The organism is Bradyrhizobium sp. CCBAU 11430, from assembly GCF_028128855.1.
In the GTDB taxonomy this organism is placed as follows: domain Bacteria; phylum Pseudomonadota; class Alphaproteobacteria; order Rhizobiales; family Xanthobacteraceae; genus Bradyrhizobium; species Bradyrhizobium ottawaense.
The window spans coordinates 1-57,671 of the sequence record NZ_LBJV01000065.1; the positions used below are offsets into that span (position 1 = coordinate 1).

44 protein-coding genes, 2 tRNA genes and 2 pseudogenes (1 of these 48 running past the window's edge) are annotated in these 57,671 nt (G+C 65.1%); 11 read left to right on the forward strand and 37 right to left on the reverse strand.

Going from position 1 to position 57,671, the window contains the following annotated elements:
• Window positions 1-190, reverse strand: a 190-nt coding sequence (locus XI04_RS24075) for a hypothetical protein (RefSeq protein WP_271623787.1), incomplete at its 3' end; no start/stop codon positions are given.
• A 1,192-nt stretch (window positions 191-1,382) separates the two neighbouring features.
• Between XI04_RS24075 and XI04_RS24080 the strand changes: the two genes are divergently transcribed.
• From XI04_RS24080 to XI04_RS24105, 6 genes and pseudogenes are all read left to right on the forward strand, one after another.
• On the forward strand, window positions 1,383-2,090 hold the full coding sequence (locus tag XI04_RS24080) for a c-type cytochrome (protein WP_038970296.1): 708 nt from the start codon (window positions 1,383-1,385) through the stop codon (window positions 2,088-2,090).
• An 8-nt stretch (window positions 2,091-2,098) separates the two neighbouring features.
• Window positions 2,099-3,366: pseudogene (locus tag XI04_RS24085) on the forward strand (cytochrome c).
• A gap of 7 nt (window positions 3,367-3,373) precedes the next feature.
• Complete coding sequence (locus XI04_RS24090) at window positions 3,374-3,550, forward strand: hypothetical protein (RefSeq protein ID WP_018320427.1); 177 nt, start codon at window positions 3,374-3,376, stop codon at window positions 3,548-3,550.
• Window positions 3,547-4,113, forward strand: coding sequence for a cytochrome C oxidase subunit II (locus tag XI04_RS24095; RefSeq protein WP_212429217.1), 567 nt, complete (start codon window positions 3,547-3,549; stop codon window positions 4,111-4,113). Before XI04_RS24090 ends, XI04_RS24095 begins: the two co-directional genes overlap by 4 nt.
• Complete coding sequence (locus XI04_RS24100) at window positions 4,100-5,722, forward strand: b(o/a)3-type cytochrome-c oxidase subunit 1 (protein ID WP_271609175.1); 1,623 nt, start codon at window positions 4,100-4,102, stop codon at window positions 5,720-5,722. The genes XI04_RS24095 and XI04_RS24100 overlap by 14 nt, the downstream gene beginning before the upstream one ends.
• Window positions 5,722-6,537: a c-type cytochrome gene (locus XI04_RS24105; RefSeq protein ID WP_271609174.1), complete on the forward strand. Its 816-nt coding sequence runs from the start codon at window positions 5,722-5,724 to the stop codon at window positions 6,535-6,537. The genes XI04_RS24100 and XI04_RS24105 overlap by 1 nt, the downstream gene beginning before the upstream one ends.
• A gap of 149 nt (window positions 6,538-6,686) precedes the next feature.
• On the opposite strand, the gene XI04_RS24110 is transcribed toward XI04_RS24105, so the two are convergent.
• Window positions 6,687-7,157: a type II toxin-antitoxin system RatA family toxin gene (locus XI04_RS24110; RefSeq protein WP_212253850.1), complete on the reverse strand. Its 471-nt coding sequence runs from the start codon at window positions 7,155-7,157 to the stop codon at window positions 6,687-6,689.
• A 6-nt stretch (window positions 7,158-7,163) separates the two neighbouring features.
• The gene (gene lipA, locus XI04_RS24115; protein ID WP_271609173.1) at window positions 7,164-8,120 is read right to left on the reverse strand and encodes a lipoyl synthase; all 957 of its coding nucleotides are present in this window, start codon (window positions 8,118-8,120) and stop codon (window positions 7,164-7,166) included.
• 130 nt (window positions 8,121-8,250) lie between these two features.
• Between lipA and XI04_RS24120 the strand changes: the two genes are divergently transcribed.
• A complete protein-coding gene (locus tag XI04_RS24120; RefSeq protein WP_028144692.1) occupies window positions 8,251-8,853 on the forward strand; it encodes a DNA-3-methyladenine glycosylase in 603 nt (200 codons plus the stop codon).
• Between the two features lie 5 nt (window positions 8,854-8,858).
• Here XI04_RS24120 and XI04_RS24125 read toward each other — a convergent pair whose 3' ends face one another.
• The 11 genes from XI04_RS24125 to XI04_RS24175 form a co-directional block, all read right to left on the reverse strand.
• Window positions 8,859-11,735, reverse strand: coding sequence for a valine--tRNA ligase (locus XI04_RS24125; protein WP_271609172.1), 2,877 nt, complete (start codon window positions 11,733-11,735; stop codon window positions 8,859-8,861).
• 126 nt (window positions 11,736-11,861) lie between these two features.
• Window positions 11,862-12,629, reverse strand: coding sequence for a PopZ family protein (locus XI04_RS24130; protein ID WP_038946737.1), 768 nt, complete (start codon window positions 12,627-12,629; stop codon window positions 11,862-11,864).
• A 303-nt stretch (window positions 12,630-12,932) separates the two neighbouring features.
• The gene (locus XI04_RS24135) at window positions 12,933-14,318 is read right to left on the reverse strand and encodes a TolC family outer membrane protein (protein ID WP_028144695.1); all 1,386 of its coding nucleotides are present in this window, start codon (window positions 14,316-14,318) and stop codon (window positions 12,933-12,935) included.
• Between the two features lie 204 nt (window positions 14,319-14,522).
• Entirely contained in the window at window positions 14,523-15,176 is a 654-nt protein-coding gene (locus tag XI04_RS24140; RefSeq protein ID WP_038946736.1) for a protein-L-isoaspartate O-methyltransferase family protein, read from the reverse strand.
• A 137-nt stretch (window positions 15,177-15,313) separates the two neighbouring features.
• Entirely contained in the window at window positions 15,314-15,487 is a 174-nt protein-coding gene (locus XI04_RS24145) for a hypothetical protein (RefSeq protein WP_018320416.1), read from the reverse strand.
• A gap of 214 nt (window positions 15,488-15,701) precedes the next feature.
• Window positions 15,702-15,776 (reverse strand) — tRNA-Asn (locus tag XI04_RS24150).
• A 136-nt stretch (window positions 15,777-15,912) separates the two neighbouring features.
• Entirely contained in the window at window positions 15,913-16,281 is a 369-nt protein-coding gene (locus XI04_RS24155; protein ID WP_028144697.1) for a hypothetical protein, read from the reverse strand.
• Window positions 16,282-16,487: 206 nt separating this feature from the next.
• Window positions 16,488-18,182, reverse strand: coding sequence for a flotillin family protein (locus tag XI04_RS24160; RefSeq protein WP_028144698.1), 1,695 nt, complete (start codon window positions 18,180-18,182; stop codon window positions 16,488-16,490).
• A 22-nt stretch (window positions 18,183-18,204) separates the two neighbouring features.
• The gene (locus tag XI04_RS24165; protein ID WP_028144699.1) at window positions 18,205-18,864 is read right to left on the reverse strand and encodes an OB-fold-containig protein; all 660 of its coding nucleotides are present in this window, start codon (window positions 18,862-18,864) and stop codon (window positions 18,205-18,207) included.
• Between the two features lie 10 nt (window positions 18,865-18,874).
• Window positions 18,875-20,038 (reverse strand): PspA/IM30 family protein, encoded by a 1,164-nt coding sequence (locus XI04_RS24170; protein ID WP_028144700.1) that lies wholly within the window; start codon window positions 20,036-20,038, stop codon window positions 18,875-18,877.
• A gap of 1,269 nt (window positions 20,039-21,307) precedes the next feature.
• A complete protein-coding gene (locus tag XI04_RS24175) occupies window positions 21,308-21,568 on the reverse strand; it encodes a hypothetical protein (RefSeq protein ID WP_015686208.1) in 261 nt (86 codons plus the stop codon).
• 261 nt (window positions 21,569-21,829) lie between these two features.
• Between XI04_RS24175 and XI04_RS24180 the strand changes: the two genes are divergently transcribed.
• Window positions 21,830-22,027 (forward strand): hypothetical protein, encoded by a 198-nt coding sequence (locus XI04_RS24180; RefSeq protein ID WP_271609171.1) that lies wholly within the window; start codon window positions 21,830-21,832, stop codon window positions 22,025-22,027.
• 76 nt (window positions 22,028-22,103) lie between these two features.
• On the opposite strand, the gene XI04_RS24185 is transcribed toward XI04_RS24180, so the two are convergent.
• From XI04_RS24185 to XI04_RS24230, 10 genes and pseudogenes are all read right to left on the reverse strand, one after another.
• A complete protein-coding gene (locus tag XI04_RS24185) occupies window positions 22,104-22,250 on the reverse strand; it encodes a hypothetical protein (protein ID WP_162832223.1) in 147 nt (48 codons plus the stop codon).
• Window positions 22,251-22,450: 200 nt separating this feature from the next.
• A tRNA-Cys gene (locus XI04_RS24190) sits at window positions 22,451-22,524 on the reverse strand.
• Window positions 22,525-22,621: 97 nt separating this feature from the next.
• Window positions 22,622-22,975, reverse strand: coding sequence for a hypothetical protein (locus XI04_RS24195; protein ID WP_271623794.1), 354 nt, complete (start codon window positions 22,973-22,975; stop codon window positions 22,622-22,624).
• A gap of 133 nt (window positions 22,976-23,108) precedes the next feature.
• Window positions 23,109-23,228, reverse strand: a pseudogene (locus XI04_RS38885) (ATP-binding cassette domain-containing protein); the annotation flags it as partial.
• Window positions 23,229-23,389: 161 nt separating this feature from the next.
• The gene (locus XI04_RS24205) at window positions 23,390-24,106 is read right to left on the reverse strand and encodes an ABC transporter permease (protein ID WP_249162462.1); all 717 of its coding nucleotides are present in this window, start codon (window positions 24,104-24,106) and stop codon (window positions 23,390-23,392) included.
• A gap of 199 nt (window positions 24,107-24,305) precedes the next feature.
• Entirely contained in the window at window positions 24,306-25,040 is a 735-nt protein-coding gene (locus XI04_RS24210; RefSeq protein ID WP_271609170.1) for a tRNA-uridine aminocarboxypropyltransferase, read from the reverse strand.
• A 37-nt stretch (window positions 25,041-25,077) separates the two neighbouring features.
• Window positions 25,078-28,182: an efflux RND transporter permease subunit gene (locus XI04_RS24215; protein WP_038946733.1), complete on the reverse strand. Its 3,105-nt coding sequence runs from the start codon at window positions 28,180-28,182 to the stop codon at window positions 25,078-25,080.
• Complete coding sequence (locus XI04_RS24220) at window positions 28,182-31,331, reverse strand: efflux RND transporter permease subunit (protein ID WP_038946732.1); 3,150 nt, start codon at window positions 31,329-31,331, stop codon at window positions 28,182-28,184. The genes XI04_RS24215 and XI04_RS24220 overlap by 1 nt, the downstream gene beginning before the upstream one ends.
• Before the next feature lie 37 nt (window positions 31,332-31,368).
• Window positions 31,369-32,772, reverse strand: coding sequence for an efflux RND transporter periplasmic adaptor subunit (locus XI04_RS24225; RefSeq protein WP_038946731.1), 1,404 nt, complete (start codon window positions 32,770-32,772; stop codon window positions 31,369-31,371).
• Window positions 32,762-34,246, reverse strand: a complete 1,485-nt coding sequence (locus XI04_RS24230; RefSeq protein ID WP_085968199.1) for an efflux transporter outer membrane subunit — start codon at window positions 34,244-34,246, stop codon at window positions 32,762-32,764. The genes XI04_RS24225 and XI04_RS24230 overlap by 11 nt, the downstream gene beginning before the upstream one ends.
• Window positions 34,247-34,977: 731 nt before the next feature.
• Here XI04_RS24230 and XI04_RS24235 point away from each other — a divergent pair.
• Window positions 34,978-36,012 carry a cysteine synthase A gene (locus XI04_RS24235; protein ID WP_095424178.1) on the forward strand — a complete coding sequence of 345 codons (1,035 nt, stop codon included), beginning with the start codon at window positions 34,978-34,980 and terminating at the stop codon, window positions 36,010-36,012.
• Between the two features lie 61 nt (window positions 36,013-36,073).
• Here XI04_RS24235 and XI04_RS24240 read toward each other — a convergent pair whose 3' ends face one another.
• From XI04_RS24240 to XI04_RS24270, 7 genes are all read right to left on the reverse strand, one after another.
• Window positions 36,074-38,314, reverse strand: coding sequence for an O-linked N-acetylglucosamine transferase, SPINDLY family protein (locus tag XI04_RS24240; protein ID WP_271609169.1), 2,241 nt, complete (start codon window positions 38,312-38,314; stop codon window positions 36,074-36,076).
• A 116-nt stretch (window positions 38,315-38,430) separates the two neighbouring features.
• Window positions 38,431-40,704 carry an O-linked N-acetylglucosamine transferase, SPINDLY family protein gene (locus XI04_RS24245; protein ID WP_271609168.1) on the reverse strand — a complete coding sequence of 758 codons (2,274 nt, stop codon included), beginning with the start codon at window positions 40,702-40,704 and terminating at the stop codon, window positions 38,431-38,433.
• Between the two features lie 114 nt (window positions 40,705-40,818).
• On the reverse strand, window positions 40,819-43,056 hold the full coding sequence (locus XI04_RS24250; RefSeq protein WP_271623788.1) for an O-linked N-acetylglucosamine transferase family protein: 2,238 nt from the start codon (window positions 43,054-43,056) through the stop codon (window positions 40,819-40,821).
• Between the two features lie 101 nt (window positions 43,057-43,157).
• Entirely contained in the window at window positions 43,158-43,895 is a 738-nt protein-coding gene (locus XI04_RS24255; protein WP_018323160.1) for an amino acid ABC transporter ATP-binding protein, read from the reverse strand.
• An 11-nt stretch (window positions 43,896-43,906) separates the two neighbouring features.
• Window positions 43,907-45,427 carry an amino acid ABC transporter permease gene (locus tag XI04_RS24260; protein ID WP_038970275.1) on the reverse strand — a complete coding sequence of 507 codons (1,521 nt, stop codon included), beginning with the start codon at window positions 45,425-45,427 and terminating at the stop codon, window positions 43,907-43,909.
• Entirely contained in the window at window positions 45,424-46,629 is a 1,206-nt protein-coding gene (locus XI04_RS24265) for an amino acid ABC transporter permease (protein ID WP_028144714.1), read from the reverse strand. Before XI04_RS24265 ends, XI04_RS24260 begins: the two co-directional genes overlap by 4 nt.
• A gap of 24 nt (window positions 46,630-46,653) precedes the next feature.
• On the reverse strand, window positions 46,654-47,670 hold the full coding sequence (locus XI04_RS24270; RefSeq protein WP_028144715.1) for an amino acid ABC transporter substrate-binding protein: 1,017 nt from the start codon (window positions 47,668-47,670) through the stop codon (window positions 46,654-46,656).
• Between the two features lie 388 nt (window positions 47,671-48,058).
• On the opposite strand from XI04_RS24270, the gene metC reads away from it, so the two are divergent.
• Together metC and XI04_RS24280 are read left to right on the forward strand one after the other, a co-directional pair.
• Window positions 48,059-49,243, forward strand: a complete 1,185-nt coding sequence (gene metC / locus XI04_RS24275; protein ID WP_038946724.1) for a cystathionine beta-lyase — start codon at window positions 48,059-48,061, stop codon at window positions 49,241-49,243.
• Window positions 49,244-49,421: 178 nt separating this feature from the next.
• A complete protein-coding gene (locus XI04_RS24280; RefSeq protein WP_152102999.1) occupies window positions 49,422-51,113 on the forward strand; it encodes a Na/Pi cotransporter family protein in 1,692 nt (563 codons plus the stop codon).
• Window positions 51,114-51,122: 9 nt separating this feature from the next.
• On the opposite strand, the gene XI04_RS24285 is transcribed toward XI04_RS24280, so the two are convergent.
• The 6 genes from XI04_RS24285 to XI04_RS24310 all read right to left on the reverse strand — a co-directional run.
• Window positions 51,123-51,461 carry a lipid-A-disaccharide synthase N-terminal domain-containing protein gene (locus XI04_RS24285; RefSeq protein ID WP_018323154.1) on the reverse strand — a complete coding sequence of 113 codons (339 nt, stop codon included), beginning with the start codon at window positions 51,459-51,461 and terminating at the stop codon, window positions 51,123-51,125.
• Window positions 51,458-52,210 carry a glycosyltransferase family 2 protein gene (locus tag XI04_RS24290; protein WP_038946722.1) on the reverse strand — a complete coding sequence of 251 codons (753 nt, stop codon included), beginning with the start codon at window positions 52,208-52,210 and terminating at the stop codon, window positions 51,458-51,460. The genes XI04_RS24285 and XI04_RS24290 overlap by 4 nt, the downstream gene beginning before the upstream one ends.
• 63 nt (window positions 52,211-52,273) lie before the next feature.
• Entirely contained in the window at window positions 52,274-53,119 is an 846-nt protein-coding gene (locus XI04_RS24295; protein WP_038946721.1) for a phosphatase PAP2 family protein, read from the reverse strand.
• A gap of 1 nt (window position 53,120) precedes the next feature.
• Window positions 53,121-54,863: an ArnT family glycosyltransferase gene (locus XI04_RS24300; RefSeq protein WP_028144723.1), complete on the reverse strand. Its 1,743-nt coding sequence runs from the start codon at window positions 54,861-54,863 to the stop codon at window positions 53,121-53,123.
• 50 nt (window positions 54,864-54,913) lie between these two features.
• Window positions 54,914-57,145 carry a penicillin-binding protein 1C gene (gene pbpC / locus XI04_RS24305; protein ID WP_442868727.1) on the reverse strand — a complete coding sequence of 744 codons (2,232 nt, stop codon included), beginning with the start codon at window positions 57,143-57,145 and terminating at the stop codon, window positions 54,914-54,916.
• A gap of 11 nt (window positions 57,146-57,156) precedes the next feature.
• Window positions 57,157-57,671, reverse strand: the final stretch of a protein-coding gene (locus XI04_RS24310) for an alpha-2-macroglobulin family protein (RefSeq protein ID WP_271623789.1). It continues 4,690 nt past the right edge of the window; the window shows 515 of its 5,205 coding nt (coding positions 4,691-5,205); its start codon lies off the right edge, out of view; its stop codon occupies window positions 57,157-57,159.

Sequence of the window (57,671 nt, forward strand, 5' to 3'; positions counted from 1 at the left end):
CGAGGTTGGCACCGCCGCGCGGTTGCGGCTCGGCGGCCCGGCGCCGCGCCGCGACCCGCTCGCGAGATACCGCCGCGGGCTTCGCCGCGCTCTTCGGCGCCTCCACCACGACAGGATCGAGCTGGACCGCCGCGCCCGGCGCCGCCGATTGCGCCAGGCAAGCCTCTCCGGCAAGGGCCGGCAGCAGCAAGGCAGACGCTGTCCAGGACAGCAGCACCGTGCCTTGCGTTCTGCCTGTGCGCCACGAACGCCCTCGCCCCAACGACGGACTCATGATCCTACTTCCCACTCCAGCCCCACTTTTTCCCGCGGGCGACGCTGAACGCCGTCGCGATCTCGCGCGAAGCTCGCCGCGCGCACCGGGAATCTGGTTGCGCTGGGACAAACAGCGCGCTGCTTGGAATTAGTTTCGTTCCAGCTTCGGCACGAACAGCACGTTGAGAACTCGCGATGCCGCGACATGATCGCGGTGCGGATCGAAGCGGAACACGGCACGAAACACGTCGTAGGGGAATTAGCGAAGCGTCATCCACCTCTTCTCATGCCTGCTCGGCAGACATGGTGGATTACGCCTTCTCCCAACCCACCCCGCGCACCTACAAGCGGTTGCGTTGCCCGACGGGCAAAACACGCTAGCGGTAGGGCAAGGCGCGCAGGCGAAAATATTCGCCTTTACAGAATTTCGGCTTTGTCGCATTGTCCCGCCACCTCACCCCGGTCAGAGGGGCGTATCGCGATCGTCACGAAACGTGGGGTGAGCTGCGGTGGACGCTAGTCACATCGGCGCGAGAGGCATTGCAGGGCGGGCAACCGTGAGCGACAGGCCTGTTGCGCACACGACCGGTGTGACATGCGTACGGCAAAACCGTGTCGTCCTGACGCCCGGGGTCTGTGCGTCAAGTCTTGCGGTGATGCGTCTTGCCCGACCGGGTGCGCGCGTCAGCTATTCGTGAGGCGACGGGGGCAATAGTGCATCGCTCCCCGGGGAGAGCTCGGCATAAGCCGTCAAACCACTGCGCAGGGAAGGCCAGGTTGTCCTGGCTACACCTGTATGCCGCTGTGCAGCTTCTTGTCACGCAGGATTCGCGCAGTGGACCGCGGGTGCCAGCCGGCACCCGGCCTTCCCTGCGCCCTCTGACATCTGAGGGCGACATGACCAATGCAGGACTCGGGCAGGAACTGTCGCGAGACCGCAGCGTTATGCTCAGTTTTCAAAAAAAAGCACGCAAGTTCGTCCAATTCGATCGGAATCGCGAATGCAGACGGCGCGACCAAACGTCATCACGCGTCTCCGATCTTGCGCGAGAAAATATTGGCGCAATAATGCCGCTCTACGTTGTGATCCGGAATCAACCGGACCAGCATTTTGGAGGGCGACGAAATTGTTCGCTCGCGCCGCGGCCTCGGTCGCCGTGACCATCACCTTGGCCACCATTGACGGTGCGGCCGCACAAACGGCCAACCAGCCGCCGGATACGATGGCGGCGCGGGTCGAGGCCTGCACGCCCTGTCACGGCAACAAGGGCGAAGGCACCAGCGACGTCTATTTCCCGCGGCTTGCCGGCAAGCCCGCCGGCTATCTCTATAATCAACTGCTCGCCTTCCGCAGCGGCCGCCGCAAATATCCGCCCATGAACTATCTGCTGGAGTTTCTGCCTGATCCGTATCTGGAGGCGATGGCGGAATATTTTGCCGGCGAACATCCGCCGCTGCCGCAGCCGGCGCCGAGCGAGGTCAGCAAGGACGTGCTGGCACAGGGCGAACTGCTCGCCACCAGCGGCGATGCCAGCCGCAATATTCCGGCCTGCGTAAGCTGCCATGGCCCGGGACTCGCAGGCATGCAACCCGGCATCCCCGGCCTGCTCGGCCTGCGCGCCAATTACATCAGCGCCCAGCTCGGCGCCTGGCGCTATGGCACTCGCACGGCGAAATCGCCAGACTGCATGCAGCAAGTCGCAGGCCATCTGACCGAGGCCGACGTCACCGCGGTCGCGGCCTGGCTCGCGACACGACCGGCGCCCACGAACCCGGCTCCCGTGCCGAAAGGCAGCTACGCGCTGCCTTTCGGCTGCGGCAGCCAGCCCAACTGACGAGGCGGATGATGGGCTCGAAACTGTCGACCGCACTCATATCGATCAAGCTCCTGGCCCTCGCCGCGCTCACCACGGCCGCGCAGGCGCAAGACAAGGCTCAAGACAAGAGCAGCGACATCATCGCCCGCGGCGAATATCTCGCCCGTGCCGGCGATTGCACGGCCTGTCATACCGCGCCGGAGGGCCGCCTGTTCGCCGGCGGCCGCGCCATGCCGACGCCGTTCGGTACACTCTACACCTCCAACATCACGCCGGACCCGGATACCGGGATCGGCAAGTGGAGCGCCGACGACTTCTACAAGACCATGCACAGCGGCCGTTTCCCGGACGGCGGGTTGATCTATCCGGCCATGCCGTTCGCGTCCTACACCAAGGTCACGCGCGCCGACAGCGATGCGATCTTCGCGTATTTGCGCTCGATCGCGCCGGTGAATCAGAAGAACAAGCCGCATGAGCTGCGCTTTCCCTACGACAACCGCCAGCTCATCCTCGGCTGGCGCACGCTGTTCTTCAGCGAAGGCGACTCAAGCCCGATCCGAAGAAATCAGCGGAATGGAATCGCGGCGCCTATCTGGTCGAAGGCCTCGGCCATTGCGGCATGTGCCATTCGCCGATCAACGCGCTCGGCGGCACCTCGCAATCGGATGCCTTCAAGGGCGGCCTGATCCCGATGCAGAACTGGTACGCGCCCTCGCTCACCTCAAACCGCGAGGCCGGCCTCGGCGACTGGAGCATCAAGGACATCACCGACCTGCTGCAGACCGGCGTCTCCATGCGCGGCGTGGTCTACGGTCCGATGGCCGAGGTCGTGCACAACAGCCTGCAATATCTCAACGACGAGGACACCAAGGCGATGGCGGTGTACCTCAAGGGCATCGCGGAGCCCTCGCCTCCGCCGCCGGCAAGCTCGACGCTGCCGACCACCGAGAGCAGCCTGCTGATCAGCCTCGGCAAGACCGTCTACGACAAGCAGTGCGCGAGCTGTCATGGCACGCAGGGCGAAGGCAAGCCGCCGCACTGGCCGCCGCTCGCCAACAACCAGTCGATCGAGATGCAGTCGGCGGTCAATCCGATCCGCATGGTGCTCAATGGCGGCTATCCACCGGGCACCAGGGGCAACCCGATGCCCTACGGCATGCCGCCTTTCGCTGGCCTCCTGTCCGACAACGAGATCGCCGCCGTCGTCTCCTACATCCGCACCGCCTGGGGCAATCGCGGCACGCCGGTCTCGGCGCGCGAGGCCAACGAGCTGCGCTCCGCACCGCTGAATTGAGAATCACATGATCAACTCCGATCCGCCGACCAGCCCTGCTAGCGCCGACCAGGCCGTCGAGGAGGTCGTCGCGCAAGGCCCGTCCGGCGCGATCGTGCTCGCCGGCATCGCCACCGCCTGCGTGGTCGCGATGTGGCTCGCCTTCTATCTGTTCGTCTTCCTGCCCCGCGGATCGCTGCAATGAGCGCAGAGGATACTCATCACGACAGCGCAGAGGTCGCGGCCCGCGTCGAGCGGCGCTGGGCGACCATCGCCGTGATCATCATCGTGATGATGGCGCTGCTGGCTGCTTTCGCCGGCATCCATCGCGCGACCATGCCGCAGCCGCGCGTCGAGATCACCGATCCCTCGCGCCTTCATCTGTCCGGCGAATTCGTCGAGAGCAATCTCGGCAGCGTGCTGGAGGCCAACGGCAACGTCACGGTGCGTGCAATCGGCCAGCAATATTCCTTCACGCCTGCCTGCATCGTGGTGCCCGCGGATACGCCGATCACGCTGCGGGCCACCAGCGCCGATGTCGTCCACGGCATCCTCATTCAGGGCACCAACGTCAACACCATGCTGGTGCCGGGCTACATCTCGGAGCAGCTGATGCGCTTCGCGAAAACCGGCGACTATCTGATGCCCTGCCAGGAGTTTTGCAGCTTTGGCCACGAGGGCATGTGGGGCAAGGTCAAGGTGATCGACAAGGCCGAATTCGCCGATCGCGCGAAGGGTGGCGGGAGGCTGAGCTGTGTTGGTCAATAGGAAGCTCATCCTCGCCCATTTCTGGCTGGCCTTCGCCGTATTCGGCATCGCGCTCACGCTCGGCGCCTGGCAGATGTTCGTCCGCAGCCCGATCGGCACCTGGCTCTCCAACCCCGAGCTCTATTACCGCTCGCTGACCGCCCACGGCACGGTGATGGGCTACGTCTTCCCGACCCTGGTGGCGATGGCATTCGGCTACGCCATCAGCGAGTCCGCGCTGCAGCAGCGCCTGGTCGGCGTGCGCTGGGCCTGGGCAGGATTCTGGTTGATCGTCGCCGGCAGCATCATGGCGGTGATCCCGATCGCGCTCGGCCGTGCCTCGGTGCTCTACACCTTCTATCCGCCGCTGATCGGCAATGTCTTCTACTATCTCGGCGTCGTCCTGGTGGTGGTCGGCTCGTGGATCTGGGTCGCGCTGATGTCGATTAACTTGCGCGTCTGGCGCAAGGCCAATCCCGGCGCGCCGGTGCCGCTCGCCATGTTCGCCAATGTCGCGGGCTCGTATTTGTGGGCTTGGACCGCGGTCGGCGCCGCGCTCGAGCTGCTGCTCCAGATCATTCCGGTTGCGGCAGGCCTCAAGGCCACCATCGATGCCGGCCTGGCGCGCATCTTCTTCTCATGGACACTGCACGCCATCGTCTATTTCTGGCTGATGCCGACCTACATCGCCTATTACACCATCGTGCCGCGCGCGATCGGCGGTCGCGTCTATTCCGACTCGATGGCGCGGATCTCCTTCATCCTGTTCCTGGTGGTGGCGATGCCGATCGGCATGCACCACACCTTTGCCGATCCGCAAGTAGGCGCCGGCTTCAAGTTCATCCATTCCGCCTTCACGGCGCTGGTCGCGCTGCCGACGCTGCTGACCGTGTTCACGATCTGCGCCTCGGTCGAGATCGCGGCGCGCCTGCGCGGCGGCCGCGGCATGTTCGGCTGGATCGGGGCCCTGCCCTGGGACAACCCGATGATGCTGGCGCTGGCGTTCTCCTTCGTCATGCTCGGCTTCGGCGGCGCCGGCGGCCTCATCAACATGAGCTATCAGCTCGATGCCTCGATCCACAACACGCAGTGGATCACCGGGCATTTCCACCTGATCTTCGGCGGCGCCATCGTGATCATGTATTTCGCGATCGCCTATGATCTGTGGCCGCATCTGACGGGCCGGGAGTTGATCGATATCCGCCTGATCCGCACCCAGCTCTGGCTGTGGTTCATCGGCATGATCGTGACGACGTTCCCGTGGCACTGGGTCGGCATTCTGGGGATGCCGCGCCGCATGGCCTATTTCGACTTCGGCGATCCCGCGATCGCACCGCAGGCATTCTCCGTCACCCTGTCGGCCATCGGCGGCTTCATCCTGCTGGCCTCGGGCATCATGTTCATCGTCATCCTGGCGCGTGGCATGCGCGCGCCTCAAATCGACGCCGGGCCTTATCGCTTCGCACTCGCCGTGCATGAACCAAAGACGGTGCCGGTCGCACTCAACACCCACGCGCTATGGGTGGCACTGATGATCGGCCTCACCCTCACCAATTACGGCTATCCGATCCTGAATCTGGCGCTGAGTTCGGGCACCTCGGTGCCGGCCGTCTATGTGGGAGCGCAGTGATGAGCACGCGCGACCTCTTTACTCTCCGCAACAGCCATTTCAGGACTGGCGTCGGCATCACCGCCGCGATCCTCGTCGTCACCGCGATTGCCGGCTTCATTGTGCTGCCGTTCGCACAGCCCTGGGTTCAGTTCGCCGGCGTCTGGGATGCGATCTGCAGCGCCGCCGGCGTACCGCAGCGTGCAGCCAGCGTCACGGCGCCCGAGCAGGCAAAACGCCTGTCCGAGGTCGTGCTGACCTCGAACACGTTGTCACGTCCGAGCCAGGAGGCGATCGGCCGCGGCGCGACGCTGGCGCAGCGCTGCGCGATCTGTCATGGCCCCACCGGCGTCAGCCGCGCGGACTCGCCCAATCTCGCCGGCCAGTATGCGGCCGTGATCTACAAGGAGCTGCACGATTTCCGCTCCGGTGCGCGCACCAATGCCGTGATGTCGCCGTTTGCGGTCAACCTGACCGACCAGGAGATCGCCGATCTCTCCAACTATTACGCCTATCTGCCGCGGCTTCCAGCCTATCATCCGACGCCGCAACTGCCGAAACCCAACATCGTCATCTACGGCGCGCCGATGCGCGGGATCGCGCCCTGCGGCTCCTGCCATGGCAGCCTCGACAACAAGACCGGCAGCCCGTGGCTGGAGGGGCAGTCCGAGGCCTACATGAAGGCGCAGCTTCACGCCTTCGCCTCAGGTGAACGGCGCAACGACATCAGCCAGCAGATGCGCAACATCGCCCGCGCAATGACGCCGCACGAGATCGAGCAGGCCGCGGCGTACTACGCCTCGCAGCCGCCGGATGTGGTGAAGGCGGTGGATTGAGGATGGCTCTCGTGCCCCGGACGCGGCGCTGCTTCAGCGGTGCGCTGCAGAGCCGGGGCCCATCTTTCCGAGGCGTTCGGGCGGCGTGGATCCCGGCTCTGCGCAGCAACGCTGAGGGCGTTGCAGCGCGTCCGGGACACGAGAGTTACCTACGACGATGCCAGCTTCGGCCGGCCGTAGATCGCATCCGCGCGCTTTTCGAACGCGCTCGAAAACCGCGCGAAGGCGGCGTCGAACATAGAGCCCATCAGCAGCGCCAGCATGCGGCTCTTGAATTCGTAGGACAGGAAGAAACCGACGTCGCAGACGCCCTCACCTTTGGGCTCGAACGTCCAACGGTTTTCCAGGTTGCTGAAAGGACCTTGGAGATATTCGACCAGGATCTTCTGATTGGCGCGATCGAGCGTCACGCGACTGGTGAAGGATTCCTTGACCAGCTTGAACGACACCGTCATGTCGGCGACCAGCACCTCGGTGCCATCAGGCTTGGCCATGCGCTGGCGCACCTTCAGCGCGCTGCAGAGCGGCACGAATTCCGGGTAGCGCTCGACGTCGGCGACCAGATCGAACATCTCGGAGGCGCTGTGATTGACACGGCGCTTGCTCGAAAATTTGGGCATGGCGGTTCAGCGGGCAGTTGCGGCCCGCGCGGCCTTCAGTCTCGCAAAATCCTCGCCGGCATGATGCGACGAGCGGGTGAGCGGGCTCGCCGACACCATCAGGAAGCCCTTGGTGTAGGCGACCTTCTCGTAAGAGGCGAACTCGTCCGGCGGCACGTAGCGCATCACGGCGTGGTGCTTGCGGGTCGGCTGCAGGTACTGGCCGATGGTCAGGAAATCGACCTCGGCGGAGCGCAGATCGTCCATCACCTGCTGCACCTCGTGGCGCTCCTCGCCGAGGCCGACCATGATGCCGGACTTGGTGAAGATGGTGGGATCGAGCTCCTTGACCCGCTGCAACAGCCGGATCGAATGGAAATAGCGCGCGCCCGGCCGCACCGTGAGATAGCGCGACGGCACGGTCTCGAGATTGTGGTTGAAGACGTCGGGCTTGGCGGCAACGACCACCTCGAGCGCCCCCTCCTTGCGCAGGAAGTCCGGCGTCAGGATCTCGATCGTGGTCGAGGGGCACGCCGCCCGGATCGCGCGGATGGTCTGGGCAAAATGCTCGGCGCCGCCGTCAGCGAGATCGTCGCGGTCCACGGAGGTGATGACGACATGGGCAAGGCCGAGCTTGGCGGTCGCCTCGGCGACGTTCTCAGGCTCGGCTGCATCCAGCGCACTGGGCAGGCCGGTCTTGACGTTGCAGAAGGCGCAGGCGCGGGTGCAGGTGTCACCCATGATCATGAAGGTGGCGTGCTTTTTGTCCCAGCACTCGCCGATGTTCGGGCAGCCCGCTTCCTCGCACACCGTGTGCAGGCCGTTGGCGCGCACGATGTTGCGGGTCTCGCCGTAGCCGCGGGTATTGGGCGCGCGCACGCGGATCCAGTCCGGCTTCGGCGGCGAAGCGGAGTCAGGGCGATTCACCTTTTCGGGGTGGCGCGGGCGCAGCGGGTTCGTGATGGTATCGACAATAACGACCATGGGGTGTCCGGTCTGTTCAGGTCCTACCTAGTCGGTCTCGCCACGCATCGCAACCCGGCTCGCGCCGCTTCAGGGAACATGGCAGATATGGGCAATATCTTGCTCTGTTCTCAGGCGATTCTCACCTCGAATGGCTCCAGTATCGAAGACTTCCACACCGCGGCTCGGCAAGGTTCTGAAGCGGGCCTTTTTCAACCGCGACGTCCGCGAGGTCGCCCGGGACCTGATCGGTGCCACCATGCTGGTCGACGGCGTCGGCGGCCTCATTGTCGAGGTCGAGGCCTATCATCATACCGAGCCGGCGGCGCACTCCTACAACGGGCCGACGCCGCGGAACCAGGTGATGTTCGGCCCGCCCGGCTATGCCTATGTCTATCGCTCCTACGGCATCCACTGGTGCGTGAACTTCGTCTGCGAGGAGGAAGGCTCGGCCAGCGCCGTGCTGATCCGCGCGCTGGAGCCGACGCACGGGATCGCCGTCATGCGCCGCCGGCGTCACCTCCAGGATGCGCACGCGCTGTGCTCGGGTCCGGGCAAGCTGACCGAGGCGCTCGGCATCACCATCGCGCACAACACGCTGCCGCTGGACCGGCCTCCGATCGCGCTGCATGCGAGGACCGAGGAGTTGGAGGTGGTTGCCGGCATCCGGATCGGCATCACCAAGGCCGTCGAGCTGCCCTGGCGCTATGGCGTCAGGGGCTCGAAGTTTTTGAGCAAGCCGTTCCCGAAATAGCGTTCTCAGGACGCCTGCTTCAGCCGCTCCAGCGCCTCGAGCAGCTTGGCCTTGCGCGCCAGCGCGGCCTCGCGCTTTTCGCGCTCCTCCTCGACGACCTCCTCGGCCGCGTTGGCGACGAATTTTTCGTTCGCGAGCTTGGACTCGGCGCGCTTGATATCGGCGTCGGCCTTGCCGATCTCCTTGTCGAGACGCATGCGCTCGGCAGCGACGTCGATCACGCCCTTGAGCGGCAGCGCGGCCACCTCGCCGCGGACGAGCAGCTGAACCGCTCCGTCGGGCGCGCGATCGGCGAAGGAGATGTCCGACAGCCGCGCCATGCGCTTGATGACGTCGGTCCAGCGCGGCGCGCGCTCCCTGGTTTCGGCGGAAGCGCCGACGAGCACCAGCGCCGTCAGCGTCGCCGGCGGAATGTTCATCTCGGCACGCACCGAACGGATCTGCGTAATCAGGTCGATCACCCAGCCGATCTCGGCTTCCGCCTTGGGATCGGTGAAGTCGGCGTGGTCGAAGATCGGCATGACCAGCATCGGCGACATCAGCGGTTCGGTCGGTCCGGCCGCTGCAGCGAGGATTGCGAGCTGCTCCGGGGTCGGCTCAGCCGGCTTCAGCGGCCATTGCGCCAATGCGAGCAGACCGTCGCGCTTGGCCGTCACCTCCCACAGCTCTTCTGTGATGAAAGGCATGAAGGGGTGCAGCAGCTTCAGGATCTCGTCGCGCGCCCAGGCGACCATGGCGCGGGTCTCGTCCTTGGCGGGGCTGTCGGGGCCCAGCAGCACGGGCTTGGCGAGCTCGACATACCAGTCGCAATAGACGTTCCAGACGAAGCGATAGATCGCGCCGGCGGCATCGTTGAAGCGATAGGCCTCGATCGCCTCGGTCACCTCACGCGTGGTGTGCGCGCTCTCATGCGCGATCCAGCGGTTCAGCGTCTCCTTGGCCTTCGCCGGCTCGAAACCCTCGGGCACGGCGCAATGGTTCATCTCGGCGAACCGCGAAGCATTCCAGAGCTTGGTCGCGAAATTGCGGTAGCCTTCGACGCGGCTGGTCGCGAGCTTGATGTCGCGGCCCTGCGCCGCCATCGCGGCCAGCGTGAAGCGCAGCGCGTCGGCGCCGTATTCGTCGATCAGGTTGAGCGGATCGATGACGTTGCCCTTCGACTTCGACATCTTGGCGCCCTTCTCGTCGCGGACGAGGGCGTGGATGTAGATGGTCGAGAACGGCACCTCCTTCATGAAGTGCAGGCCCATCATCATCATGCGGGCGACCCAGAAGAAGATGATGTCGAAGCCGGTCACCAGCGCATTGGTCGGGTAATAGCGCTGCACCTCGGGCGCATCCTCGGGCCAGCCGAGCGTCGAGAACGGCCACAGCGCCGAGGAGAACCAGGTGTCGAGCACGTCCTCGTCGCGCGTGATGAAGCCCTCGCGCTTGTTGCGGTCGAGCGCCATCTCGCGGCCCTGCTCGGCCGTGATGACTTCCTGCTCGACGTAGTAGCCGAGCGCGTGGCTGACGGCCTCCTCCTCGGTCTCGGCGACGAACACCTTGCCGTCAGGTCCGTACCAGGCCGGGATCTGGTGACCCCACCAGAGCTGGCGCGAGATGCACCAGGGCTGGATGTTCTCCATCCACTCGAAATAGGTCTTTTCCCAGTTTTTCGGCACGAACGACGTCTCGCCCGAACGCACCGCCGCGATCGCGGGCTTTGCCAGCGTCTTGGCGTCGACGTACCACTGGTCAGTCAAATACGGCTCGATCACGCTGTTGGAGCGATCGCCGTGCGGGACCATGTGGGTGTGCGGCTCGATCCGCTCGACGAAGCCGAACGATTCCAGCCGCTCGACGATGCGCTTGCGCGCGGCGAAGCGGTCGACCTTGTGGAATTCCTCGGCGAATTGTCCGGCGCCTTCCGGCAGGTCGCGCAGATAATCCTCGTTGTCGACGAGATCGAGACAGCCTTCCCTGTCGATCACGCTGATCCGGCGCAGGCCGTGGCGATTGCCGACCTCGAAGTCGTTGAAGTCGTGCGCCGGCGTCACCTTGACCGCACCCGAGCCCTTCTCGGGATCGGAATAATCGTCGGCGACGATCTGGATCTTGCGGCCCACCAGCGGCAGGATCACGTTCTTGCCGACCAGCTTCAGGTAGCGCTCGTCCTCGGGATGCACGGCAACGCCGGTATCGCCGAGCATGGTCTCGGGGCGCGTGGTGGCGACGACGATGAAGCTCGAGGGATCCTCAGGGCTGAATGTCTTGCCCTCGATCGGATAGCGCAGATACCAGAGATGGCCCTTCACCTCGGTCTGCTGCACTTCGAGATCGGAGATCGCGGTCAGCAGCTTGGTGTCCCAGTTCACCAGCCGCTTGTCCTTGTAGATCAGGCCGTCGCGGTGCAGCTCGACGAACACCTTGATGACGGCCTTCGACAGGCCCTCGTCCATGGTGAAGCGTTCGCGCGACCAGTCGCAGGAGGCGCCGAGCCGCTTGAGCTGGTTGATGATGGTGTCGCCGCTCTCGGCCTTCCACTGCCAGACGCGCTCGAGAAACTTCTCGCGGCCCATCTCGCGGCGGCCGGGCTGCTGGCGCTCCATCAGCTGCCGCTCGACCACCATCTGGGTGGCGATGCCGGCATGGTCCGTGCCGGGCTGCCACAGCACGTCGCGGCCGCGCATGCGCTCGAACCGGCACAGGATGTCCTGCAGCGTGTTGTTGAGGGCGTGGCCCATGTGCAGCGAGCCCGTCACGTTCGGCGGCGGGATCACGATGGTAAAGGGCACGGCGTCGCGGCGGTCGGGGCGGCCGGCCTTGAAGGCAAGGCTGTCCTCCCACACCACGGACATGCGGGCTTCGATATCGGCGGGCTGGTAATTTTTCTCGATCATGGGGCTGTTAGAAAGCCGCGTGTGCGGGTCAAGTCAACGGGAAGCTCAGCGGCAAAGGCTTTCCAGCCCGGTCCGCAGACCGAATATGCCACAGGAGCAGGGCTTTATCGGGGCCGCACGACCGTCTCAGCGGCCACCGCGCGAGACCCGCTCGATTTCGGCCTTCACGATGCGTTCAACGAGCCCCGGCAAATTGTCGTCGAGCCAGGATTTCAGCATCGGACGCAGCATCTCCTTGACCAGATCCTCCAGCGTCCGTGCATTGCTGCTGAGCACCGTATGGGCCAGGGAGTTGAAGGCGGATTCGACCGCCGAGACCGTCGACTGCGCGAGCATGGGCTGCTGCGGCGGCAGCGGCGGGGCATCGAAGTCCACCGGCGCGTAGGACGGCGGCGGGGTCGGACGCGGCGGCGGCGATTCGGCGAATTCGAGGTCGTCGCGCGGCTCGACCTTGCGGAAGCTCGGCGGCGGCGGAGGCGGCGTCGGGTCCATCGCCATCTCGTCGGTCAATTCGAGCACGTCGGGCTCAGGCTCGGGCTCCGGCTCAGGCTCGCGGACCTCCGGCGCAGGTGTTGCCGCATCGAGCCCCGCCAGCAGCGCGTCGATATCGTCCTGGTTATTGGATGCATCCGCCGCAGGTGCAGGCGGTGGGGCCGGTGCTGGCTTTGCGGCAGGGGGTGGCGCGGGTTTTTCAGCGGCAGGCTTGGCAGGGGCAACCTTGGAGGGCGGAATGTCGTTCATCGCCTGCGGCTTGGGTGCGGGCGCAGCAGGAGCTGGCGCCGGCTTTGCAGCCTCAGCCGGCGGCGGCTTGGCCTCATCGTCGGCAATGATGCGCCGGATCGAGGCCAGAATCTCCTCCATCGAGGGTTCTGTGACCTTTGCAGGCTGCGTCATCTCCGACTCCACATCATCAACGCCCTCGCATGCGTTGTTTTACACCAAGCACGACAGGATTGGCCGGTTCCGGATGGGTGGCCCGACATTTTCGTCGCGGCAGCCCGACTTGTCCCCAGATCACGGCTCAACGTGCAGCGGTGCGCCCCTGCCCCCGGCACTCAAGCTTTACGCATACGGCATCACTGCGAGGCGAATCGACCCGCATCGTCTTGGAAAGGCTATGTCAGGGATTTTGGTGATTGCAAGCAAAGCGCCGGTCGGCCTCGGCAATTCACGAAGCCGACCGGACGAGTACGGGAATCAGCGCCCGTCAGGCGTACGCACGCCGGCCCAGCTATCGCGGACCTGATGGTAGTGAACGCTGGGATCATAAACCGTCGTCCCAAGGCCGAGGACCTGCGGCGCCAGACGGCCGACGGCGGCGAGGACGTTGTACGATGCGACGACACGGTCGTGCTGCGCGGTCACGAGCGCGACGCGCGCATTGACCAGCGCTTGCTGCGCGTTGAGCACGTCGAGCGTGGTGCGCTGACCGGCCTTTGCCTCTTCACGCACGCCGTTCAGCGCGATCTCGGACGCCGTCACCTGCGCTTGCGCCGATTGCACCTGCGCCTTGCCGGCCTGCAGCGAACCCCACCACTGCACGACGGTCGCGCGGGTCTGATCCCGCGTGTTTTCGAGGTTGAGACGTTGCTGCGCCAGGTTTTCCTTGGACTGGCGGATCAGCGAATATTCGGAACCACCCTGATAGATCGGCACCGAGATCTGCGCGAGCGCGGAAGCGCTGAGCGAGCGGTACTGAATCAAAGATTGTTCGTAGGCCTGGGTCACGCCCGCCTGCAGGGTGACCGTGGGCAGCAGAGCGCCCTCGGCAACCTTGACCTGCAAGAAATTGACGTCAATGCCGAACATCGCGGCCGTGACGTTCGGATGCTCGACGAGGCCGAGCTCGACCGCGGCAGCGAGCGTCGCAGGCAGGAAGCGATCCACCGGCGAGCCGGGTGCCAGATTCGTCGGCTCGTTGCCGATGATGCGACGGAAGTTCGCGCGCGTCGTGGTGAGATTTGCTTCCGCGGTCAGGGCCTGCGTCCTGCCAGCCGCCAGCTGTGCTTCCGATTGCGCAACGTCGGTGCGCGTCACCTCGCCGACATTGAAGCGATCACGGGTCTGCTTGAGCGTCTGCTCGAGCACGCGCACGTTGCTGCGCTGGACTTCGAGCGTCGCCGCGTCGCGCAGATAGTCCATGTAGGTCGTGGCGGCCTGGAGCAGCACGGTTTGATCGAGGCTGCGCAACGCTTCGCGGGAGCCGGAAACCTGACTCTCCGCGGCGCGCGTTCTGTTGGCGGTCTGGTTGCCGTTGTAGAGCGTCTGGGTGGCAGTCAGTCCCACGCTTCGGGGATAGCCCTTACCGTTAATCGGATCGCTGTTGGTGGCACTTTTGAAGTCCGAGTACTGAATGCCCCCGCTCGCCGTCAGCGAGACCTTCGGGCGATATCCCGACAGCGCCTGCGGCACGTTTTCATCGGTCGAGCGCACCTGGGCGCGCTGTGCGTTGAGCTGTGGATTGTTCTGATAGGCGCGCACCAGCGCGGACTCGATCGTGTCCGCCAAGGCAGGCGTCGGCCCGGCAAGCGCGAGCAGCAGGACCGAAACCGCAGCTCCGGTGAAGAGCTTCACCCCATGCATCCCAAAAATTCCGTTCATTCTAACGCCCGGCTCGTGCCCGCGAGCTGGGTTACCGTCTACGAGTGGAGTCGTTGCCCCGCCGCAACATAAGACGCGGTCAAGCGCGACGGAACTACCTGAGGGTAGTTCTCGGTGGAAACTCTTCACGTGCAGCATCCCGGCCACACTTCTGATTCAGAACGGGATTTTATCGCGTTTTGGGCGTCAGAAGACGAAGGCGGCCGCCCGCTCCAGCCCGGGAAGGACCGGAGCGGCAGCGTCGAACAGGGCCCGATGGCCGAATTCACCATGGGTATGGGTCACGATTATGGCGCGCGGCGGCCTGGATTCGGCCGACACCCCCACCAGACGCCCGCCCTCCTTCAGCTGCCCGAGCAGCGCTTCCGGGGTCACCTCAGTCGCGCCATTGAGGATGATCACGTCATAGGGAGCGGCGGACGGATCGCCGTCGGCGCAGGCCGCAGCCTTGCAGGTGACGTTGGCAAGGTTCAGGGCGGCCTTGGCTTTCGCGGCCAAAGCCGAATCGCATTCGGTGGCGGTGACCTGGCCGGCCAGCTTGGCGGTCAGCGCGGCGAGGTAACCCGTGGCGCAACCGACCACCAGCACGTTGTCGCCCTCGCCGATCTCGGCGGCCTGGAGCAGCTTGCCGGTCAGCTGCGGCTTGATCAGGAACCGCTTGGCAGCGCCTTCGCTCACGTCGAGATCGAGATCGAGATAGGCCAGCGCCTGCCGGTCGGCCGGCACGAAGGCCTCGCGTGGAACCGTGAGCATGGCATCGAGAACACGACGATCGGTGACGTCATTGGTGCGCACCTGGCCATCGACCATTTTGAGGCGCGCGGTCGAGAAACCGGACATTTGCGGACCCTGCAAGGCGGACGATGCCGCGGACGAAATTCGCGGCATCTTTGGAGCATGCACGGCCAAAACGCAACACGGCCGTTAGCCTGCGCAGCTAGGGCATCCGCATGTTACCGCATCAGGGTCGGGACGGATTATTCGATGGCCACCGCGAGGCGGCCGATGAGAGCGGCGACTTCGTCCAGCCGCGCCGAATCGGGCGTCTCGACCGCACGCGCCAGACAGGCGAGGCATTCGTCGTCGCTGAGCTCGGGAATGTCGGCCGGCAGAATCGAGGGGGCCATATGGTCGACCTGGATGTCTGGCATGGGAATCAGCTCCGTTGAGATCCGGCAAACCCGAGGCTCGATTTCAATTGAGTCGATTTGGCGCCACCCGCATGGCGTGACGGCGCCCGTGCACACATCTGCTTGAGGATGATTCCGGGCAAGAATCTATGGATGCGCGGCTCAGAGAGCAAGACAACGACGTCGCGCGCTACATGAGGGCGCGGCCATAAATCATTGAATCTGCGGCAGAATTTGGCTCCCCGGGCTGGATTCGAACCAGCGACCATCCGATTAACAGTCGGATGCTCTACCGCTGAGCTACCGAGGAAAAGGCGAACCAGTCGTTCGCGCGCGGCTGCGTATAACAAAGCCGCTTGCGCTTGCAAAGGACGAATTCGTCATCATCCGCAATGCGCCGGAGGAAGGCTGGGACGCCCCCTCCTCCGGGCCGTGTCGGCCAAACGCTACTCGGCGAGGAACGAGGTGGTCTTGGTGCCGGGATCGTAGCGCAGCCGAAGCGCGGTCATCTTGCAGAGGTTGACGTTTTTCCAGAGCACGGCTTCGTCGTAGTTCTGCCAGTCGACGCGGATGTTCCAGACGCAGCCCTCGTCGTCCTCGTCGAACTCGACATAGGTGCTGGCCTGGTTCTGCAAAACCTTCTCGAGTTCATTGTCCCATTCGTCCAGGCCATCGTCCGGCGCGTTGAAGCCCAGGAATTTGATGGCATAGCCGGTCTCGTTGACGACGGTGACGTTGCGGGCATCGGCCGCGAACGAGGGCATGGCGGCGATCGAAAGGCCGATCGCGATCAGTCCAGACAGAAAATATTTCATATGAAATTCCCCGATCGAAACAGGCTTCAGCGCCTGGCGTCGATCGGCGCAGGCGCCGCGGCAACCAATGTCGTTGCCTTGGAAGGTTCGTCCGGAGTGCGATCGAAAGGTTCAAGACGATCGATCGTCACTCCGGCACGTTGCGCGACGCGAGACGCGCTCAGCCTGTTTATCGATTCGAATTCTCCGCAGCAATGAACGGGCATTCATAGATCGGCGGTGTTCGTCTTCTCCGGTGCCGGAGCCGGCACGGCGGCGCCGTTGCTCTTCCCCGTCACGGCGCCGACCAGCGCCTTCACGGGATCGTCGTCGGGCGCAAAGCCGCTCTGGCGCAGGATCTCGTCGATCATCGGACGCAGCGCATGCACCTTGAGGAGTTCGCCGGCGAGTCCCTCGCCGAAGCCGACATTGCCTCCACCGGCGCCGTTGCCGCCGAAGGCGCCGCCGGTGTGCAGGATACGGACGTCCTTGAGGTTGGCGATCGGCTTGACCATCTCGGCCAGCGCCGACGGCATCGTCTCGATCCGCTTCTTGGCGATCTCGAAGTCGATGACGTTGCTGCCGAGCTTGTTCTGCGCCTCGTTCTTCATGGTGATGACGGCAGCTTCCGCCTCACCGATGTTGCGCACGCCGACGGCCTTGATCTTGTTGGACTCGGCTTCGGCCGTGGCCAGCGTCTTCACGGCCTCGGCGCGATCGAGCGAGGCCTTCTTCTCGGCTTCGGCCGCGACGATCAGCTCCGTCGATTTGCGCTCGGCCTCGGTCCGCGCGGCCAGCACCTGGGTGAGACGGGCGCGATCGGCGACCTCGACCGCGCGTGCGGTCACGACTTTTTCCTCCGCGGAGACCGCGATCGCTTCGGCGGTCTTGGCCTCGGCGACGGCTTCAGAGGTCTGCTTGCTCTTGGAGGCGATCTGGATCTCGTTCTCCTGGGTCGCGATCTGGATCTCGCGCTGGGCGTCGGTCTTGCGCTTGTTGATCGCCAGATCCGATTCGATCACCGCGGTTTCCTTGACCTGCTTGGCGCCGGCTTCCTTCTCGGCAACGGCACGGTCGGTATCGATGCGGGCATTCTCCTCGGTCAGGCGCGCGGTCTGCGTCGCGGTTGCGACCTCGGCGCGGGTGCTCGCGGTCTTGTTGGCGATGTCGCGCTCCTGCGACAGCTCGGCCTCCTTCTTGGTCCGCTCGATGCCGAGGGTCTGCTGCCGCGCCTCGAGGTCCTTCTGGGCGATCGCCACCTCGTTGTCGCGCACGATGGCGTTGCGGTCGCGCCGGCGCGTCTCGGTGACGGTCTTGAGCTGGGTGAGACCTTCGGCGTCGAAGAAGTTTTCCGGGTTGAAGAACTTGACGTCGGTCTGGTCGAGTTTTGTCAATGACACCGATTCGAGCTCGAGGCCGTTCGACTTGACGTCGGACTCGACCGTGGCCTGCACGTGCTTGACGAAATCGCTGCGCTTTTCCTGCAGCTCCAAAATGGACATGGTCGCCGCCACCGAGCGCAGGCCGTCGACGAATTTCGCCTCGACCTGGTTGCGCAGGGCCTCGGCGTCATTGGTCAGCGCGCCCAGCGTCTGGCTTGCAAGCGCGATACTCTCATCGTCGGGACGGACGCGCACGTAGAATTCGGCGACGATGTCGACGCGCAGCCGGTCCTTGGTGATGAGGGATTCCCGCTCCTTGCGTTCCACCGTGAGCCGCAGTGTCTTCAGATTGACGCTGGCATAGGAGTGGAAGATCGGCAGGATCATGGCGCCGCCGTCCAGCACGACCTTCTTGCCGCCGAGGCCGGTGCGCACGAAAGCCTCGTCGCGGGTGGCGCGCTTGTAGAGGATGGTGAAGACGATCCCCAGGACGACGATCAGCGCGACGCCGATCATGGCCGGGACTGCGATGTCGAACATGATGTTCTCCGATGATGACTTGCTAGCTGTTTAGAGTGGGCTTGGAAGGTTTGAGTTCATCGTCGGCCTTGACCGCCACGAAGCGGGTGCCGTCGCGGTCGACCAGCAGGACCATGGTTCCCTGTGGCAGGGGCGATGACGCCGGCGCCGCAACCGCCCAGACGAAATGGCGGTTGCCGTGGACGTCGGCGACGCTGACGCGCCCGGGCGGCCCCTGGTCGAGCGGGCCGATGACGACCTCACCGATGCGGCCGACGAGATCCCCGAGGCCAACGGCATAGCTTTCATCCCTGGGAATGGCCCGCGCGATCGCCCTGCTGGCAGCGCGGACCAGCGGAACCGAGACCGCGACGGCCCCGACCGAGGCGAGCGTTGCCGGCAAGGGCCCCGCAACCATTCGCGCGATGTCCTGGATCAGGAAGCCGGTGATGGAGAAGGCGCCGAGCAGCAGCAGCAGGAAGATCAGAAGCGGCACGCCGCCGACATTGATCCAGGAAATGGCGTTGATCACGCCATTGTCGCTGGGGTGAGCGAAATCGATGTTGGTGCCGAGCATTTCGCTCAAGGAAGCCCCGACCAGCATCGAGACCACTTCGATCGAGCCGACGATGAGGATCATGGCCGCCGCGATCGCGAACGGCCTGACCTCCGGCGACATGACGTGTTCGAGCAGAGCGCTCATGACACGGTACTCAGGAGCGCGACTTCAATCGCGCGAGCCTCGCCGCAATTTCCTTGTCGCGATGCAGCGTGCTGAGCTCGTCGATGTCGCTCGAATAGGGAATACCCGGCGGCACGCCGGTGGCGCGTGCCACCGCCCTGCCCGCCCGCAGCGCCTTCGCTGCCGCAGAGCCGCCGCCCTGTTTTCGGGATGACGTCGAGGCCTGATGGATTACCGCCGCCTCGCTCTTTTCGAGATCGGCACGGCGCTGCTCGGCGTCCTGGAGCGCAGACAGCACCGCGCGCAGCGAGGTGATGCATTGCTCGATCTTCTCGTTGTTCTCGTCGATGGCCCGGGAGAGCACATCGAACTGCGCCTCCAGATCCATCTGCCGCGCGATGCCGGCGCGGGCGAGATCGTCGCGGCTGTCAGCGATCGCGCCCTCGATCTTGGGGGCGAGATCGGCCATCTCGCGTTCGATCTCGGTACGGCGCGCGTTGAGGCGATACTCCTCGGCACGCGCAGCGGCCAGCCCGTCGCGCGCTTCGCTCTCGGCCCGCTCGATCTCGCGGATGGCCTGCCCGACCACTTTCAGCTTGTTCTTGCCTTCCGCCTGCTCGATCGCGTCATAGGCGATCCCGGCGATCAGGCGCCCGACCCGGGACAGGAAGTTTTCGGGAGCGGCAGCGATGGTATCCATGGCGTTCTCCTCCTCTGGCAGATTGTTCGGCGTGACGCCGTAGTGAACTTCAAAGCCGTCGTCGGTGCGGATGAGGCGCGCGGGCACGCTTTGCCCCCAGCCCTCGGCATAGCCGGCATAGTCGAAGGGCACGCTGAAGCGTCCCTCGACGGTCGCAATCGAGATGGTGGCCGGCCCCTTGATCTTGGCGAGCTTGTCGTCGAGCGGCAGACGGCGGCCCTGTGCCGCGCGATACTCGGCGCGGTCACGCAGGCCCAGCGTCACCAGGCGCGAAGGCAGCGCGGTCTGTTTGCGGATCGGGTCATAGGCGTGGGCATGCAGCAGGACGACATTGGAGCCGACATTGTGGCTCCGCGCGACCTCATCGAGGATCTCCATCATGCGGTCATAAGCCCTGAACGTCGCCTCCAGCGCGGCCTTGGCGGCCGAATCAGGGGCAAGCCTGTAACGCAGCGCGGACGGCGCGTTTCGGGGCGACTGGCTCATGGAAAGCACTAAAGCACCATTTTGGTGCTTTAGAAAGAGGAGGCGCAATCACGTTTCCCTGACCCTCATGCACGCTACTTATTAGTCGTTGTGCCAGGGACCCACGTTCAAGCCGGGCGTTCACCCCTAGATCACACCCGATCAAGACTTCTTGCACGCGCGGGTTGCAATTTGAAACGAAATGCAGGGAGGGTTCGGCAACGCTGCTGCCGCCCGCGTCACTCTCGCGTGTCCCGGACAAGCGTAGCGAAGCGCAGCGCAGAGCCGGGACCCAGGAAGCCGCGCCGCAGGCTGATGCGTGGGCCCCGGCTCTGCAGCGCACCGCCGAAGAGGCGCTGCGCTGCGTCCGGGGCACGAGACTGGAGTTGGGTGCGCCGCTCTTTCCAAGCCGTCATTGCGAGGAGCCCTTGCGACGAAGCAATCCAGAGTCTTTCCGTGGAGGGATTCTGGATTGCTTCGCTTCGCTCGCAATGACGGAGCGAGACGCAACGGCCTCTCTCCACCAACCCGCACCGCAGCGCGCAGACACACCACCGCACTCTCGCGGCTTGTCTCGCCCGAGCTTTGCTCGTTGCGTCACCTCCTCCGTCAGAGGGCGCAGGGAAGACCGGGTGCCGGCTGGCACCCGCGGTCCACTGTGCGAAACCTGCGTGACAAGAAGCTGCACAGCGGCATACAGGTGTAGCCAGGACAACCCGGCCTTCCCTGCGCAGTGGTTTGACGGCTTATGTCGTGCTCTCCCCGGGGAGCGTTGCACTATTGCCCCCGTCGCCTTGCGGATGGCTGATGCGCTTGCCCGGTTGAGCAATACACATCACCGCAAGACTTGGCGCACAGACCCCGGGCGCCAGGACGACACGATTTTGCCGTACGCCGATCACACCGGTCGTGTGCGCGAGGTCTTTGCTCACGGCGCTCCGCCCTGCAAAACCCTTCGCGCCGATGTGACCCACGTCCACCGCAGCTCACCCCACGTTTCGTGACGATCGCGATACGCCCCTCTGACCGGGGTGAGGTGGCGGGACAATGCGACAAAGCCGAAATTCTGTAAAGGCGAATATTTTCGCCTGCGCGTCTTGCCCCACGGCTAGCGTGTTTTGCCCGTCGGGCAGCGCAACCGCTTGTAGGCTAGGAGCCGGATTCCGCTGCGATCCCATCCGGGTGACGGGAGCTGCGGCCCCCGTTGATCCACAGGCTGTCCGCAGCATATCCACAGGACCGCCATCGCGAATTCGTCAGCCGGCGCGAGCCACTTGCTGCGCACAAATCCACAGGTCCTCAGCCGCCGGCCTGATCGAACACGCTGCGGCAGGCTTCGCTCAGGCTCGAGCGGTTGCGCCGCAGGCACGCCGTGATGGCGCGGACGTTGGGGATTTCGCCGGCGCAGAGCCGGTAGACGTCGGGCGTGCAGGCCCGGCGCTGTTCGGCTGTCCCCTGCGCGTGGGCGGCGGAAGCAAACAGCGTCAGGAACAGCCCGACCGTGGAGGCGCGGCGCGCCCGGCTCTTCACACCCGCAAACCGCAAGAACCTCGCCTTCATGACCAGTCTCCCGTTCCGCCGTGCCCGCTCCAGCCTGCATCGGGCCGGTATGCGAAGGGGTAGGAGAAATAAACCGCCGAGGATGTGATCTCTTTCACATTGCCGGCGCGGCGGAGGAACCTAGAGTTTCCCAGGGGATTTTTTACAAACCGCTAACCAATCGGGACCCGATCGCCGGATCGTTAAAATGCGAACGATCCGCTCAACCGGGTAACAAACCGGCTTTGCGACATTGCGCCGTCCGCGTTCTGCGAGGGTGCGATGAGAAGCGAAGCCGAATTCAAGTTGTTGCTGGATGCCGTCCGGGACGCCATGGTCATTGAAGACTTTGCTCCCGCGCCGGAGGAGGAGTTCGTGCCCCGCTCGTGGAGTTTTGACGCGACGCCCAAAGCCGCCAATGACAACGAGGGCGCCTGGCCCCTCCTGCCGTTCCCCGACGGATGGTACGCAGCCTGCTGAGGGCTGCTTTCACGGTGAGCCGTAGCGCCCGCTTCGCGGGCGTTTTGCCGTCGCCGGAAATCGGGCGGCGCGACGATCAGGTCTTGACACGTTCCTCGCCATCCTGCGGCGCCCGGTCGGGTGCGGCCGATGGAAAGATGCTGTCATAGATCGCACGGGCCTCGCGGATGAGGCGGGCCCGCTCCAGCTCGGATTTCGGGACAAATCGGACGATGTCGCCCACGGGTGCTCCAGCGCTCGTTGATGTCGGTCGCATCACTTCGCAGATGCGAAGTCTATGCCAACGGGCGTGAATCGGGGGTTCCAGCGAGCTCCGGACAAACCCGGTGATCGATCCGCCTCTCACGTCGGCAGAACGTTGCGCGCAGCATCAGCGGCGCCGGCGGCGAAATCGAATTATGCTGGGAGATCAGAGGGATATGATGGAGGCCACGACCAGAATTGAACTGGTGTACACGGTTTTGCAGACCGTTGCGTAACCACTCCGCCACGTGGCCCCGTAAGGCCGGAGCAATATAGGGGATGAAGGGTTTAGGCAACCGCCTTCGTCCGATTTTGGCTGGAGGCCGCCCCGTCAGGGGGACCTTCGAACCGCTACGCCTTCTTCCCGCCGGACCCCGCCAGATATTGCGCGAGAATCGTATCGGTTGCGCCGGCCGCGATGATCTTCCCCTGCTCCAGCAGGATCGCCCGGTTGCAGGTGCTCTGGATCAGCTCGATGTCATGCGAGGCGAGCACCAGGATGCCGGCGCGGGCGACGATCTCATCCAATCGCTGCCGCGCCTTTTTGCGGAATTGCTGGTCGCCGACGCCGATCCATTCGTCGAGCAGCACGATCTCGCCCTCGACCGCGGTTGCGACCGCGAAGATCAGGCGCAGCATCATGCCGCTGGAATAGGTGCGCAGCGGCAGGTCGAGCCGGTCGCCGAGCTCGGTGAACCTCGGCAATCTCCGCCCGCCGCGCGTCGATCTCGGCGCGCCGCGCGCCGATCACGAGCCCGCGCCGCATGATGTTCTCGTAACCGGTCGCTTCCTCGTCGAAGCCGGCCTGCAAATCGAACAGCGACAGGCAGCGGCCGCGCACGTCGATGCTGCCCGCCGTCGGATGATAGATGCCGGCGAGAACCCGCAGCAGTGTGGTCTTGCCGGCACCATTGGCGCCGATGATGGCGAGGCGGTCGCCGGCGCGGATATCGAGGCTGACCTCGTTCAACGCCGTGATGAGGTGCGAGACCGCCGCCTTCCGGCGCAGCGTCACGGCGCCGACGAACCGGCTGCGCAGCGAGCGGTCGCGAAACGACAGCACTGGAAACGTGACCGAGACGTCGCGTAGCACGATGTGGGCCGTGGTGGTCATGCGCATCACAGCCAATACGCCACGCGATGGCGGTATTTTGCGTAGCAGCCGAGGCCGATGACGGCCACGACGATCGCATAGAGGGCCCCTAACAGCCATTGCTCCGCATCGGTCGGCTGCGACAACAGCGGCCGCCGCACCAGATCGAGCAGCGTCGCGAACGGATTGACCCGCGTCAGCCAGTGAAACGCGGTGCCGCGCGCGCTGTCCTCGGTCCAGATGATCGGCGTGAGAAAGAAGACAAATTGCAGGCCGCTGACGATCGCCGAACCAATGTCGCGAAAACGCGCGCAGAGCATGCCGAGTGCGACCGAGCCGCCGAGCAGCGCGAGGAACAGGATCGCAAACCCGGGCAGCGCGAGCAGCATGCTCCAGTGCAGCGGCCAGGGCATCACGACATAGAGCAGCACGACGATCACCAAATGATGCGCGAAGATGAGGACGTTGCGCGCGATCATCTGGAGGATATGAACGATCAGCGGCGCCGGCACCGCCTTGATGAGATGGCCGGACGCCACGAAGATGTTGGAGCCCTCCTGGAGCGTCGTGGCGATCAGGGTCCAGACGATCAGGCCGACCGCGAAGGACGGCAGGAAGGTGGCGATGTCCTGCTTGAACAGCGCCGCATAGACGGTGCCGACACTTGCGATCGTCGCGGCCAGCGTCAGCGTGATCCAGAGTGGGCCGATCACGGTCCTGCGGTAGCGCAGCGAAATGTCCATCAGCGCGAGCGTGCCCCAACGATCGGGCCGCGCCGCCTGTGCCAGAATTTCCTTCGCTGCGAGCTGAATTCGACTGCCCCTCAGGTTCTCGCTCTCCGATGCCGCAACAGGAGAGCAGATCGCAACCGGTGTCGGCCGATCGTCTCTAGACGCCCGGCCCTCGCGGTGCAATCGACCGTACAGATGAACTGGGCCGAAGTCAGGCTCGTTTGCGCCGCCGGAAGTCGCGCCGGCCCTTCGGGGCAGGCTTGGGCGCCAATTCCGGCATCTCGGCCTGGACCTCGCGGTAGCGTGTTAACAGGCGTTCAAAGCTCGCATTCAGCGTCTCGGCGATGTCAGGACGCCGCTCGAGCCCGGCGAGAATCGTCGCCGCAGCCTCGATCGTGGAGAGCCCGTCCTTGCGCGGCTCCTTGCGCAGACGCCCATAGCGCGAGGGATGCGCCGGGTTGAGGATCACGCGCTGGCATTTGAGCATCCAGGGATTGCGCCACCACAGCGCCTTGGCCTGGCTCCAGGTGCCGTCGAGCAGCACGATTCCTTCGAGCTTGCCGAGGATTCCGCGCTGGTTCTCCGCGACCTCGGCCTTGCGGTTGAGCGCGACGATCTCGCCTTCCGCTTCGAGATCGGCGGCGCGGGCCGAGCCGAGATAGAGCACGGCCCAATGCGAGGCGTTCTCGACCGGCCGTCCCAGCGCCTTGGAAAGGCTCGGCCAGGACAGGCCGACCCGCACTGTGGCATCGGCAAAATGCCGGGCCAGCAGCCGCGCGGTGCCGAGCGCCCTGTCCTGCTCCTGCGGATGCTGCAGGATCAGGAGCCCGAGGCGGCTCTTTTCAATCGGCGTGACGCTGTCGCAGATGCACAGCGGCATCGGCTTCTGGCAATGCGGGCACTCGGGGATCGGATCGGCGGCGGCAATATCTGGCGGGTTCGACATGGGCGCCGCTATACGCTTGATGCGGCGCTTCAACAACCTATTCCGCCGGCGCAGGCACCGGACGCGGCTCCGACCGCCGCCGCAGGCGGTCGATCAAGAGGTAGATCACGGGCGTGGTGTAGAGCGTCAGGATCTGCGAGACGAACAGGCCGCCGATGATGGTGATGCCGAGCGGACGGCGCAGCTCGGTGCCGGGGCCGGTCGCGACCACGAGCGGAATGCCGGCGAACAGCGCCGCCATGGTCGTCATCAGGATCGGGCGGAAGCGCGCCTGGCAGGCCTCGAAGATCGCCTCCGCCGAGGACAGGCCGCGCTGGCGCTCGGCGTCGAGCGCGAAATCCACCATCATGATGCCGTTCTTCTTGACGATGCCGATCAACAGGATGATGCCGACGAAGGCGATCACCGTCAGCGGTGTGTTGGTGAGCTGCAGGGCGAGCAGCGCACCGAGCCCGGCCGAGGGCAGCGTCGAGATGATCGTGAGCGGATGGGCGAGGCTCTCATAGAGCACCCCGAGCACGATATACATCGCCACCAGCGCGCCGAGGATCAGCAGCGGCTGCCGGCCGCTGGTCTTGGCGAAGTCGCCGGCATTGCCGTCGAAGCTGCCGCGGATGCCTTCGGGCATGTGCAGTTCCTCCACCGCCCGCTGGATGTTCTGGGTCGCTGCCTGAAGCTGCACGTCCGGCAGCAGGTTGAACGACACCGTGGTCGAGGGAAACGACTGCGAGTGATAGACCGCGAGCGCGGCCAACCCACGCGTCGCGTGCACCACGGCCGACAGCGGCACCTGCGCGTCGCCCGCACCGGCGACGTAGATGCGCTCGAGATTGGAGGGATCGACCTGGAATTTCGGATCGATCTCCAACACGGTCATGTACTGGTTGCGCTGGGTGTAGATGATCGAGATCTGCCGCTGAGAAAAGGCGTTGTTCAGCGCATTATCGATATCCTGGACCCTGACGCCGAGCGCCGAGGCCTTCTGGCGGTCGATCGCGAGCGTGAGCTGAAGCCCGCCGGGATCGCGGTCGCTGGAGATGTCGGTGATGCCCTCGACGCTCTCCATGCGCTTGGCCACGATCGGCGCCCATTTCTGCAGCAGACCGAGGTCGGTGCTGGTCAGCGTGTACTGGTAGTCGGAATCGCTCTGCCGCCCGCCGGCGCGGACGTCCTGGGCGGCGAACATGAAGAGGCGGATGCCGGGCACGGGATACAGCGCGCGCCTCAGACGGTCGATCACGACCTGCGTCGAGACGTGGTCGCGCTCCTCCGGCGGCTTCAGGCTGATATACATGACGCCGCGGTTCGAGGTCGCTCCCCCCGGCCCGCCTCCGGCGCCGACGGTCGAGCCGATGCCGGCCACGGCCGGGTCCTGCATCACGATGTCGGCGAGCCGCTGCTGCAGGCCGAGCATCGACTGGAACGAGATGTCGGCCGAGGCGCGCGTCGCTCCGATCACGAAGCCGGAATCGTCGGTCGGGAAATAGCCCTTGGGGACCTTGATGTAGAGCGTCACGGTGAGACCGATGGTGGCGAAGAACACCAGCAGCGTCGCCAGCGGGTAGTCCAGCACGGTGCGCAAGGTTCGGGCGTAAAAGGCGACGATGCGCGTCAGCGAGCCCTCGATGATGCGGTCGAACAGCGTCGCCGTGCCGGACGTAGCCTGCCGGATGTAATGGGCGCAGATCATCGGCGTCACCGTCAGCGACACCAGCGTCGAGACCAGGATGGCGAAGGTCAGCGTCAGCGAGAATTCGCGCAAGAGGCGACCGACGATGCCGTCCATGAAGATCAGCGGCGTGAACGCCGCGATCAGCGACAGGCTGATCGAGACCACCGTGAAGCCGATCTGCCTCGCGCCCTCCAGCGCCGCCCGAAGCGGCCGCATGCCGTGCTCGAGATTGCGATACATGTTCTCGATCATGACGATGGCGTCGTCGACCACGAAACCGACCGAGATCGCGAGCGCCATCAGCGACAGATTGTCGATCGAGAAGCCCGCGACCCACATGCCGGCGCAGGTTCCGGCCAGCGCCAGCGGCACCGAGATGCCGGCCGCGATCGTCGGCGTCAGCCTGCGCAGGAACACGAACACCACGACCATCACCAGGACCGCGGTCGCCAGCAATGTCCATTGCATGTCAAGCACGCTGGCGCGGATCGTCCCGGTGCGGTCGACCAGGGTGGAGATCTCGACGCCGGCCGGAATCCACTGCTTCAGCTGGGGGACCAGCGCCTTTACCCTGTCGACGGTATCGATGACGTTGGCATCGCCCTGCTTGGTGATCTGGATCAGCACCGCCGGCTGCTTGTTGAACCAGGCGATCGAGCGGGCGTTGCGGACGGAATCCTCGATGTCGGCGACGTCGGACAGCCGCACGAAATTGCCGTTGGCGCTCTTGATGACGATGTCGCGGAACTCTTTCGCCGTGCGCATCTGCTTGTTGAGGGCCAGCGTCTCGCTCTGGCGCTCGCCGTTGAAGATGCCGACGGGGCCGAGCGGGTTGGCGTTGACGATCGCGGTCCTGACGTCGTCGGTGGCGATGCCGGCGTTCGACAGCGCGACGGGGTTGAGCTGGACCCGCACGGCTGGCTGGTCGGCGCCTGATACCGTGACGTCGCCGACTCCAGGCACCTGCGAGATGCGCTGCGCCAGCACCGTGTCGGCGACGTCGTAAATCGCGCTGGCGGATAGCGTCTTGGAGGTCAGCGCCAGCACGAAGACGGGCGCGCCGGCGGTGTTGGCCTTGCGGAAGCGCGGCAGCGTCGGCAGGTCGCTCGGCAAGTCGACCATCGCGGCGTTGATCGCTGCCTGCACGTCGCGCGCGGCCTTGTCGATGTTGCGGCCGATGTCGAACTGGAGCTGGATGCTGGTATTGCCGAGCGTCGAGGTCGAGGTGATCTGGTTGATGCCCGAGATCTCGCCGAGCCGCCGCTCCAGGGGTGAAGCCACCGTGGCCGCCATCACCGACGGGTCGGCGCCGGGCCGGCTGGCCGAGACGAAGATGGCGGGAAAGTCGACGTTCGGGACCGAGGCGACGGGAAGGAAATCGTAGGCGACCACACCCAGCAGGAACAACCCGATCGACAGCAGCGTGGTGGCAACCGGGCGGCGGATGAAGGGCTCCGAGATCGATGCCATCACTGCATCCCCTCGGTCGCGCCCGCGACCGGTGGTCCGCCGGATTCGGCGGGCGGCAGCGCCTGCTCGAGGCGGCGGTTGATGCGGTCGAGCGCGAGGTAGATCACGGGCGTGGTGTAGAGCGTCAGCAATTGGCTGAGCAGCAGGCCGCCGATGATGGAGATGCCGAGCGGAAAGCGCAGCTCGGCGCCGGTGCCGCTCTCGATCGCCAGCGGCAAGGCGCCGAACAGCGCCGCCAGCGTCGTCATCATGATCGGACGGAAGCGCAACAGGCAGGCCTGCACGATCGCCTCGTTGGGCGACATGCCCTGCCCGCGTTCGGCCTCGAGCGCGAAGTCGATCATCATGATCGCGTTCTTCTTGACGATGCCCATCAGCAGGATGATGCCGATCAGGCCGATCACCGAGAGGTCCTGCCCGCACAACACCAGCGCCAGGATCGCCCCGACGCCGGCCGAGGGCAGCGTCGACAGGATCGTGATCGGGTGGATGTAGCTCTCATAGAGCACGCCGAGCACGATGTAGATCGTGATCACGGCCGCGAGCAGCAGCCAGGGTTGTCCCGCCAGCGCCTTGGCGAACTCGGCGGCATCGCCGGCATAGACGCCGACGATGCTGTTGGGCATTTCGATCCGGGTCTCGATCGCTTTGACGGCGTCGACGGCATCGCCGAGCGCGGCGCCCGGCGCGAGGTTGAAGCTGAGCGACACGGACGGGAATTGCGCCTGGTGCGAGATCGCGAGCGGCGCGGTGGTGCGCTTCAGCGTCGCCACGGCCGACAGCGGCACCTGGGCGTTGGGCGCGCCGGCGGTCGCGCTCGCGGCGCCCGGCAGATAGAGTTTTGAAAGGATCGAGGGATCGCGCTGGTACATCGGCAGCGCCTCGAGCACCACGCGGTACTGGTTGGCCTGGCCGTAGATGGTCGAGATCTGGCGCTGCGCGAAGGCGTCGTTGAGCGTATCGGTGATGCCTTGCAGGCTGACGCCGAGCTGGCCCGCGCGGGTGCGATCGACGTCGAGTTGCGCCCGCAATCCGCCCTCCTGCGCCTCCGAGGAGACGTCGCGGAACAGGGGATCGCGCCGCATCTCCGTAACCAGCTTGCGCGCCCATTCCGACACCAGCGCCGCATCGGTGCCGGTCAGCGTGTACTGGTATTGCGAGCGGCTCGACTGGGTCGAGATCTGCACGTCCTGCACCGGCTGGAAATAGACGGTCATGCCGGGAATGCCCGCCACCCGCTGCTTCAGCCGGGTCACGACCACGCTGACATCGTCCCGCCGCTCGCCGCGCGGCTTCAAGGTCATGACGAGACGGCCGACATTGGTGGTCGGATTGACCGAGCCAGCGCCGATCACCGAGACCACGCCGACCACGTCAGGGTCCGCCTTGATGGTGTCGGCGACCTCGCCCTGCCGCTTCTGCATCTCGGCAAACGACACGTCCGGCCCGGCCTCCGTCACCGCCGTGATCGAGGCGGTGTCCTGCAGCGGCAGGAAGCCTTTTGGGGCAACGACGTAGAGGACGAGGGTCGCAATCAGCGTGGCGAAGGTCACGACCAGCGTAGTCCGCTGGTGCTGCAAAACCACCAGCAGCGTCCGGTGATAGGCCTCGACGGTGCGGTCGATGAAGCGGCTGATGGCGGCGAGGCCCGGCACCGCCAGCTCCTCATGAGCATGCTTGAGCAGGCGCGAGCACATCATCGGCGTGAGCGTCAGCGAGACCACGGCCGAGGTCACAACCGCGATCGTCAAGGTCAGCGCGAACTCGCGGAACATGCGCCCGACGAGGCCGGACATGAACAGCAGCGGGATGAACACCGCGATCAGCGACACCGTCAGCGAGATCACGGTGAAGCCGATCTCGCTGGCGCCCTTCAGCGAGGCCTCCATCGGCCCGTCGCCATTCTCCATGTGGCGGACGATATTCTCGATCATGACGATGGCGTCGTCGACCACGAAGCCGGTGCCGATCGTGAGCGCCATAAGCGACAAATTGTCGAGGCTGAAGCCGGCGAAATACATGATGCCGAAGCTGGTGATCAGCGACAGCGGCAGCGCCACGCCGGCGATCAGGGTCGCCCGCAGCGAGCGCAGGAACAGCAGCACCACCAGCGTCACCAGCACGACACTGAGGACCAGCGTGAACTGCACGTCGTGGACCGAGGCGCGGATGGTCACGGTGCGATCGGACACGATGGTGAGGTTCACACCGGCCGGGATCGCGCGCTGCACTTTGGGGATTTCGGCGCGGATCTGGCTGACGACGTCGATCACGTTGGCACCGGGCTGGCGCTGGATGTCGATTATGACGGCGGGCGTGCCCTGGTACCAGCCGCCGGTGCGGTCGTTCTCGAGGCCATCGACGATCTGCGCGACGTCGGCGATGGTGACCGGCGAGCCGTTGCGGTAGGCGATGATGACGGGCTTGTAGGCGTCGGCGGCGGCGATCTGGTCGTTGGCCGCGATGATGTAGGATTGCTGCGCGCCGTCGAGCGAGCCTTTCGGCCCGGAGACGTTGGCATTGGCGATTGCGGTGCGCAGATCTTCCATGGCGATGCCGTAGGCGGCAAGCCGCGCCAGATCGGCCTGGATGCGCACGGCCGGTTTCAGCCCGCCGAGCACCGAGACCCGTCCGACGCCGGAGATCTGGCTCAGCCGTTGCGCCAGAAGCGTGTCGGCGATGTCGCTCATCGCCCGCAGCGAGATGGTGTCGGAGCGCAGCGCCAGCGTCATGACAGGCGCGTCCGCGGGGTTCACCTTGGCGTAGGTCGGCGGATACGGCAGCGTCTTGGGCAGCACGCCCGCCGCGGCGTTGATCGCGGCCTGCACGTCCTGGGTCGCACCGTCGATGTCGCGGTTGAGATCGAACTGCAGCGAGATCTGGCTGACGCCGAACGAGCTGGTCGAGTTCATCGCCGACAGCGACGGGATCTGCCCGAGCTGCCGCTCCAAGGGCGCCGTGATCAGCGAGGCGATCACGTCGGGGCTCGCGCCCGGAAGCTGCGTCGTCACCTGCACGGTCGGGAAATCGACCTGCGGCAGCGCCGAGACCGGCAGCGCGAAATAGCCCAGCAGCCCGCCGATCAGCAGCGCGATGCCGAGCAGCGAGGTCGCGATCGGACGGCGGATGAAGGGTTCGGAGACACCCATGGGATCTGCCTGCCGCTTCAAGCGGCTGTTGTCGGGATCATGGCTGCTTGGCTCCACTTCCCGATGCCCCCGGACCTGGAGCCGGCCCGGTCTGTCCTTTTTGGTCGCCTTCGCTGCTCTTGCGCTTGGCGCGGAACTCGCCGTCCTTACCCTGTCCGTCCTTCTGGTGCTCCTTCTGCCCTTCCTTGGCACCATCCTTCTTCTGGGCGTCGGGCCCGCGCGAGCGCTTGCGCGGGGCAAGATCAGCCGACGGGGTCTGGTCGTCGCGGCCGACGGTCACCTTGGAGCCGTCGGACAGATTGGCAAAGCCCGTGGTGACGACCCTGTCGGTCGCCGACAGGCCGCTGGCGATCACGGCGTCATGCTCGTTCTGCTGGGTCACCGTCACAGGCTTGGCCGAGACGATATTGTCATCGCCGATGACATAGCTGAACGTTCCGATCGGGCCGCGCTGCACGGCTGATGTCGGCACCACCAGCGCCTGCATCAGCGTCTCGACCTTGAGACGGACATTGACGAACTGGCCCGGCCAGAGCTGGTAGTTGGCGTTGGGAAATTCCGCCTTGAGCTTGAGCGTGCCGGTGGTCTGGTCGACCTGGTTGTCGATGCCGGTGAGCTTGCCGGTATCGATCACGGTGATGCCATCATTGCCGAACACGTCGACCGCGAGCGTGCCCTTGGCGGCCGCGGCGTTGACGCGCATGATCTGTTGCTGCGGCAGGCTGAACCACACCGCGATCGGCTGCAATTGCGTGATCACCACGAGGCCCGTGGTGTCGGAGGCGTGGATGATGTTGCCCTGATCGACCTGGCGCAGGCCGGCTCGCCCCGAGAGCGGCGCCACGATCTTGGTGTAGCTCAGCGTCGCCGCCGCGTTGTCGATCGCAGCCTGGTCGGCCTTGACCAGCGCCTCGGTCTGCGCGACCAGCGCGCGCTGGGTGTCGGCCTGCTGCTTGGAGCCGGCGTTGGAGGCAGCGAGCTGCTCGTACCGTGTCAGGTCGATGCGCTGGTTGGCGAGCTGGGCCTGGTCCTGCGCCTTCTTGGCGACCGCCTGGTCGTAGGTGGCCTGATAGAGCGCAGGATCGATTTCGCCGAGCACGTCGCCCTTCTTGACGTCCTGGCCCTCGGTGAAGTTCACGGCGATCAGCTTGCCGTCGACCTGCGAGCGCACGGTCACGGTGTTGAGCGCGCGGATCGCGCCGACGCCGTCGAGATAGACCGGAACGTCCTGAACGCGGGGCGTGGCCGCGAGCACGGGCACCGGCAGATCGAGCCTCTGGTTGTTGCGGTTGTTGGCCTGCTGCTGATGCGTGGCAGTCCAGCCGAGATAGAACAGGCCGCCGAGGATCGCGAGCGTGATCAGGGTCATGATGAAGCCGCGGCCGCGCGACTTCTTCGCCGTCCCCTCCTTCGCGTCCTTCGTATCCGGCTTAAAGAGCATTGACCGGTTTCTCCATTCGCGGCTCCCAGCCGCCGCCGAGCGCCTGATACAGGCTGACGATGGCGAGCAAGCGGGCCAGTTGCGCCTGTGACAGCGCGTCTTCCGCCTGGAACAGGGTCAATTGAGTGTTGAGCACGGTCACGATGTCGGCGGTGCCGGCGCGCAATTGCTGCTCGGAGAGATCGAAGGCGCGGCGCGAGGCGACGACGACGTCGCGCTGCAATTGCAGCTTGATCGTGGTTTGCTTGATCGAGAACAGCGCATTGTCGACGTCGGCAAACGACTGGATGATGGTCTTGCGGTAGGTCTGGAGCAATTCGTCCTGCCGCGCCTTGGCGAACTCGAAATTGCCGAGGATCTTGCCGCCGTCGAAGATCGGCTGCGTGGCGCTGCCGACGAGCTGGAAGAAGGCCGCATGGGGCTGGAACAGCGAGACCAAGGCCGAACTCTGATAGCCGCCATTGCCGGTGAGCTGGATGGTCGGAAAGAACTGAGCACGGGCATTGCCGATATTCGCCGTCGCCGAGGCGAGCTGCGCCTCCTGCCGGCGGATGTCGGGCCGCTGCGTCAGGAGCTCCGACGGCAGGCCGGGCGTCACGCGCGGGATTGCGATCCGGTCCAGCGAGCCGCCGAGCACGCGCACGCTCTCCGGCGGGCGCGAGACCAGCACGGCGAGTGCGTTGACGTTCTGGTCGAGCGTCTGGCGCAGCGGCGGCACCAGGGCCTTCTGGTTGGCAAGCACACTCTCCTGCTGGGCGACGTCGAGATCGGTGCCGGTGCCGGCCTTGCGCCGCTCCCTGACCGCATCGAGGATGCGCTGCGCGCTCGCAATGTTGCGCTGTGAGGTCCTGATGCGATCCTGCGAGGCCAGCACCTGGAAATAGGCATTGGCGACGGCCGCCAGCGTCGTTAGCGCGACCGTGTCGCGATCGAAGCGGTTGGCGTTCGCGGTCTCCTCCGCTGTCTGCAGCGCGTCGCGATTCTGGCCCCAGAAGTCGAGCTGGTAGCTCGCGCTCAGCGATGCCGAGTAATTGACGACCTCGCGCCCGCCGATGGAGAGGCCGGACGCGCTGGAGCCCGAAGTGCGCGAATAGGTTTCCGATCCGCCTGTCGACACGCTCGGCAGCAGCGCCGCACCCGCCTGCCGCGCCTGGGCGTCGGCCTGGACGATGCGCGCAACGGCGGCGGCGATGTCGAGGTTCACGGTCTGCGCCTCCTCCATCAGCTGCGTCAGCTCCGCGGAGCGGAACCCGCGCCACCAATCCAGTGACGGCGGCGCATCACCCTTGCCCGCATATTTGTACTGCGTGGGAACGTCGAGGGCGGGATCGGGAAGGTCCTGGGTCAGCACGCAAGCACCCGAACCGGCGGCAAGGCACAACACCGCAATCCAGCGCGCCGCGCGCAGCGTCCGGGATGCAGAACCTTCAGACCGCCGCATGGCGATCGCAGGAACATCCTCTGTCACATCCATCCCCCGCCGGGCAGATCGAACCGCCGCGCAGCCGGATTAGCCGATTCGCGGCGGGGCAGTCGGGGGGCTTTGGACAACTCGTTCACAGCGGGCGGTGCTTTCTGCGGAACCTCGAAAATCATACTAGCCGTGCGCTGACCAGCGGGACAGTCCCGCAGTTGCGAGATGGCCACGCCAATCAGGTGCGATCGAGCCGATATGAATTCGAAAAGTGACTGTCTCGCAGGGATTTCTCTCATTCTGAAACATTGGGATACGCGATCAAGCTTACCAAGATTTCATGTGTTATTGCTGCCACAGTGGCATCTGAGCCTTTCCATCCGACCGCACCAGCCCCCGCGGCGTCGGTTCAGTCGTGCGCTTCGGCCGCTCCATCTCGCCTGGCCTTCAATTCCCGAAAGGGAGTCATCCCTCGTGCAGATTTGATTTCGGCCATCCAGACCATCCACGTCCCTCGGGTTTCGGCTGATCGCACCCTTGGAAAAAAGCGGTCGTGAAGCGGCTGGTGGCGACCGTCATCCTCCGTGCTCTGGCGGAGTTCAGCCATTTCCTCCTATCGATATCTCGCCGCGTGGCTGAACGCATCATCGCCGGCCTCGCCTCTCGATAATATCGCTGTTTGGACAGGCGTTTCAGCCGGTTTCGCCGCAGCGCAAAAGCCTTCCCCTTTGGCCTCCCAAGCACTAGGTTCTGGCCGACCAGATCAACCCCTTGGTAGCGATTTCCCCGACATGACCATTCGAAATGACGTTGTCGAAGCCATCGGCAACACCCCGCTGATCAAGCTGAAGCGCGCCTCGGAACTGACCGGCTGCACCATTCTCGGCAAGGCCGAGTTCATGAATCCCGGCCAGTCGGTCAAGGATCGCGCCGGCAAATGGATGATCCTGGAGGCCGAGAAGCGCGGCGAGCTCAAGCCCGGTGGTCTGGTGGTGGAAGCGACCGCCGGCAATACCGGCATTGGCCTTGCGGTCGTCGCGAGCGCCCGCGGCTACCGCACGCTGATCGTGATCCCGGAAACGCAGAGCCAGGAGAAGAAAGACTTCCTGAAGCTGTGCGGTGCCGAGCTGATCGAGGTGCCGGCCCTGCCCTACGCCAATCCCAACAACTACCAGCATGTCGGTCGCCGTCTTGCTGACGAGCTGCGCAAGACCGAGCCGAACGGCGTGCTGTTCGCCGATCAGTGGAACAACCTCGACAATGCCAAGGCGCATTACGAGTCCACGGGCCCCGAAATCTGGGAGCAGACCGGCGGTAAGGTCGACGGCTTCGTCTGCTCGGTCGGCAGCGGGGGCACGCTGGCTGGTGTCAGCCGTTACTTGAAAGAGAAGAACAAGAACGTGCGGATCGCATGCGCCGATCCGCACGGCGCCGGCATGTATGAATACTTCAGGACCGGCGATCCCAAGGCGACGCCGGGTGGCTCGATCACCGAAGGCATCGGCCTCAACCGCGCAACCGCCATCGTCGAGACCGCGAAGGTCGATGATGCCTATCTCATTCCCGATGCCGAAGCCGTCGGCGTGATCTACGAGCTGCTGCAGCACGAGGGCCTGTGCCTCGGCGGCTCGACCGGTGTCAACATCGTGGGCGCCATACGCCTCGCCAAGCAGCTCGGGCCCGGCAAGACCATCGTCACCGTGCTGTGCGATTCCGGCAGCCGTTATCAGTCGAAGCTGTTCAACGCCGACTTCATGCGCGCCAAGAACCTGCCGGTGCCGGAATGGTTGGAGAAGCGCAGCAACATCAAGCCACCCTTCGTGTGACCGTCACGCGCCCCCTCGGGTCGGGGACGCGGGTCCACAACGTCAGCGCCGTTCGGCCGGTTTACGCGACCTCGCCGCGTTCCGAGGCCGCGGCACAATAGTCGCGCCAGAACTGGCGGTAGCCCTCCTCGACCCTGCGCGTGTAGATCGCGACATTGCCGGCCGCCGAGGCTGCGATCTGAGCCGGCAGGCCCGCGCGCAATTTCGCGAGATACTCGGGCTGCGAGGCAAATTTGCGGGCGATCTCGACATAGCCGTCGTCATCCTCGGCGACCCAGTCGTCAAGCCCGACCGCCGCCACGATGGCACCGCCGGCGCGCGAGGAGGCGCCGTGGCCGAGCTTGGCCACGACTGGAACGCCCGCATAAAGGGATTCCCAGGTGCTGACGCCGCCATTCTGCGGAAATGGATCGAGCGAAATATCGACTCTCGCGAAGGCCTGAAGATGTTCCGCGCGCGCTGACGAGCCCAGGCAGGTGATGTTCTCTTCTGGGATGCCCTGGTTCACGAGTCGCGCAAGAAGGCCATCGCGTACCAGAGAATCGTCAAGCAGCGTATGTTTGATGATGATCTTCGATCCGACCACCTCGCGCATCACTTTCGACCATACGCGGATCGCCTCGTCCGAGATCTTGTTGACGCGGTTGAACACGCCGAAAGTCACATGGCCGTTGCGGAGCATGGGAAGCTCCGAAGCGGGCACATCCAGGATCGGATCGATCGTGATCAGGCACGGCAGATCGTAGACCTTTTCGGCCAGCAGATGACGGGCCGATTCCGGAATGAAGATCGGATCGGCGAGCACGTAGTCCATGGTCTGAAGGCCCGTGCCTGTGGCGTGTCCGAATCCGGTGGCCTGAATCGGGGCCGGCTTGCGGGCGAAGACCGGAAGCCTGTTGCCGGTCGTATGCCCGGACACGTCGATCAGGATATCGACCTTGTCGGCCTCGATACGATCGGCCAGCTCATCGTCCGAAAGCTGCGCGGCGTCGACCCAGACGTCCGCCAACGACTTGAACTTGGCTGTCATCTCATCTCGTACCGGCGAGCACGAATAGCAGACGATCTCGAACTTGGCGTGATCATGGTGGCGCAGCACCGGTAAGAGGCCAAACGCCGCCGAGTGGTACCAGAACTCGGCCGCGACATACCCGACCACGATCCGCCTGCCGGGATCGAGCTGCCGGGGTGCGAGCTTCCTCTGTGGCAATCTGGCGCCGATCGCATCCCACCAGGATTTGCGCGCGGCCTGCTGGACCGCGAAATCGGCCTCGGAGAGAAAGTCGAGAAAGTAGATCTTCCGCGCGATCAAGTCCGGCTGGTCCGGCGCAATTGCCAGACCGGCGTCGAGATGTTCGATGGCGGCTGCGATCTCTCCCTGGTTGGCAAAGCAGGAGCTCAGCAGCGCCAGGGCGATCGCCGAGCGCGGATTTTCCTCGAGCAACGCCGTGCAGGCCAGAATCGCCTGCGCCGTATTTCCCATGCTCAGCGCGACTTCTGCCTTCCCCCGCAAGGCCACTTCGAGTTTCGGTGAAAGCGCCAGTGCCGCGTCAAAATCCGCAGCTGCCTGTTCGGGCCGCGACAGCGCGAAATTGAGCCGTCCGCGGTGCGCGAGGAGCTTTGCCGAACCTGGCCTGATCGCGAGCGCCGCTGCGAGCGCGGCTTCCGCCTCGTCGTAATGCTTGAGCTCGATCCCGACCACGCCCTTGCCGATGAGGGCTTCGGCGTGACGCGGCTGAAACAACAGCGCGCGCTCGAAACTCTGTCTGGCGCGGTCAAATCGGCCCAGCGCCAGCTCGGCCAGACCTCGATTGCAGAGCGCATCGGGGTAGTCGGGCTTCAAGGCGATGGCGCGGTCATACAGTTCGATGGCTTGTTCCGGCAGGTTCATCTGGAGCAAGGCGTTGCCGAGGCCGGCCAGGGCCGGCGGAAAATTCGGCTTCAGCGCGATCGCTCTTTCCTGACACGCGCGGGCGGCCTCAAATTTCTGAAGGGACAGGTGGACAGCGGCGAGATTGTGATGCGCCTCGTGCGAACGTGGATCGATTGCGATCGCGCGCTCAATCAGTTGTTGCGCCTCCTCCAGGCGCCCGCCCTGTTGCACGCTGAGGCCGAGCAAATGCGTGGCGTCAAAATGATCCGGAACGGCTTGCACGATCTGGCGGCAGAGCGCTTCGCTCTCCGCATATCTGCCCTGGCCATAAGCGCTCGCCGCGGCGGAGATGATGGCGTCCGCCTGCTTCTTCAATTTCTTCTGCAATCGCGCATTCTGGAATGCGCGCGCGCCGGCGCTGCTCTGCAAGGTGTTTCTCCGGAAGATGGCCCGGGGCGAGTCTAGCTGATTCGCGCGCCGAGCCGGCCGGTCGGCGCGACCGGAAATCCCCCCGGGCTATTCCGGGCCTCGCCGCAGGATCCGGCTCAGGAACCGCTCGGTGCGCCTGCCCCGCTTGCCGCAGCGTCGCCGCTCTCCGAGGCGGCGGCACAATAGTCGCGCCAGAACTGACGGTAACCCGCTTCGAGCTCACGCGTGTAGATCTCGACATTGCCGGCGGGCGAGGCTGCGATCTGAGCCGGCAATCCCGCGCGCAACTTCGCCAGATGCTCGGGCTGCGACGCAAATCTGCGGGCGATCTCGACATAGCCATCGTCATCCTCGGCGACCCAGTCGCTGAGACCGACGGCGGCCACGATGGAGGCGCCGGCACGCGAAGAGGCTCCAATGCCGAGCTTGGCGACGACGGGAACGCCCTTGTAGAGGGACTCCCAGGTGCTGATGCCGCCATTCTGCGGGAAGGTGTCGAGTGAAATATCGATCTTGTCGAAGGCCATCAGGTGATCGTCGCGCGAGGTGGTGCCGAGGCAGGTGATGTCCTCCTCCGCAATGCCCTGCGCGATGAAGCGTGCGATCAGGCTATCGCGCAGCAGGGCATCATCGAGCAAACCATGCTTGAGGATGATCTTCGATCCCGGCACCTCCCGCATGATGCGCGACCACACACGGATCGCATCATCCGAAATCTTGTAGATACGGTTGAACACGCCGAAGGTGACGTAGCCGTTGCGGAGCATCGGCAGCTCGGAGGGCTGCAGATTAGTGACCGGCTCCATCGTGATCAGGCACGGCAGATCGTAGATCTTTTCCGGAAACAAATGCCGAGCCGATGGCGGAATGAAGATGGGATCCGCGAGCACATAGTCCATGGTCGGCATGCCCGTGCCCGTCGCGTGTCCGAATCCCGTGGCCTGGATCGGAGCCGGCTTCCGCGCGAAGCATTGCAGCCTGTTCCCGGTCGTGTGGCCGGAAACGTCGATCAGGATGTCGACGTTGTCGGCCTGAATACGATCGGCGAGCTCGTCGTCCGACATCTGCCAGGCGTCGACCCAGACGTCCGCCATTGATTTGAACTTGGCGGTGTACTCGTCCGCTCCCGGCCAGGAATAATAGCAGATGATCTCAAACTTGGTGTGATCGTGGTTGCGCAGCACGGGCAGCAGGGTGAGTCCCGCCGAGTGCTGCCGGAATTCGGCCGCGACATAGCCGACCACGATCCGCTTGTCCGGATCGAGCGGCCGCTTCGGCAGCGTCCTTCGCGGTATCTTCGAGCCGATCGCATCCCACCAGGATTTTCGTACCGCCTGCTGGACCGCGAAATCGGCGTCCGCGAGGTAGTCGAGCAGGAAGATCTTGCCCCTGATCGCGTCTCCATAATCCGGTCGGATCGCAAGCGCGCGATCGAGATATTGGATCGCGGAGTCCATGTCTCCCTGGTTGGAATAGGCGAAGCCCAGCAGCGCCAACCCCATCTCGGATCGCGGATTTCGCTCGATCAAGGTCGTCGCGGCCGCCATCGCCTGCGCGGTCCTTCCCATGACGAGGCAGACCTGCGCCTTGCCCCGGAGGGCCAGCTCGAGCTTGGGCGAAATGGCAAGCGCCGCATCGAAATCCGCAAGCGCGGGCTCCAGGCGCTGCAGCTCGTAACTGAGCCGCCCGCGCTGGGCCAGGATCCTCGGCGCACCAGGCTTGATCGCGAGCGCCATGGCGAACTTGGCTGCTGCCTCCTCGTGGTGCCGCAGCTCCATGCTGACCATGCCGGTGCCGACGATGGCCTCGGCGTGACGCGGCTGAAACAGCAGGGCGCGATCGAAACTCTCCTTGGCGCGCATGATCTGCCCAAGCACGAGCTCGACCATGCCGCGATTGCAGAGCGCATCGGCATAATCCGGTTTGATCTTGATGGCGCGCTCGTGCATCTCGAGCGCCTGCTCGTAGAGCGCCATGTGCATCAGCGTGTTGCCGAGATTGGTCAGCGCCACCGCGAAATTCGGCTTCAGCGCGATCGCCCTCTCCTGGCACCGTCGCGCCTCCTCGTAATTGCCGAGGTCAAAATGCACGGTTGCGAGGTTGTTATGGGCATCGTGCAGGCGCGGATCAAGCGCGATCACGCGCTCCAGCAGCTCTTTCGCCTCCTCGAGGCGCCGGCCGTCGTGGGCGCACATGCCGAGCAGGTGCATGGCGTCGATATGATCCGGAAGGGCTTTCAGGATCTCGCGGCACAGCGCCTCGGTTTCGGCATATCGGCCCTGGCCATAGGCGTTCGCCGCAGCAGCGATGACGGCGTCGGCCTGCTTCATCAACTTCTTCTGCAATCGCGCATTCTGGAATGCGCGCGCGCCGCCGCCGCTGTTCTGCAAGGTGTCTCTCCGGAGGATGCCCTCAGAGGAGTCTAACTGATTCGCAGGCCCGGCCGGCCGGTCACCCAACCAGCAGCGCCTCCGGGATTTCCCGGGGGGCGGCGCAAGGTCGGACTACGCCACCTCGCCGCGTTCCGAGGCGCCGGCACAATAGTCGAGCCAAAAACGACGATAGGCCGCCTCGACCTCACGCGCGTAAACTTCGACGTTGCCGGCAGGCGAGGCTGCGATCCGAGCCGGCAGCTCCGCACGCAATTTCGCCAGATGAGCGGACTGCGCCGCATATTTGCACGCGATCGCGGCATAGCCGTCGTCATCCTCGGCGACCCAGTCGTCGAGGCCGACGGCCGCCACGATCGAGCCGCCGGCGCGTGACGAAGAGCCGTTGCCGAGCTTGGCGACGACCGGAACGCCCGCATAGAGGGATTCCCAGGTGCTGATGCCGCCATTTTGCGGGAAGGTATCGAGGGAGATGTCGACTTGCGCAAAGGCCAGCAGATGCTCGTGGCGCGTGGTCGAGCCCAGGCAGGTGATATTGTCTTCGGCAATGCCCTGGGCTGCGAACCGTGCGATCAGGCCGTCGCGCAGCAAGGGATCGTCGAGCAGCCCGTGCTTGATGATGATCTTCGAACCCGCCGCCTCGCGCATCACTTTCGACCACACCCGGATCGCCTCATCCGAGATCTTGTAGATGCGGTTGAACACACCGAAGGTCACATGGCCGTTCCGGAGCATGGGAAGCTCCGAGGGCGGCACGTCCAGGATGGGATCGATCGTGATCAGGCAGGGCAGATCATGGACCTTCTCGACCAGCAAATGGCGCGAGTGCGGAATGAAGATTGGATCAGCGAGCACGTAATCCATGGTCTGAAGGCCCGTGCCCGTGGCGTGTCCGAAACCCGTGACCTGTATCGGGGCCGGCTTGCGGGCAAATACGGGGAGCCTGTTGCCAGCCGTATGCCCGGACACGTCGATCAGGATATCGATCTTGTCCGCCTGGATGCGATCGAGGAGCTCGTCGTCCGAAAGCTGCGCGGCGTCGACCCAGACGTCCGCGAGGGGCTTGAACCTCTCGGTGATCTCATCCTGCAGCGGCCAGCAGGAATAGCAGACGATCTCGAACCTGGCGTGATCATGATGGCGCAGCACCGGCAACAGCGCGAACGCTGCCGAGTGGTTCCTGAATTCCGACGCGACATAGCCGACGACGATCCGCCTGTCCGGATCGAGTTCCCGGGGCGGCAGTGCCCGTTGCGGCAGTCGGGCGCCGATTGCATCCCACCAGGATTTTCGCGCCGCCTGCTGGACCGCGAAATCGGCCTCCGGCAGATAATCCAGGATGAATATCTTGCGTGCGATCGCATCCGCATAGTCCGGTGAGATCTCGAGCGCCGCGTCGAGATGCTCGAGTGCCGTCGCGACGTCTCCCTGGTTCGCATAGCAGGCGCCGAGAAGCACGATTGCGTAATCGGACCGCGGATTGTCCTCGAGCAGGATCTTCACGGCCGCGATCGCCTGCGTCGTGTTCCCCAAGAGAAGGTTGACTTGCGCCTTGCCACGCAGCGCGAGCTCGAGCCGCGGCGATTGCGCCAGTGCCGCATCGAAGTCCGCCGCCGCCTGCTCCAGGCGGTGCAGATCGAAATTGAGCCGCCCGCGCTGGGCCAGAATCCGCGGTGAACCCGGCTTGATCGCGAGCCCTGCCGCGAGGGCGGCTTCCGCCTCCTCATAATGCCGGAGCTCGATGCACACCATGCCCTTGCCCGCGATCGCTTCCGCATGACGCGGCTGAAACGACAGGGCGCGATCGAAACTCTCCTTGGCGCGCTCGGACCGGCCGATCAACAGCTCTGCCATGCCGCGGTTGCAAAATGCATCGGCATAGTCGGGCCGCAGCCCGATCGCGCGTTCGTGCAGCCCGATCGCCTGTTCGCCGAGGCCGACATTCAGGAGCGTATTGCCGAGATTGGTCAGGGTGATCGGACAATTCGGCTTCAGCGCAATGGCCTTCTCCTGGCATGCGCGGGCGTCCTGAAATTTCTGGAGATCGAAATACACGGCGCCGAGATTGCCATGGGCATCGGGCGAGCGCGGATCGAGCGCAACCGCGCGTTCGAACAGCTGTTGCGCCTCCTCCAGCCGCCCGCCCTCATACGCGCGCAGGCCGAGCAGGTGCGTGGCGTGGAAATGATCCGGAACCTCCTCCACAATGCCCCGGCAGAGCATCTCGGCCTCGGCAAATCGGCCCTGCCGCAGCGCCTCGACCGCGAGCGACATGACGGCGTCCGCCTGCTTCCTCAACTTCTTTTGCAATCGCGCATTCTGGAATGCGCGCGCGCCGACACTGCTCTGCAAGGTCTCTCTCCGGAAGATGGCCCGGAAAGAGGCACAGCTGATTCGGATGGTGCCAGGCTGGCGGGTGAGTCAGGCCGGCGCGGCCTCCGGATGGCGAGTGCTCAGCGCAGGATCTGGCTCAGGAACAGTTTTGTGCGGGCGTGCTGGGGCGCCGCAAAGAACTCGTTCGGCGTGTTGGCCTCGATGATCTGGCCGGCGTCCATGAAGACCACGCGGTTGGCGACCTCGCGGGCAAAGCCCATTTCGTGGGTGACGACCAGCATGGTCATGCCTTCCTCGGCGAGGTCCACCATGGTGTCCAGCACCTCCTTGACCATCTCGGGGTCGAGCGCCGAGGTCGGCTCGTCGAACAGCATGACCTTCGGGTTCATGGTCAGGGCCCGCGCGATCGCGACGCGCTGCTGCTGGCCGCCGGACATCTGCCCCGGAAACTTGTTGGCCTGATGCGGGATCTTGACCCGCTCCAGGAACTTCATCGCGTTGATCTCGGCGTCCTTCTTCGGGATGTTGCGCACCCAGATCGGCGCCAGCGTGCAATTCTCCAGCACGGTCAGATGCGGGAACAGGTTGAAGCTCTGGAACACCATGCCGACTTCCCGGCGCACCGCGTCGATGTGCTTGAGGTTGGGGCCGAGCGCGATGCCGTCGACGACGATCTCGCCCTCCTGGAATTCCTCCAGCGCGTTGATGCAGCGGATCAGGGTCGACTTGCCGGAGCCCGAGGGTCCGCAGATCACGATGCGCTCTCCCTTCTCGACCGCGAGGTCGATGTCGCGCAGCACGTGGAAGTCGCCGTACCATTTGTTGAGGCCGGAAATCTTGACGATGGGGTCGGACATGGTGACCTCGATCAGTTGCGACGGTGGGCGTTGAGGCGGTGCTCGACGAACAGCGAGTAGCGCGACATTCCAAAGCAGAAGATGAAGTAGATGATCCCGGCGAAGGCGAAGCCGGTGAACGCGGTCGAAGGCGTTGACCATTTCGGGTCCGAGAACGAGGCCCTGAGCGAGCCGAGCAGATCGAACAGCGCCACGATCGAGACCAGCGAGGTGTCCTTGAACAGCGAGATGAAGCTGTTGACGAGGTTCGGAATGACGTGACGCAGCGCCTGCGGCAGCACGATCAGCGAGGTCGTCTTCCACCAGGACAGGCCGAGGGCCGCGGCGGCCTCGCCCTGCCCGCGCGGGATCGCGGCGAGCCCGCCGCGGACGTTCTCGGCCTGATAGGCGCCCGTGAACAGCGCGATGCCGATCAGCGCGCGGACGAGGCCGTCGACGGTGAAATTGCCGGGCAGGAACAGCGGCAGCATGTAGGTGGCGAAGAACAGCACGGTGATCAGCGGCACGCCGCGCCAGAACTCGATGAAGGCGATCGAGAAGATCCGGATCAAGGGAATGGTGGAGCGGCGGCCGAGCGCCAGCGCGATGCCGATCGGCAGCGAGGTGACGATGCCGGTGACGGAGACCACCAGCGTCACCAGAAGGCCGCCCCACAAATTCGTCGTCACGACCGGCAGTCCACCGCGATCGAGCCCCATCAGCTTGATCACGATAGCGATGGCACCGAAGGCAACGATGCTCGAGGCCAGAGCGCGCCAGCCGGTGCGCAAGCCGCCGCCGAGACCGAAGGCGATCAACGACACGACCGCGGTGGTGACGGCGAAATCGGCCCAGATCGACTGACCCGCGCCCTGGATCTGATCGCGCAGCCAGGTCAGCGGAAGGATCAGCCAGGAGATCGCCGTGCCGACCAGCACGATAAAATTCCCGACCAACCACAACAACGGCGCGGCGGCGGATGACTTGCTGAGACCGAGCACGGCCTGCCCGGCGCCGATGATGCTGTCGTCGAACAATTCCAGCAGGCCGGCGGTCCAGCTGAGACCAAAGCCCTTGATGCCGCCACCGTGCAGCAGAAAGAACGCGACCACAGGAAATGCGAAGAAGAACAGACTGGCGTTGAGCCCCTTCGCCGGCAGACGCGGCACGAGCAGCGGCACCAGCAGGGCCACCGCAAGAATGAAGGTGAGGTTGACCCGCCAGCGCTCGGCCTCGGGATAAAAACCGTAGATCAATTGCGGCAGCTTGGCCTGGATGTAGGGCCAGCAGGCGCCGACCGCAAAGCCGGCGTTCTCCGCGAGGCATGCCGTGCGGTCCTTGCCGCTCCAGACCGCATCGACCATCAGGAACCTGACCGAGGGAACGATGGTGAACCACAGCAGCAAGGCGCCAACGATCGTGAGCAGGATGTTGGTCGGCGAGTTGAACAGGCGCGTGCGCATCAGCCCGACAAAGCCCGTGGTCTTCACAGGCGCGGGACGTTCGGTGAGCAGGTCCCGGCGGACGAAGCTGCTCGAGGCGATATCGCTCATGCGCCCAGACTCCGGCTGACGCGCCACCCGTAGACGCTCATGATCGCGCTGGTGAGCAGCGAGATCAGGAGATAGATGCCCATGGTCATCGCGATGATCTCGATCGCCTGCCCGGTCTGGCTCAGCGACGTGCCGGCGAACACCGAGACGAGGTCAGGATAGCCGATCGCGACCGCCAGCGACGAGTTCTTGGTGAGATTGAGGTACTGGTTGGTCAGCGGCGGCACGATGACGCGCATGGCCTGAGGCACGACGACCAGCCGGAGCGTGGTGCCGCGGCTGAGGCCGAGCGAGGCCCCCGCCTCCATCTGCCCCTTGTGGACCGACAGGATTCCGGCGCGCACGATCTCGGCGATGAAGGCGGCGGTATAGGTCGACAGCGCCAGCGTCAGCGCCACGAACTCCGGAATGATCCGCGATCCGCCGGCGAAATTGAAGCCCTTCAGCTGCGGCAGCTCGAAGGTAAAGGGCAGACCGAACACCAATATCGTGGCGAGCGGCAGCCCGAACAGCAGGCCAAGCACAGTGGGCCAGATCCGGATCATCCGCCCTTCCTGAAACAGCGCGCGCCGCGCATAGAAGCGCAAGGCCAGGGACGCGACGATACCGAGCGCCAGCATCGCCAGGAATGGCTCCAGGCCGCTCCCGCCGACCGGGCTTGGAATGACGAGGCCGCGATTGCTGATGAAGGCGACGCCGAGCAGCGAGATGCTCTGCCGCGGATTGGGCAAGGCCGCCAGCACCGCGAGATACCAGAACAGGATCTGGAACAGCAGCGGCAGGTTGCGGATGAGCTCGACATAGATCTCGCCGACGCGGGACAACAGCCAATTGGGTGACAGCCGGCACAGCGCGACGATGAAGCCGATCAAGGTGGCGAAGACGATGCCCACCACCGAGACCACGAGCGTGTTCAGGAGCCCGACCACGAACACGCGCAGGAACGTGTCCGAGCCGGTATAGGAGATCAGGGTCTGGTTGACGTCGAAGCCGGCATTATTCCTGAGGAAGCCGAAGCCGGCGGCAATGTGCTGGTTTTCGAGGTTGGCGCGGGCATTGGAGACGATCTCATAGCCGATCCAGCCCAGGATCGCCGCGAAGGCAAACTGGACGGCAACGCCGTTCCAGCCTGCCTTGCCACCCAGAACGCGCCTGATCTTCAGCGCGATCTGGGGTGGCGGTTTTCGGGCCTCGGTGCTCATGCCGCTGCCAGCGGATCAGGATGATCAGCGGATCGGCGGCGCGTACTGAAGACCGCCCTTGTTCCAGAGATTGTTGAGACCGCGATTGATGGCGAGCGGCGAGCCCGCGCCGACATTGCGATCGAACACCTCGCCGTAATTGCCGACCGCCTTCACGATCCGCACCACCCAGTCCTTGGTCAGGCCGAGCTGTTCGCCGAAATTGCCGTCGGTGCCGAGGACGCGCTTCAACTCGGGATTTTCCAGCTTTGCTTTCTCGTCGACGTTCTTCGAGCTCACGCCAAGCTCTTCGGCGGTGACCATCGCGAACAGCGTCCACTTCACGATGTCGAACCACTGATCGTCGCCGTGGCGCACCATGGGGCCGAGCGGCTCCTTCGAGATGATTTCGGGAAGCACCATGTGGTCGTTGGGATTGGCAAGCTTCAGGCGATTGGCGTACAGGCCCGACTGATCGGTGGTGAAGACGTCGCAGCGTCCGGCCTCATAGGCCTTGACCGTTTCGTCGTTGGTGCCGAACGCGATCACCTCGTACTTCATGTTGTTGGCTTTGAAGTAGTCGGCCAGATTCTGCTCGGTGGTAGTGCCGGTCTGCACGCAGACCGAGGCGCTGTTGAGCTCGAGCGCCGAATTCACCTTGAGCGACTTCTTCACCATGAAGCCCTGCCCGTCATAATAGGTCACGCCGGTAAAATTGGCGCCGAGCGAGGTATCACGCGAGATGGTCCAGGTGGTGTTGCGCGAGAGCACGTCGATTTCGCCGGATTGAAGCGCGGTGAAGCGGTCCTTGGCGGACAGCGGCACGTACTTGACCTTGGTCGCATCGTTGAAGATCGCCCCGGCGATCGCCTTGCAGACGTCGACGTCGAGGCCGGTCCAGTTGCCCTTGTCGTCGGGCGAGGAGAATCCCGGCAGGCCCTGGCTGACGCCGCAGGACAACATGCCCCGGTCCTTGACCGTCTTGAGCGTTTGCGCATCGGCGGCCTGGGCGGAGAGGCCGGCGGCGAGAGCAAGGGTGAGAGCCAGGGTTACGCGTTTCATGGGCTTTGGGCCTTTCAAAGTCGTATCAAGGAACGTTGTCTCAGGATCATCCCTGCCAGGGCCAGGCGTATCAAGGCCAGCCCTGCAAGAGTCATGCTGGAAAACCTTGCCGAACACCCGCCGATCCCGAAAGGCCATACCTTAATCCCCGCCGCAGCGCCGGCCGATATGGCTGTGACGCAAGGTCCGGTCAGACGATGGATCGAAGGTCGCGGCAGGCCCCTCAACATGCGGCGACTGAATAGCACCTGCGCATCACAGAACGACTGGCGTGCCGGGTCAAGGGGTTGACGGGACTCTTCTGTGTTCTGTTATTAACGACAGCGGCCTTTCGGCCAGCCCGTCAGGCGCCAAGCCCGAGCGGAAACGCGGTTTTGAAAGCAGACGCATGGATTCCTCGCACCCCCAAGAGCAGCAGGCCGAGACCCGGCTGGTCACCTCCGGCCGCGACACCAAGGCGCAGAAGGGGTTCGTCAATCCGCCGGTCTTTCATGGCTCGACCGTGCTCTACCCGACTGCGGAGGACCTGCACGCCCATCGCGGCGAGTTCACGTATGGCCGCCACGGTTCCCCTACCACCAAGGCGTTCCAGGAGACGCTGATGGCGCTGGAGGGACCACAATGCGCCGGCGTCGGCATCGTCCCGTCGGGGCTGTCGGCGATCTCGACCACCCTGCTCTCGGTGCTCAAGGCCGGAGACCATCTCCTGGTCTGCGACAACGTCTATCGGCCCTCGCGCAATTTCTGCAACGGCATGCTCACCCGCCTTGGCGTCGAGACCAGCTATTTCGATCCGATGATCGGCGCCGGCATCGACAAGCTGTTCAAGCCCAACACCCGGGCCGTTCTGGTGGAGGCCCCGGGCTCGCAATCGTTCGAGATGCCGGACATTCGCGCCATCGCCGAGGTCACGCATCGGCACGGCGCGCTCGTCATCGACGACAATACCTGGGCGACGCCGCTCTATCACCGCTCGCTCGAACAGGGCGTCGACATCAGCATGCAGGCCGCCACCAAATATATCGGCGGCCATTCCGACATCATGTTCGGCACCATCTCGGCCAATGCCAAGGCCTGGCCGATGGTCACTGAAGGCATCCGCCTGCTCGGCGTCTGCGCTGGACCCGACGACGTCTTCCTGGCGCTGCGCGGCCTGCGCACGCTGTCGGTGCGGCTGGCACAGCATCACCGCTCCGGGCTCGACATGGCGCGTTGGCTCGCTGCTAGACCCGAGGTCGCGCGCGTACTGCATCCGGGGCTCGAGACCGATCCCGGCCACGCGATCTGGAAGCGTGACTTTACCGGCGCGTCAGGCCTGTTCAGCATCGTGCTGAAGCCAGCACCGCAGAAGGCCGTCGACACCATGCTCAACACGCTCAAGCTGTTCGGCATGGGTTTTTCCTGGGGTGGCTTCGAGAGCCTCGCGATTCCCTTCGACTGCGACGCCTATCGCACCGCGACCAAGTGGGCGCCGGGCGGCCCGACGCTGCGTCTCCACATTGGCCTCGAGAGCGTCGACGACCTCAAGGCCGATCTCGACCGCGGCTTCGCTGCCCTCAAAGCGGCAATGTGAGCCTGCTCACAAGGCATCTCGACCGCGGACGCGCCAACGCGCGCCGCGACGGACGCGCAATGCGCGCCGTGGGAACGTGCAGCTGGCGTAAACGTTAACGCCGACGCGCCAACAAAAGGTTTGAACCTCAAGCATTTGGCGCTAGCCTCACAAATCGACTCCAATCCGGACACGGAGCATGGGAACGTTGGTTCTGCTCGATCTGATGGGCGGCGTTGCGCTGTTGCTGTGGGGCCTGCACATGGTCCACAGCGGGATCTTGCGCGCCTTCGGTCCTGACCTCAGGCGGCTGCTCGGCAAGGCGCTGAGCAACCGCGGCAGCGCTTTCGCCGCCGGCCTCGGCCTCACCGCGCTGCTCCAGAGCAGCACCGCGACCGCCCTGATCACGAGCTCGTTCGCAGCCGAGGGGCTCGTCAGCCTTGCCGCGGCGCTTGCCATCATGCTCGGGGCCAATGTCGGCACGACGCTGATCGTGCAGGTGCTGTCGTTCAACATCGCAGCCGTCGCGCCGGTCCTGTTCGTGCTTGGCCTCGTCGCCTTCCGCTCCGGCCCGCGATCGCGGATCAAGGACATCGGCCGCGTCTGCATCGGCCTTGGCCTGATGCTGCTCTCGCTGCATATCCTGCTCGACACGCTGGCGCCGGCGGAGAACGCACCGGGCGTCCGCATCGTGATGTCGGCCATCACGGGCGATCCCATATTGTGCATCATCATCGCCGCCCTTGTCACCTGGGCCGTGCATTCAAGCGTCGCCAGCGTGCTGCTGATCATGTCGCTGGCCTATTCGCAGTTCGTCACGCCCTACGCGGCGCTGGCGCTGGTGCTCGGGGCCAATCTCGGCAGTGCCATCAATCCCGTGTTCGAGGGCGCCAGGCGTGACGATCCCGCGAGCTACCGCCTGCCGGTCGGCAATCTCGTCAACCGCGTGATCGGGATTGCGCTCGTCCTGCCCTTCCTCGGCACGATCGCCGAGCACATGCACGCCTGGCAGCCTGATCTGGCCAAGATGACGGCGGCTTTCCACATCACCTTCAATGTCGGCACGGCCGTCGTCTTCATCGGCCTGCTCGACACCATGTCGCGCCTGTTGACACGCCTTCTGCCGGATCGCGTGCAGGAGGCCGATCCGGCCCGCCCGCGCTATCTCGACGAGACTGCGCTGGAGACGCCATCACTGGCGCTCGCCGACGCCGCTCGCGAGACGTTGCGGATGGGAGATCTCGTCGAGGTCATGCTGCGGAAGGTGATGGCGGCGATGATGACCGGCGACCGTGCGCTGGTCGACCAGGTCTCCAAGATGGACAATTTCGTCGACGGTCTCGACGAGGCCATCAAGCTCTACGTGACCAAGCTGATGCGGGGCAGCCTCGACGAGAGCGAAGGGCGGCGCGCGATGGAGATCATCTCCTTCGCCATCAACCTCGAACATATCGGCGACATCATCGACAAGAGCCTGAGCGAGCTCGCCACCAAGAAGATCAAGCGGCGCTTCCAGTTCTCGGCGGAAGGGGCCGACGAGCTCGCCGCCTTCCACAAGCGCACCATGGACTCGCTGCGGATCGCCTTCGGCGTCTTCATGTCCGGCGACGCCAACGAGGCGCGCAAGCTACTGGTGGAGAAAACTGCACTGCGCAACACCGAGCTTGCCGCAGTCGAGCGCCACCTCGACCGCCTGCGCGAGGGCCGCCCCGAGACCATCGAGACGACCTCGCTGCATCTGGACGTGCTGCGCGATCTGCGCCGCATCCACTCGCACATCTGCTCGGTCGCCTATCCCGTGCTCGACGCGGCCGGCGTGCCCTATCGCAGGACCGAGGCGGAGACAGCCGCCCTGCCAGCCTCAGGCGCGGCCTCGGCGTTGCCGCGCTAAAACCTGGGCTCAGCGATCGAGCGTTTTCGAGGCGCGGCCGCGGTTCTTGATGATCAGCATGATGTTGCGGATATAGATGATGGTCGCGAGCGATTGTCCGAGGATGATGACCGGCTCGCGCTTCACGACGCCGTAGACCAGCGTCATCAGTCCGCCGCCCATCGAGCAGAACCAGAACGCCATCGGCACCACGCTGTTGCCGGCGCGCTCGCTCGCGATCCACTGCACCAGGAAGCGCGCGGTGAAGAACAGCTGCGCGACAAGGCCGAACGCCAGCCAGAAATCGAACTTGGCGACGAAGACGTCGTAGAGATAGTTGCTCAGCGCCTGACCGTATTGAATGATCATGCGTTCACCTCAGTCACATCTGGTGTCGGCTTCTTGCGGCGGATCAGCCACCATACGCCGGCGAGATCCATGATGCCGATCCAGAGCCGGTCGAAGAAGCCGTAGTTGGACACGCCGGAATGGCGCGGCCGGTCGATCACGTCGACATAGGCGATGTCGTAGCCTTCACGCCGGACCAGCGCCGGCAGGAAGCGATGCAGCCCATCGAAATAGGGCATCATCAGGAAGACCTCGCGCCGGAATGCCTTCAGCCCGCAGCCGGTATCCCGCGTGCCGTCCTTCAGGATGGAGTTGCGGACGCCGTTGGCCACGCGCGACTGGAGTTTCTTGAAACCGGTATCCTTGCGTCCGACACGCTGCCCCGCGGCGAGGCCGACGCGCCCTGCTCCCTTCTCGACCGCCGCGATCAGGTCGGGCAGGAAGGCCGGATTGTTCTGGCCGTCGCCATCGAGCGTCGCCACGATCGCCCCGCGCGCCGCGCGCACGCCGCTGCGCACGGCCGCGGATTGGCCACCTGATCTGGCATGGCGAAGCTGGCGCAGATTGCTCCGCTGCGCCATGATCGCCGCGAGCCGCTCGCCGGTCGCATCGGTCGAGCCGTCGTTGACGTAGATGATCTCATAGGCCCAGCGGCCATCGAGCGCCGCGCCGATCTCCGCGATCAGCGGCGCGATGTTGTCGGCTTCGTTACGCACGGGAACGACGATGGAAACCGAGGGCTGGGAAACCGAAGGCTGGGACGACGACAAATCGAGGCTCGTGGTTGGAATGGACCTTCCCGGGGAACCGGCGGCCCCGACAGGCAGCCGCTTTTATGGGGCGGATGCCCCGCGGGCAACCCTTTTGAGATGGCCCGAAACCGCCCCGGCAAGGGGCACAATGGTGCCATCGGCGCAGATGGCAAAGCCCAGCCGCCTGGCCGCGAACCAATAGCGGACCGCCATGGCGCCGACCGTGCCGACCAGGGCGCCGGCCACGACGTCGCTCGGGTGATGCGCGACCAGCACCAGACGCGTCAACAGGATCACGATTGCGTAAGTGAACATGAACACGCGCAAGCGCGGCCACAATGCCGATACTGCAAATGCCAGAGCGAACGCCGCCACGGCATGGCCCGACGGCAGGCTGGCATAAGCCCCCGTCCCCTCGAACGGCATGAAGTTGAACGGATTGGCCTTGCCGCCGACAAACGGACGTCCGCGGCCGATGATATATTTCAGGACCTCGGCAACGAATGCCGACACGGCAATCGACAGAAACACAAACTGCAGCCGTGTGCCGAGACCGAGGAGCAGCGCGCGGCTTGTGCCGTGAAGCCCGGCCGCAACGAACGCCAACACCACCAGCAAGCCCCCGAGGACCGAGAGCAGATACTCGTCCTTGCCGAAATCGGTGAGGATGCGGATCGGCCACAGGCTTGGCGTGCCGCGAGCCGGCATCAGCTGGATCTCGGTCTGGTCGAACGCGAGCATCAGCGCGATGACGAGAGCCGCGCCCGCCGCACTGAGCCACAGCGAATGCCGCGCCAGTTTTCGCGCGGCCTCTGCGCGGCGCGAATGCGAGGGCGTGCGGACGAGCTGCGCCAGCGCGCTCCGGGACACGGCGAGCAATTGCGCGGGATAGCCCGGACGGGGCGCTGGGCTGGTCGTAACAGGCATCCTATTCGGTGCCTTCCGAGCGGAAGATCGAGATCGAGATCGCGCGCCCTTGCGAGAAATTGTAGCCGTCGATGCGGGTGCCGACCTTGTAGCGCAGCCCGATCGCCTCGGCGCGCTGCACGAAGCTCCGCTCCGAACGCTGCTCGATCAGCGCAAAGCGGCAGCTCCCCTGCCTCAGGAAGTCGGCCGCGCCCGACCCGTCCGTGAGCAGGGTCTGGGTGCCCGTCAGGAAGACGAGGCTCGGCTCGTGATAGCCGGCAGCCGCCGCCTTCGGCCCGACGCAGGTGACGTTGCGCAGCGCGCGCGCGATCTCGATGCTCGGAAACAGGGGCGTCAAGGACGGCAGCACGATGCCATACACCACCACCGCCAGCATCAGGGCCGCGACCAGCGCGTTGAGCAGCGAGCGCTCGGCGCGGTTGTTGTCGTAGAGCCACCAGGCGAACAGGCCGAAGATCAGCGATGCTGCGATGAACGGCCAGGCCACAAAAGCCGGCTGCCGCGTCAGCATCACCGCACCGACCACCGCGATGATCGAGGCGGCAGCGGGGATCGCGAACCACCAGGCCGAGCCGCGCATCAGCCAGGAGCGCGACAGCACGCGCCGCTCCACTGCACCGGCGGTGAGAATGGCGATCGCCGGATACAGCGGCAGCACGTAATGCGGCAGCTTGGTCAGCACCGCCTCGAACACGATCCAGGACGGGATCAGCCAGGCCAGCAGAAACTGCGCGCCGGGCTCACGCCGCGCCCGCCACACCGCGGGTGCCGCCATCGCCGCGAGCGGCGCGCCCGGCCAGAACGTGATCCAGAACAGCGCCAGATACATACCGGGCGGCGCGCCGTGGGATTCCTGGGCGCCGATCTTGCTCAGCATGTCGCCGCCGACGGAATCGGCGAAGAAGGCATCGCCCGCGCGCCAGAAGATCGCGACGAACCAGGGCAGCACCAGCACCAGCATCCACATCAGGCCCCAGACCGGACGCAGCTTCCACAGCCAGGAGGCATCGCGGTCCTGGATCGCGAGCGCGACGATGGTCAACCCCGCGAACATCAGGATCAGCGGACCCTTGATCAGGATGCCCACCGCAAGCGCGGTCCAGAAGATCGCAGGCCAGCTCCACGGCGGATGCGTCTCGTCCTCGGCGCGCTGCCAGGACAGATAGGCGCGCGCCATCGCACCCATCGCGGCGGTCACGCAAAACAGCAGCATCGCGTCGGTCTTGGCCAGCCGCGCCTCGACGCCGAGCAGCACCGAAGCGCACATCATCAACGCCGCCAGCACCGCGGCGCGCCGCGTGACGAATCCGAGCGCCGCCCAATAGGTCATGAGCACGGCGCCGATCGCTCCGAACAGCGACGGCAGCCGGTAGACCCAGATCCGCAATTCGGCCTTCGGCAGCTTGAGCATCGAGGCGGCTTCGACCGTCGCCGATTGCAACCAGTAGATGCCGACCGGCTTCTTGTAGCGGACGTCCTCCTGGAAGCGGATATCGACATAGTCGCCGCTCTCGACCATCTGCTTGGTGGCCTGGGCGAACCGCGCCTCGTCGCGATCGATCGGCGGGATCGTGAAGAAGCCCGGCAGGAACAACAGCAGCGCGCACAGCACCAGGAAGGCGACGGCGCGGGCATGGCTGGCCGTGGCGACATCGAGCATGCTCACGAGCCGGCTGCCCGGATTTGCGGGCGATTTCGGCTCGCGGGGCGCTCCAAAACGGGGAGTAGGATAGGTCTCGGCCATTGGTTCCGCTTACGCTGAAACCGCCATCGCCACAACCGCTTGAGGCAGGGTCATTGAATTCGAATGACGACTGTGTCCGCGGCGCCCGTGGCGTCGATCACGGTGAGCCGCGCAAAGCCCGGACCGGGCGGATCGATCAGGCGCTGGCGGCGGCCATCGATCTCGCCGAGCGCCGTGCCGTTAACCATGACGGTCATGGGCAGCACGCCGCCAGCGACCTTGACCGGCATCGCGGCGCTCTCCTGGCCCCCGGACCGATCGACGTCGATCCGCGAGCCGTTCAGCGGAAACTGGATATGCAGCGCCTGCTCACGGCCGGTCCGCACCAGTTCCCCCACCGGGCGGAACCGCTTCAGCGGCAGCGGCAGCTTGGCGTTGCTGGCAACCAGGGTTCCCCTTGGCGGCTTCGGCAAGGCGGCCAGCGTCTTGCCGGTGCGGGCGAAGGCATCGAACAGGATCGGAGCGGCGGCGACGCGCCCGATCAGGCCCGGAACCGGCGCACCATCGGGCCGGCCGACCCAGACGCCGACGGTCATCCGGCCGTCGAACCCGACCGACCAAGCGTCGCGATAGCCATAGGAGGTGCCGGTCTTGAAGGCGATACGGTTGTGAGCGGCGTTCTCCGGCGGCGGCGTGCCCAGCAGCACGTTGCCGACCTGCCAGGCCGCGACCTGGTCCAGCAGCCGGAGCGGCTCGCGGTCGTCCTTGTCAGCCATCACCTCGCGCAGCGGCTTGGTGGTGCCGAGGCGGGCAAAGCCCGTATAGAGCTGGGCGAGATCCTGCAGCGTCACGCCGACGCCGCCGAGCCCCATGGCGAGCCCCGGCGCTTCGTCCTTAGGCAGAACCAGATTCCCGCCGGCCTGCCGGAGCCGCGAGGCCAGTCGGCTGGAGCCGACGCGGTCGAGCAGCACGATCGCGGGCACGTTCAGCGAGAGTTGCAGCGCCTTCCTCACGGGCACCGTGCCCTGGAAGGTCATGTCGAAATTTTCCGGCGCGTAGGAGCCGAAGCGGACCGGCCGGTCGTCGATCAGGCTCTCCGGATGGACGAAACCGTCCTCGAAGGCGAGCCCGTAGATGAAGGGTTTTAGCGTCGAGCCCGGCGAGCGGATCGCGCGGATCATGTCGACCTGCCCTGCCCGGCTCTCGTCGAAGTAATCGGCCGACCCTACGCGTGCGAGCACGTCGCCGCTCTCGTTGTCGACCACGATGATGCCGACGGAGATGTTCGGCCCGAGCGCAATGGCGCGGTCGCGCGCCAATGGCTCCAGCACCTTCTGCAAATTCGCATCCAGCGTCAGCTTGATGACCGGCGTATCCTTGACCGTCGACAGCGCAGTGTCGGACGCATGCGGCGCCAGGATCGGCATCGGCCTTCGCAGTCTTGGCACGGGCACGGCCTTGGCCTGCCTTGCGTCGTCGGCGCTGACCACATGCTCCTCGACCATGCGGTCGAGCACGCGATCGCGCGCCTTGCGCGCGGCCTCCGGATGGCGATCGAGGCGGCGCGTCTCCGGCGATTGCGGCAGCGCGACCAGCAGCGCGGCTTCGGCCAGCGACAGGCGCTTCGGCTCCTTGCCGAGATAGCCGATCGAGGCGGCGCGGATGCCCTCGAGATTGCCGCCATAAGGCGCCAGCGCGAGATAGAGGTCGAGGATCTGCTCCTTGCTCATGCTGCGCTCGATCTCGATCGCGCGCACCATCTGCCGCAGCTTGGCGTAGAGCGAGCGCTGCCGCCGCGGCTCCATCAGCCGCGCCAGCTGCATACTGATGGTCGAGCCGCCTGAGACGATGTGGCCGCGCGTTGCCAGCTGCAAGGCGGCGCGCCCGAGTGCGAGCGGGTCGAGCCCGTTGTGGGCGTAGAAGCGCTGGTCCTCATAGGCGAACAGCAGCTTCAGATAGGTCGGGTCGACGCTGGATTTGGCATCGACCGGCAACCGCCAGCGGCCGTCGGCCATGGCGTAGGCCCGCAGCAGCTTGCCGTTGCGGTCGACGATGGTAGTGGAGACATGCCGGGCTTCGTCGAGCGGGAGAGGTCCGAGCGAATAGACCCAGGTCACGAAGCCGACGATGGCGAGGATGAGGGTGAGAGCACCGCCGGAGAGGATACGAAGGCCCCTGCCCCGGACTCCGTCATGGCCGGGCTTGTCCCGGCCATCCACGTTCTTGCCGGCCGCGCCGCAGTTCGTGGATGCCCGGGCCTTCGCCGCGCCGAAGCGGCTTCGGCCGCGCAGGCGGGACAAGCCCGGGCATGACGACTGAGTATGTGGCTCCGCTGCGCTCATCCCATCAGCACTCACTTCGCCGCCCGCACCTCGACCGTTCCCGTGCCCGTCCGCCCATAGCGCGAGGGATTGTACATGTCCTCGACATAGGCTTGCGGCAGCACGTATTTGCCGGGCGAGACCACGCGCACAATATAGGCGACGGTGAAGACCGACTTTGAATCCGAGGCGCGATCGACCGCCGCAGTGAAGCGGTCGTCGCGGAACTCGGTATCCTCGGGCTCCTCGCCGTCCTCGATCCAGTCCAGCGTGCCGCTGTCGCCCGACGACACCAGCTTCGGGTTGTCGATCTCAAGGCCTGCCGGCAGATAGTCGGACACCATGATGTGGCCGTACTCAGGCTTGGCCTCGGTGATCTTCAGTACCACCGCGAAGCGCTGGTTCTGCTTGACCTTGCTGATGTCGGCCGGCTTGCCGTCGAGCGTGAAGTAGTTGCGCTCGATCTTGAAGCCGTTGGACGCAGCCGGCTCCGGCGTCACCGGCGAGCCCGACACCGAGACCACCGCCTGCACCGGCGCATCGCCGG

Excerpts from the sequence above, each read along its gene's own strand:
- XI04_RS24255 (WP_018323160.1), bottom strand. The coding sequence starts at position 43,895 with ATGTCCGACCCCATCGTCAAGATTTCCGGCCTCAACAAATGGTACGGC.
- XI04_RS24135 (WP_028144695.1), bottom strand. The coding sequence starts at position 14,318 with ATGCATGGGGTGAAGCTCTTCACCGGAGCTGCGGTTTCGGTCCTGCTG.
- XI04_RS24105 (WP_271609174.1), top strand. The coding sequence starts at position 5,722 with ATGAGCACGCGCGACCTCTTTACTCTCCGCAACAGCCATTTCAGGACT.
- XI04_RS24120 (WP_028144692.1), top strand. The coding sequence starts at position 8,251 with ATGGCTCCAGTATCGAAGACTTCCACACCGCGGCTCGGCAAGGTTCTG.
- XI04_RS24090 (WP_018320427.1), top strand. The coding sequence starts at position 3,374 with ATGATCAACTCCGATCCGCCGACCAGCCCTGCTAGCGCCGACCAGGCC.
- XI04_RS24205 (WP_249162462.1), bottom strand. The coding sequence starts at position 24,106 with ATGGACATTTCGCTGCGCTACCGCAGGACCGTGATCGGCCCACTCTGG.
- XI04_RS24260 (WP_038970275.1), bottom strand. The coding sequence starts at position 45,427 with ATGAGCGATATCGCCTCGAGCAGCTTCGTCCGCCGGGACCTGCTCACC.
- XI04_RS24180 (WP_271609171.1), top strand. The coding sequence starts at position 21,830 with ATGAGAAGCGAAGCCGAATTCAAGTTGTTGCTGGATGCCGTCCGGGAC.
- XI04_RS24225 (WP_038946731.1), bottom strand. The coding sequence starts at position 32,772 with ATGCTCTTTAAGCCGGATACGAAGGACGCGAAGGAGGGGACGGCGAAG.
- XI04_RS24160 (WP_028144698.1), bottom strand. The coding sequence starts at position 18,182 with ATGTTCGACATCGCAGTCCCGGCCATGATCGGCGTCGCGCTGATCGTC.
- XI04_RS24165 (WP_028144699.1), bottom strand. The coding sequence starts at position 18,864 with ATGAGCGCTCTGCTCGAACACGTCATGTCGCCGGAGGTCAGGCCGTTC.
- metC (WP_038946724.1), top strand. The coding sequence starts at position 48,059 with ATGGATTCCTCGCACCCCCAAGAGCAGCAGGCCGAGACCCGGCTGGTC.
- XI04_RS24095 (WP_212429217.1), top strand. The coding sequence starts at position 3,547 with ATGAGCGCAGAGGATACTCATCACGACAGCGCAGAGGTCGCGGCCCGC.
- XI04_RS24270 (WP_028144715.1), bottom strand. The coding sequence starts at position 47,670 with ATGAAACGCGTAACCCTGGCTCTCACCCTTGCTCTCGCCGCCGGCCTC.
- XI04_RS24265 (WP_028144714.1), bottom strand. The coding sequence starts at position 46,629 with ATGAGCACCGAGGCCCGAAAACCGCCACCCCAGATCGCGCTGAAGATC.
- XI04_RS24145 (WP_018320416.1), bottom strand. The coding sequence starts at position 15,487 with ATGCCAGACATCCAGGTCGACCATATGGCCCCCTCGATTCTGCCGGCC.
- XI04_RS24140 (WP_038946736.1), bottom strand. The coding sequence starts at position 15,176 with ATGTCCGGTTTCTCGACCGCGCGCCTCAAAATGGTCGATGGCCAGGTG.
- XI04_RS24125 (WP_271609172.1), bottom strand. The coding sequence starts at position 11,735 with ATGATCGAGAAAAATTACCAGCCCGCCGATATCGAAGCCCGCATGTCC.
- XI04_RS24235 (WP_095424178.1), top strand. The coding sequence starts at position 34,978 with ATGACCATTCGAAATGACGTTGTCGAAGCCATCGGCAACACCCCGCTG.
- XI04_RS24295 (WP_038946721.1), bottom strand. The coding sequence starts at position 53,119 with ATGCCTGTTACGACCAGCCCAGCGCCCCGTCCGGGCTATCCCGCGCAA.
- XI04_RS24280 (WP_152102999.1), top strand. The coding sequence starts at position 49,422 with ATGGGAACGTTGGTTCTGCTCGATCTGATGGGCGGCGTTGCGCTGTTG.
- XI04_RS24155 (WP_028144697.1), bottom strand. The coding sequence starts at position 16,281 with ATGAAATATTTTCTGTCTGGACTGATCGCGATCGGCCTTTCGATCGCC.
- XI04_RS24215 (WP_038946733.1), bottom strand. The coding sequence starts at position 28,182 with ATGGCATCGATCTCGGAGCCCTTCATCCGCCGCCCGGTTGCCACCACG.
- lipA (WP_271609173.1), bottom strand. The coding sequence starts at position 8,120 with ATGGTCGTTATTGTCGATACCATCACGAACCCGCTGCGCCCGCGCCAC.
- XI04_RS24285 (WP_018323154.1), bottom strand. The coding sequence starts at position 51,461 with ATGATCATTCAATACGGTCAGGCGCTGAGCAACTATCTCTACGACGTC.
- XI04_RS24110 (WP_212253850.1), bottom strand. The coding sequence starts at position 7,157 with ATGCCCAAATTTTCGAGCAAGCGCCGTGTCAATCACAGCGCCTCCGAG.
- XI04_RS24210 (WP_271609170.1), bottom strand. The coding sequence starts at position 25,040 with ATGTCGAACCCGCCAGATATTGCCGCCGCCGATCCGATCCCCGAGTGC.
- XI04_RS24220 (WP_038946732.1), bottom strand. The coding sequence starts at position 31,331 with ATGGGTGTCTCCGAACCCTTCATCCGCCGTCCGATCGCGACCTCGCTG.
- XI04_RS24175 (WP_015686208.1), bottom strand. The coding sequence starts at position 21,568 with ATGAAGGCGAGGTTCTTGCGGTTTGCGGGTGTGAAGAGCCGGGCGCGC.
- XI04_RS24230 (WP_085968199.1), bottom strand. The coding sequence starts at position 34,246 with ATGGATGTGACAGAGGATGTTCCTGCGATCGCCATGCGGCGGTCTGAA.
- XI04_RS24130 (WP_038946737.1), bottom strand. The coding sequence starts at position 12,629 with ATGACGCAGCCTGCAAAGGTCACAGAACCCTCGATGGAGGAGATTCTG.
- pbpC (WP_442868727.1), bottom strand. The coding sequence starts at position 57,145 with ATGAGCGCAGCGGAGCCACATACTCAGTCGTCATGCCCGGGCTTGTCC.
- XI04_RS24300 (WP_028144723.1), bottom strand. The coding sequence starts at position 54,863 with ATGGCCGAGACCTATCCTACTCCCCGTTTTGGAGCGCCCCGCGAGCCG.